Source organism: Nocardia vinacea, assembly GCF_035920345.1.
Taxonomy (GTDB): Bacteria; Actinomycetota; Actinomycetes; order Mycobacteriales; family Mycobacteriaceae; genus Nocardia; species Nocardia vinacea_A.
Map to the genome: position 1 here is coordinate 9,238,755 of NZ_CP109149.1, position 56,057 is coordinate 9,294,811.

54 protein-coding genes and 1 pseudogene (1 of these 55 only partly in view) are annotated in these 56,057 nt (G+C 65.1%); 27 read left to right on the forward strand and 28 right to left on the reverse strand.

From position 1 onward, the window contains the following. Nucleotides 1–804 precede the first annotated feature (804 nt). Nucleotides 805–1,476: a TetR/AcrR family transcriptional regulator gene (locus OIE68_RS41825; RefSeq protein ID WP_327096397.1), complete on the reverse strand. Its 672-nt coding sequence runs from the start codon at nucleotides 1,474–1,476 to the stop codon at nucleotides 805–807. A 58-nt stretch (nucleotides 1,477–1,534) separates the two neighbouring features. On the opposite strand from OIE68_RS41825, the gene OIE68_RS41830 reads away from it, so the two are divergent. After that, on the forward strand, nucleotides 1,535–2,338 hold the full coding sequence (locus tag OIE68_RS41830) for an SDR family oxidoreductase (protein ID WP_327096398.1): 804 nt from the start codon (nucleotides 1,535–1,537) through the stop codon (nucleotides 2,336–2,338). 19 nt (nucleotides 2,339–2,357) lie between these two features. Further along, complete coding sequence (locus OIE68_RS41835; protein ID WP_327096399.1) at nucleotides 2,358–2,777, forward strand: ester cyclase; 420 nt, start codon at nucleotides 2,358–2,360, stop codon at nucleotides 2,775–2,777. A 1,324-nt stretch (nucleotides 2,778–4,101) separates the two neighbouring features. On the opposite strand, the gene OIE68_RS41840 is transcribed toward OIE68_RS41835, so the two are convergent. Beyond that, nucleotides 4,102–4,416 (reverse strand): hypothetical protein, encoded by a 315-nt coding sequence (locus tag OIE68_RS41840; protein ID WP_327096400.1) that lies wholly within the window; start codon nucleotides 4,414–4,416, stop codon nucleotides 4,102–4,104. Nucleotides 4,417–4,638: 222 nt separating this feature from the next. Here OIE68_RS41840 and OIE68_RS41845 point away from each other — a divergent pair, with 222 nt between their 5' ends. Genes OIE68_RS41845 through OIE68_RS41855 form a run of 3 tightly spaced genes read left to right on the forward strand, consistent with a single transcriptional unit; the run spans nucleotide 4,639 to nucleotide 5,698 of the window. Then, nucleotides 4,639–4,968, forward strand: coding sequence for a type VII secretion target (locus OIE68_RS41845; RefSeq protein WP_327096401.1), 330 nt, complete (start codon nucleotides 4,639–4,641; stop codon nucleotides 4,966–4,968). Further along, the gene (locus OIE68_RS41850; protein WP_327096402.1) at nucleotides 4,968–5,126 is read left to right on the forward strand and encodes a hypothetical protein; all 159 of its coding nucleotides are present in this window, start codon (nucleotides 4,968–4,970) and stop codon (nucleotides 5,124–5,126) included. The genes OIE68_RS41845 and OIE68_RS41850 overlap by 1 nt, the downstream gene beginning before the upstream one ends. After that, nucleotides 5,114–5,698 (forward strand): hypothetical protein, encoded by a 585-nt coding sequence (locus OIE68_RS41855; protein ID WP_327096403.1) that lies wholly within the window; start codon nucleotides 5,114–5,116, stop codon nucleotides 5,696–5,698. Before OIE68_RS41850 ends, OIE68_RS41855 begins: the two co-directional genes overlap by 13 nt. A 428-nt stretch (nucleotides 5,699–6,126) precedes the next feature. On the opposite strand, the gene OIE68_RS41860 is transcribed toward OIE68_RS41855, so the two are convergent. Further along, nucleotides 6,127–6,756, reverse strand: a complete 630-nt coding sequence (locus OIE68_RS41860; protein ID WP_327096404.1) for a helix-turn-helix domain-containing protein — start codon at nucleotides 6,754–6,756, stop codon at nucleotides 6,127–6,129. A gap of 104 nt (nucleotides 6,757–6,860) precedes the next feature. On the opposite strand from OIE68_RS41860, the gene OIE68_RS41865 reads away from it, so the two are divergent. The 3 genes from OIE68_RS41865 (at nucleotide 6,861) to OIE68_RS41875 (ending at nucleotide 9,544) form a co-directional block, all read left to right on the forward strand. After that, complete coding sequence (locus tag OIE68_RS41865; RefSeq protein ID WP_327096405.1) at nucleotides 6,861–7,052, forward strand: ferredoxin; 192 nt, start codon at nucleotides 6,861–6,863, stop codon at nucleotides 7,050–7,052. 171 nt (nucleotides 7,053–7,223) lie between these two features. Continuing rightward, complete coding sequence (locus OIE68_RS41870; protein WP_327096406.1) at nucleotides 7,224–8,420, forward strand: cytochrome P450; 1,197 nt, start codon at nucleotides 7,224–7,226, stop codon at nucleotides 8,418–8,420. Between the two features lie 281 nt (nucleotides 8,421–8,701). Beyond that, nucleotides 8,702–9,544, forward strand: coding sequence for an amidohydrolase family protein (locus OIE68_RS41875; protein ID WP_327096407.1), 843 nt, complete (start codon nucleotides 8,702–8,704; stop codon nucleotides 9,542–9,544). Here the strand turns inward: OIE68_RS41875 and OIE68_RS41880 are convergent. From OIE68_RS41880 to OIE68_RS41900, 5 genes are all read right to left on the reverse strand, one after another. After that, complete coding sequence (locus OIE68_RS41880; RefSeq protein ID WP_327096408.1) at nucleotides 9,447–10,010, reverse strand: response regulator transcription factor; 564 nt, start codon at nucleotides 10,008–10,010, stop codon at nucleotides 9,447–9,449. The two genes, OIE68_RS41875 and OIE68_RS41880, sit on opposite strands and share 98 nt — an antisense overlap. Next, on the reverse strand, nucleotides 9,953–10,450 hold the full coding sequence (locus OIE68_RS41885; protein ID WP_327096409.1) for a nitroreductase family deazaflavin-dependent oxidoreductase: 498 nt from the start codon (nucleotides 10,448–10,450) through the stop codon (nucleotides 9,953–9,955). Before OIE68_RS41885 ends, OIE68_RS41880 begins: the two co-directional genes overlap by 58 nt. A 105-nt stretch (nucleotides 10,451–10,555) precedes the next feature. Further along, on the reverse strand, nucleotides 10,556–10,885 hold the full coding sequence (locus tag OIE68_RS41890) for a hypothetical protein (protein WP_327096410.1): 330 nt from the start codon (nucleotides 10,883–10,885) through the stop codon (nucleotides 10,556–10,558). Continuing rightward, on the reverse strand, nucleotides 10,858–11,154 hold the full coding sequence (locus OIE68_RS41895; RefSeq protein WP_327096411.1) for a hypothetical protein: 297 nt from the start codon (nucleotides 11,152–11,154) through the stop codon (nucleotides 10,858–10,860). The genes OIE68_RS41890 and OIE68_RS41895 overlap by 28 nt, the downstream gene beginning before the upstream one ends. Before the next feature lie 20 nt (nucleotides 11,155–11,174). Continuing rightward, nucleotides 11,175–12,347 carry an aromatic ring-hydroxylating dioxygenase subunit alpha gene (locus tag OIE68_RS41900; protein WP_327096412.1) on the reverse strand — a complete coding sequence of 391 codons (1,173 nt, stop codon included), beginning with the start codon at nucleotides 12,345–12,347 and terminating at the stop codon, nucleotides 11,175–11,177. A gap of 120 nt (nucleotides 12,348–12,467) precedes the next feature. Between OIE68_RS41900 and OIE68_RS41905 the strand changes: the two genes are divergently transcribed. From OIE68_RS41905 to OIE68_RS41930, 6 genes are all read left to right on the forward strand, one after another. Next, nucleotides 12,468–13,091 (forward strand): TetR/AcrR family transcriptional regulator, encoded by a 624-nt coding sequence (locus OIE68_RS41905; RefSeq protein WP_327096413.1) that lies wholly within the window; start codon nucleotides 12,468–12,470, stop codon nucleotides 13,089–13,091. Nucleotides 13,092–13,354: 263 nt separating this feature from the next. Continuing rightward, entirely contained in the window at nucleotides 13,355–13,945 is a 591-nt protein-coding gene (locus tag OIE68_RS41910) for a nuclear transport factor 2 family protein (protein ID WP_327096414.1), read from the forward strand. Beyond that, nucleotides 13,942–14,553, forward strand: coding sequence for a nuclear transport factor 2 family protein (locus tag OIE68_RS41915; RefSeq protein ID WP_327096415.1), 612 nt, complete (start codon nucleotides 13,942–13,944; stop codon nucleotides 14,551–14,553). Before OIE68_RS41910 ends, OIE68_RS41915 begins: the two co-directional genes overlap by 4 nt. 217 nt (nucleotides 14,554–14,770) lie before the next feature. Then, the gene (locus OIE68_RS41920) at nucleotides 14,771–15,787 is read left to right on the forward strand and encodes a dihydrodipicolinate reductase (RefSeq protein WP_327096416.1); all 1,017 of its coding nucleotides are present in this window, start codon (nucleotides 14,771–14,773) and stop codon (nucleotides 15,785–15,787) included. Nucleotides 15,788–15,919: 132 nt separating this feature from the next. Further along, a complete protein-coding gene (locus OIE68_RS41925; protein WP_327096417.1) occupies nucleotides 15,920–19,228 on the forward strand; it encodes a protein kinase domain-containing protein in 3,309 nt (1,102 codons plus the stop codon). Between the two features lie 677 nt (nucleotides 19,229–19,905). Further along, nucleotides 19,906–20,475, forward strand: a complete 570-nt coding sequence (locus OIE68_RS41930) for a nuclear transport factor 2 family protein (RefSeq protein ID WP_327096418.1) — start codon at nucleotides 19,906–19,908, stop codon at nucleotides 20,473–20,475. Nucleotides 20,476–20,736: 261 nt separating this feature from the next. Here OIE68_RS41930 and OIE68_RS41935 read toward each other — a convergent pair whose 3' ends face one another. Beyond that, complete coding sequence (locus OIE68_RS41935) at nucleotides 20,737–23,346, reverse strand: discoidin domain-containing protein (protein ID WP_327096419.1); 2,610 nt, start codon at nucleotides 23,344–23,346, stop codon at nucleotides 20,737–20,739. Between the two features lie 330 nt (nucleotides 23,347–23,676). On the opposite strand from OIE68_RS41935, the gene OIE68_RS41940 reads away from it, so the two are divergent. Beyond that, a complete protein-coding gene (locus tag OIE68_RS41940; RefSeq protein ID WP_327096420.1) occupies nucleotides 23,677–23,847 on the forward strand; it encodes a hypothetical protein in 171 nt (56 codons plus the stop codon). A gap of 42 nt (nucleotides 23,848–23,889) precedes the next feature. On the opposite strand, the gene OIE68_RS41945 is transcribed toward OIE68_RS41940, so the two are convergent. Further along, complete coding sequence (locus OIE68_RS41945) at nucleotides 23,890–24,867, reverse strand: DMT family transporter (RefSeq protein WP_327096421.1); 978 nt, start codon at nucleotides 24,865–24,867, stop codon at nucleotides 23,890–23,892. A gap of 208 nt (nucleotides 24,868–25,075) precedes the next feature. Here OIE68_RS41945 and OIE68_RS41950 point away from each other — a divergent pair. Then, nucleotides 25,076–25,150, forward strand: a pseudogene (locus OIE68_RS41950) (winged helix-turn-helix transcriptional regulator); the annotation flags it as partial. A gap of 33 nt (nucleotides 25,151–25,183) precedes the next feature. Continuing rightward, on the forward strand, nucleotides 25,184–25,477 hold the full coding sequence (locus OIE68_RS41955) for an Lrp/AsnC family transcriptional regulator (RefSeq protein ID WP_419150848.1): 294 nt from the start codon (nucleotides 25,184–25,186) through the stop codon (nucleotides 25,475–25,477). 954 nt (nucleotides 25,478–26,431) lie between these two features. On the opposite strand, the gene OIE68_RS41960 is transcribed toward OIE68_RS41955, so the two are convergent. Next, nucleotides 26,432–26,719: a putative quinol monooxygenase gene (locus OIE68_RS41960; protein ID WP_327096422.1), complete on the reverse strand. Its 288-nt coding sequence runs from the start codon at nucleotides 26,717–26,719 to the stop codon at nucleotides 26,432–26,434. Between the two features lie 13 nt (nucleotides 26,720–26,732). On the opposite strand from OIE68_RS41960, the gene OIE68_RS41965 reads away from it, so the two are divergent. The 3 genes from OIE68_RS41965 to OIE68_RS41975 all read left to right on the forward strand — a co-directional run bounded on the left by OIE68_RS41965 (nucleotide 26,733) and on the right by OIE68_RS41975 (nucleotide 27,678). Then, nucleotides 26,733–26,930, forward strand: coding sequence for a helix-turn-helix transcriptional regulator (locus OIE68_RS41965; protein ID WP_327096423.1), 198 nt, complete (start codon nucleotides 26,733–26,735; stop codon nucleotides 26,928–26,930). Between the two features lie 146 nt (nucleotides 26,931–27,076). After that, entirely contained in the window at nucleotides 27,077–27,481 is a 405-nt protein-coding gene (locus tag OIE68_RS41970; RefSeq protein WP_327096424.1) for a hypothetical protein, read from the forward strand. Beyond that, nucleotides 27,478–27,678, forward strand: coding sequence for a DUF6186 family protein (locus OIE68_RS41975; protein ID WP_327096425.1), 201 nt, complete (start codon nucleotides 27,478–27,480; stop codon nucleotides 27,676–27,678). The genes OIE68_RS41970 and OIE68_RS41975 overlap by 4 nt, the downstream gene beginning before the upstream one ends. A gap of 99 nt (nucleotides 27,679–27,777) precedes the next feature. Here OIE68_RS41975 and OIE68_RS41980 read toward each other — a convergent pair whose 3' ends face one another. The 4 genes from OIE68_RS41980 to OIE68_RS41995 all read right to left on the reverse strand — a co-directional run bounded on the left by OIE68_RS41980 (nucleotide 27,778) and on the right by OIE68_RS41995 (nucleotide 31,976). Further along, a complete protein-coding gene (locus tag OIE68_RS41980) occupies nucleotides 27,778–29,235 on the reverse strand; it encodes a short-chain fatty acid transporter (protein WP_327096426.1) in 1,458 nt (485 codons plus the stop codon). Between the two features lie 187 nt (nucleotides 29,236–29,422). Continuing rightward, complete coding sequence (locus tag OIE68_RS41985) at nucleotides 29,423–30,700, reverse strand: RNA polymerase sigma factor (protein WP_327096427.1); 1,278 nt, start codon at nucleotides 30,698–30,700, stop codon at nucleotides 29,423–29,425. A gap of 9 nt (nucleotides 30,701–30,709) precedes the next feature. After that, nucleotides 30,710–31,129 (reverse strand): YciI family protein, encoded by a 420-nt coding sequence (locus OIE68_RS41990; RefSeq protein WP_327096428.1) that lies wholly within the window; start codon nucleotides 31,127–31,129, stop codon nucleotides 30,710–30,712. Between the two features lie 610 nt (nucleotides 31,130–31,739). Beyond that, nucleotides 31,740–31,976 carry a hypothetical protein gene (locus OIE68_RS41995; RefSeq protein ID WP_327096429.1) on the reverse strand — a complete coding sequence of 79 codons (237 nt, stop codon included), beginning with the start codon at nucleotides 31,974–31,976 and terminating at the stop codon, nucleotides 31,740–31,742. An 18-nt stretch (nucleotides 31,977–31,994) separates the two neighbouring features. Between OIE68_RS41995 and OIE68_RS42000 the strand changes: the two genes are divergently transcribed. Continuing rightward, nucleotides 31,995–32,645: a hypothetical protein gene (locus tag OIE68_RS42000; protein ID WP_327096430.1), complete on the forward strand. Its 651-nt coding sequence runs from the start codon at nucleotides 31,995–31,997 to the stop codon at nucleotides 32,643–32,645. Between the two features lie 24 nt (nucleotides 32,646–32,669). On the opposite strand, the gene OIE68_RS42005 is transcribed toward OIE68_RS42000, so the two are convergent. After that, nucleotides 32,670–33,230: a helix-turn-helix domain-containing protein gene (locus OIE68_RS42005; RefSeq protein ID WP_327096431.1), complete on the reverse strand. Its 561-nt coding sequence runs from the start codon at nucleotides 33,228–33,230 to the stop codon at nucleotides 32,670–32,672. 78 nt (nucleotides 33,231–33,308) lie between these two features. Between OIE68_RS42005 and OIE68_RS42010 the strand changes: the two genes are divergently transcribed. Then, the gene (locus OIE68_RS42010; protein WP_327096432.1) at nucleotides 33,309–34,028 is read left to right on the forward strand and encodes an SDR family NAD(P)-dependent oxidoreductase; all 720 of its coding nucleotides are present in this window, start codon (nucleotides 33,309–33,311) and stop codon (nucleotides 34,026–34,028) included. 187 nt (nucleotides 34,029–34,215) lie between these two features. Here the strand turns inward: OIE68_RS42010 and OIE68_RS42015 are convergent, their stop codons facing one another. Both OIE68_RS42015 and OIE68_RS42020 read right to left on the reverse strand, forming a co-directional pair. Then, the gene (locus OIE68_RS42015; protein WP_327096433.1) at nucleotides 34,216–35,559 is read right to left on the reverse strand and encodes a glycoside hydrolase family 1 protein; all 1,344 of its coding nucleotides are present in this window, start codon (nucleotides 35,557–35,559) and stop codon (nucleotides 34,216–34,218) included. A 211-nt stretch (nucleotides 35,560–35,770) separates the two neighbouring features. Further along, complete coding sequence (locus tag OIE68_RS42020; protein ID WP_327096434.1) at nucleotides 35,771–36,154, reverse strand: VOC family protein; 384 nt, start codon at nucleotides 36,152–36,154, stop codon at nucleotides 35,771–35,773. A 470-nt stretch (nucleotides 36,155–36,624) separates the two neighbouring features. Between OIE68_RS42020 and OIE68_RS42025 the strand changes: the two genes are divergently transcribed. Both OIE68_RS42025 and OIE68_RS42030 read left to right on the forward strand, forming a co-directional pair. Beyond that, entirely contained in the window at nucleotides 36,625–37,092 is a 468-nt protein-coding gene (locus tag OIE68_RS42025) for a hypothetical protein (protein WP_327096435.1), read from the forward strand. Nucleotides 37,093–37,192: 100 nt separating this feature from the next. Then, nucleotides 37,193–37,825, forward strand: coding sequence for a glyoxalase (locus tag OIE68_RS42030; RefSeq protein WP_327096436.1), 633 nt, complete (start codon nucleotides 37,193–37,195; stop codon nucleotides 37,823–37,825). A 25-nt stretch (nucleotides 37,826–37,850) separates the two neighbouring features. Here the strand turns inward: OIE68_RS42030 and OIE68_RS42035 are convergent, their stop codons facing one another. The 4 genes from OIE68_RS42035 to OIE68_RS42050 all read right to left on the reverse strand — a co-directional run bounded on the left by OIE68_RS42035 (nucleotide 37,851) and on the right by OIE68_RS42050 (nucleotide 42,796). Next, nucleotides 37,851–39,503, reverse strand: a complete 1,653-nt coding sequence (locus OIE68_RS42035) for a bifunctional 3'-5' exonuclease/DNA polymerase (RefSeq protein ID WP_327096437.1) — start codon at nucleotides 39,501–39,503, stop codon at nucleotides 37,851–37,853. Between the two features lie 63 nt (nucleotides 39,504–39,566). Next, nucleotides 39,567–40,433, reverse strand: coding sequence for a class II glutamine amidotransferase (locus OIE68_RS42040; protein WP_327096438.1), 867 nt, complete (start codon nucleotides 40,431–40,433; stop codon nucleotides 39,567–39,569). Nucleotides 40,434–41,007: 574 nt separating this feature from the next. After that, nucleotides 41,008–41,703 carry an NAD(P)-dependent oxidoreductase gene (locus OIE68_RS42045; protein ID WP_327096439.1) on the reverse strand — a complete coding sequence of 232 codons (696 nt, stop codon included), beginning with the start codon at nucleotides 41,701–41,703 and terminating at the stop codon, nucleotides 41,008–41,010. Nucleotides 41,704–41,725: 22 nt separating this feature from the next. After that, nucleotides 41,726–42,796 carry an NAD(P)/FAD-dependent oxidoreductase gene (locus OIE68_RS42050; RefSeq protein ID WP_327096440.1) on the reverse strand — a complete coding sequence of 357 codons (1,071 nt, stop codon included), beginning with the start codon at nucleotides 42,794–42,796 and terminating at the stop codon, nucleotides 41,726–41,728. Between the two features lie 150 nt (nucleotides 42,797–42,946). On the opposite strand from OIE68_RS42050, the gene OIE68_RS42055 reads away from it, so the two are divergent. Next, a complete protein-coding gene (locus tag OIE68_RS42055; RefSeq protein WP_327096441.1) occupies nucleotides 42,947–43,852 on the forward strand; it encodes an RNA polymerase sigma-70 factor in 906 nt (301 codons plus the stop codon). Nucleotides 43,853–44,041: 189 nt separating this feature from the next. Here the strand turns inward: OIE68_RS42055 and OIE68_RS42060 are convergent, their stop codons facing one another. After that, nucleotides 44,042–44,467, reverse strand: coding sequence for an SRPBCC family protein (locus tag OIE68_RS42060; RefSeq protein WP_327096442.1), 426 nt, complete (start codon nucleotides 44,465–44,467; stop codon nucleotides 44,042–44,044). Between the two features lie 534 nt (nucleotides 44,468–45,001). Between OIE68_RS42060 and OIE68_RS42065 the strand changes: the two genes are divergently transcribed. Both OIE68_RS42065 and OIE68_RS42070 read left to right on the forward strand, forming a co-directional pair. Beyond that, a complete protein-coding gene (locus OIE68_RS42065; protein ID WP_327096443.1) occupies nucleotides 45,002–48,028 on the forward strand; it encodes an alpha-mannosidase in 3,027 nt (1,008 codons plus the stop codon). Nucleotides 48,029–48,224: 196 nt separating this feature from the next. After that, nucleotides 48,225–51,083: a BTAD domain-containing putative transcriptional regulator gene (locus OIE68_RS42070; RefSeq protein WP_327096444.1), complete on the forward strand. Its 2,859-nt coding sequence runs from the start codon at nucleotides 48,225–48,227 to the stop codon at nucleotides 51,081–51,083. Here OIE68_RS42070 and OIE68_RS42075 read toward each other — a convergent pair. The 5 genes in view from OIE68_RS42075 to OIE68_RS42095 are tightly spaced (at most 19 nt apart) and all read right to left on the reverse strand, a layout consistent with a single transcriptional unit that may run on beyond the window. After that, nucleotides 51,001–51,540, reverse strand: coding sequence for a phage tail protein I (locus OIE68_RS42075; protein WP_327096445.1), 540 nt, complete (start codon nucleotides 51,538–51,540; stop codon nucleotides 51,001–51,003). The genes OIE68_RS42070 and OIE68_RS42075 overlap by 83 nt on opposite strands. After that, a complete protein-coding gene (locus OIE68_RS42080) occupies nucleotides 51,537–53,513 on the reverse strand; it encodes a putative baseplate assembly protein (RefSeq protein ID WP_327096446.1) in 1,977 nt (658 codons plus the stop codon). The genes OIE68_RS42075 and OIE68_RS42080 overlap by 4 nt, the downstream gene beginning before the upstream one ends. Further along, nucleotides 53,510–53,932, reverse strand: coding sequence for a GPW/gp25 family protein (locus tag OIE68_RS42085; RefSeq protein WP_327096447.1), 423 nt, complete (start codon nucleotides 53,930–53,932; stop codon nucleotides 53,510–53,512). Before OIE68_RS42085 ends, OIE68_RS42080 begins: the two co-directional genes overlap by 4 nt. A gap of 2 nt (nucleotides 53,933–53,934) precedes the next feature. Further along, nucleotides 53,935–54,216 (reverse strand): PAAR domain-containing protein, encoded by a 282-nt coding sequence (locus OIE68_RS42090; protein WP_063041004.1) that lies wholly within the window; start codon nucleotides 54,214–54,216, stop codon nucleotides 53,935–53,937. Nucleotides 54,217–54,235: 19 nt separating this feature from the next. Next, on the reverse strand, nucleotides 54,236–56,057 hold the 3' portion of the coding sequence (locus OIE68_RS42095; RefSeq protein ID WP_327096448.1) for a VgrG-related protein. It continues 11 nt past the right edge of the window; the window shows 1,822 of its 1,833 coding nt (coding positions 12–1,833); its start codon lies off the right edge, out of view; it ends in the stop codon at nucleotides 54,236–54,238.

Here is a 56,057-nt window from a genome sequence, read left to right on the forward strand (position 1 = left end):
GCCTGCATTGTGATCCCGCGCCCCTCACACCTCGAGGGCGCATTCGCGTCAGCTCCGCTGATGGCATTCGCCACCCTTGACCTGTGAGCCTCTGCGCGTGAAAGGCAGGCCATATCGGGCAGGCGGTGAGCCAGCCCCTTTGATGCGCAACCCAACCCAGAACAGGGCCAAGGGAAACGACTCACCTACTACTTTCCGACTACAAACGCCCGACGATTGGGGCGTATGACGGCATACGGCGGGGAATGATCCACCGCGAAACACACTGGTACCGGCGGGTTTACGGAGACATCAGCGGACAGTTATGGACCGCCGAGAGAACCGGCAGGTTTCTGGTTCGAGTCCAGATGGGGGAGTATAACTACCAGGTCAGGCACGGTCACCGTGCCTGACCTGTTTAGTCTGCGGGCTGCGACCAAAAATACGCCAAGAATTCCGGTCCAAACTCCTGGCGCGGGACCCTAGCAGGGCTTTTCGCTGATTTCGCCCACAAGATTCACTCTCCGTGCACGGCCTATCTCAGGCGGTTGACAACCTCCGTGCTGTGTTGGAACCGCCAGATTGTTGACAGCCCTCAGCCGGTTGAGCGCGCCCGCATATAGCGGCACATTACCTGCCACAGCCGCCCATGTGAGCTGGGCAGATGCGACCGCCGAAGTGGCTGGACTCCGCGAATTATCTGCGGTAGTCGGGCAACCGGTTGCATCGGATGAAGGAATCTTGCATCCGATGCGAGCTTCTCGAGTCGAGCACGCTCGCGAACGGGGCTTACCGCGACTCTCCGGCCCACTGGACCTCACGAGCCTAACTGTGGTCGGCGGGCAGTAGGACGGATCGCATCATCGTCAGCAGGAGGGTGCCGCCGGCCGCGAGTCGGGTGTCGGCGGTGTCGGGATCCTCGCTGATCGTCTCGATGGTGGTCTTCAGGCCGTCGAAGGCGCCGACCAGGACGGTGGCCAGCAGTTCCGGGTCGATTCCGCCGGCGACGCCGCCGAGGTTCTGGCCGTCCCGGATGAGGCCGGCGACGGTGTCGATCCAACGGCGGGTCAGTTCCGCGGCGAGGGCGCAGGTCGCGGGCACCTCGGCGAGGTTCTGGGTGAGGCGCGAGATGACCCAGGCGTCCGGGTCGTCGCGGTGTAGTTCCAGCATGGCGGGCAGCAGGGCCTCCAGGCGCCCGCTGCCGGGGGTGGCGGCCGCGAGGCGGGCTTGTACGCGGGCGAGCCATTCCGCGTGCTTCTCGGTGAGGACGGCGACGGCGAGGGCTTCCTTGTTCTCGAAGTGAAAGTAGACCGAGCCCTTGGTCATTCCGCTGGTCTCGACGACGTCGGCCATGCGGGCGCGGTCGTATCCGAGTTGCGCGAAGACGGTGGCGGCCGCATCGAGGATCCGCTCTCGGGACGCGGCGCCGTGCTCTGTCGGGCCTGACGGGCGTCCGACGCGTCGCCGGGCCGGCGTGCTGCGGTGGGGGCTTGCCATGGGCTCAGCATAGCGGTATTAATTAGACCGGCATGCAGGTTTAAATAAGGAGAGGGTGATGGCCGAATATTTCGAGCGACAGACAGTGCTGGTGACCGGGGCGTCGTCGGGGATCGGGCGGGCGTTCGCCGCCCGGATCGCCGCGGAGGGTGGTGACCTGATCCTGGTCGCGCGTCGGGAGGCGGTCCTCCGCGCGCAGGCCGCCGAGCTGCACGCGCAGTTCGGTACGAGCGTGGAGGTGGTGGCGGCGGACCTGAGTGTCCCCGGCGCCGCGCTGGGGGTGACCGATGTGCTCGCCGGGCGCGGGATTGTCGTCGACGCGCTCGTCAACAACGCCGGGCTCGGCATCCACGGTGATCTCGCCGGTGCCGAGCCGGCCGCCGTGTCGAGCCAGATCGCGGTGAACATCACCGCCTTGACCGAGCTGACCGCGATCCTGTTGCCCGGCATGATCGCTCGCGGTCATGGCACGGTCGTCAACGTGGCCAGCACGGCCGCGTTCCAGCCGGTGCCGCACATGGCGGTGTACGCGGCGACCAAGGCGTACGTCCTGTCGTTCAGTCGCGCGCTGTGGTCCGAGACCCGGGGTACGGGGGTCCGGGTCCTGGCCGTGAGCCCGGGTGCGACCGATACCGCGTTTTTCGACGTCGCCGGCGAGGCCGCTTCGGTCGGCAACCGGCGCTCGCCCGAACAGGTCGTCGCGGCCACCGTGCGCGCACTCCGGTCCGATCGGCCCGACATCGTCGACGGTGCGGCGAACGCCCTCTTGGCGCGCATCGCCGGCCGGATCCCCGCCAAGGTCGCCATCGGTCTCGCCGAGCGGTCCGTCCGGCCGGAACCCGCTGTAGCCCAGAAGAATTGATCTACCCGAAGGATTCGACATGTTCATTCAGCAGTTCGCCGCCGCGGCCGCGGCCGCAGTCGGCAAGCACAGCGTCGAGGACGTCGTGGCCCTGTGGCGTGAACCCGCCGCCTACGACTCACCCCTGACCGGTCCACAGCAGGGACTCGCGGCGCTGGCCGCCCGGGAGTCCGCGCTGTTCGCCGGGTTCAGCGACCTCACAGCCACCATCACGCCTCTGGGGCAGCTGGGTTCCGTCGGTGCCGCGTTCGTCCGCTTCGACGGCACCCACGACGGGCACTACGCGGGCCTGGCGCCGACCGGCAACACCATCGCGCTCGAGATGATTGCCGTCGTGACCTTCGACGACGACGGCTACGTGATCGGCGAGCGGGTCTTCCTGGACACCGCCACCGTCTCGGCGCAACTGACCGAAAGGGGCAGTGTCGCAACCGAATGACGTGCGGGTGCGGCGGAGCCGGGGTGGTACCCGATTCCCTGGCGGCCGCCTCCGTCGGATATCCGATGGCGATCGGGCGCGCGGGGTTCTACCGTCGTCGGCGTGCTCGATCGCGCTGCGGTATCGCCACCGACCATTGGACCGCAGCAGTGTCGCCCGCCACGCGGCGGATCCACACAAGCGAATGAATCAAATCACACGCTAGCTAACTGTCAGCAAACTCCACCATCTCCCAAAAGTCGGAGCCAGTCCTTCCCCGTCCTGATCTTGTTCGCTGTGACCCAGGCCGCTCATCGCGCGGCATTATGGATGACCGCGACAACCCCAAGGACACCTAGCAGCCAACCGGCGCGCCGGACATTGCAGCTGCAACTGTCCTTGAGAAGACAGCCGCCGATCGAATTCCTGTCGAATCTCAGGCGGCTTGGCTCGGCACACCCACCGGTGATCTTGTCAAGACTGTTCACCAGCGATACCTCGACCCAAACGGTCGAGTTTGATGCGGACATTCCTATCCCTGAGACCGATACGACGCATTCGTCTTCCAGATGACGCTTACTGAACGCTTGAAGCAGTCACCCAGTGAATAGATAAACCTGCCCCTGATCGGATATGACTGCCGACCAGGCAATCAGCGACGAACCCAGCCCTGTGCAACGTCTGCAAGGTTCCATCACGAAACATATTCTGTGTCTTGGGATTCCAGCTGCCAACCGGCCGAAAGTGCGTCGAAGAATGCATCATCGCCGGTCTTCCCGCCCTTCGGTTTCCCGATAAAGACCAATCGCTGACCGCCAGTTCGTTCGAACTCCGCCAACGCTTCCGACGCCATCGCGTTGCCCCATCCTGGCGGGCAACACAAGAACAGAACATGGTCCGATCGATCGCGAACATGGGCGGTGAACTCGCTCAGACCGCCGACTGCGTCTGTGTTCGAGCATCAAGGACGGCGCGTAGTGAACGGCGGCCGTGACCGAGGTAGCGCGCGGCTCGGCTACGCGCAGACAATCTTGCAGGCCGTATACGCCTACGCCGTCCCTTCCCCTGAGACCATCGGATGGGTAGCAAATTTCTGCCAGGACAGTCCGATAGTCGAACTCGGCGCGGGGCGTGGGTACTGGGCGGCCCAGCTGGCCCACGGTGGGTTGATTGTGGATGCATACGACTCGGATCCGCCGGACCAGGCAGAGAATGTCTCATTTCCCGGGGCATCGGGTCAGAAGGACATATGGCAACGAACGACTACCCGAACACCACGAAGCCCTCGTGATCTGGTCGATGATCATCCTGATGTCGCGGCGCCTGGCCCGCACCCGGCAATGAATCACCCACCGCACCAGCAATATTCGGCGATCGTGAACACCCAAGAAGGCTCCTGATCCAGCCAGCCACGCGCCACCAGGCGTTTCAGCTTCCCGCGCAACAACTCGACCTTCGACCGATCGACCCGATCGATACCCAGCTCGGCGGCGACCTGCCCGGCCCGCAACCCGCCACCGGACTCGGCGAGCACCGCCAGGATCTCGCCGCAATCCTCCGGCAGCGCCGACGCGTTCATCCCCGCTGCCCGCTGCGGCACCAGCACCAACCCGATCGGCGATCCGTCCGGAATCGGCTGCGGACGATAAACTCCTGGCAACCACCACAACAGTGGCCCAAGCGTTTTCGCAGGTCAGCCGACCCCGGTCGCTAAACGATCAGTTTGGCTCACAGGCACCAAGACGCGCACAGGGGGTGCCGCAGATCGCCCGCAGTCGGGACGGTTGCCACGCGCCGCTGCCCGAGATATCGGCGAAGTTGCGCTGAGCAGGCATTTTGTGTGAATGTGCTTCGGTGTAGAGCGGCCGGGAGGGGAGATCTGATGTCGGAGACTTTCAAAGTCGATCCCGCCGCAGTGGACACGTTCGCCGCGGCTTTGAAGACGCTGGCCGAGGCCAATGCGAATGTCGCGACCTATCTGGACAAGTGGCTGGTCTTGGACAACACCGTGTGGGGCGACGGCGGGCTCATCCGTATCGGGCTGAGCGCCGTTGCCGAGGCGCACAACAAGCTGAAGCCCAATTACGCCACCCTCGGCACCCTCTCCGAGGCTGCGGCGACCGAATTGACCAAGGTCGCGCAGGTTTACCGGACTACCGACCACGCGCGCGCCGACGAGTTGGACCGCACGTACCCCACAGGCAGCAACTGATGACCAAGACGCCGTCCGAGCACCTGGCGGAACCTTCGCTCGAGGACCCGCTCAACGACAGTTTCGAGTTCCTCATCACCTCGAACGCCATTTCGCCGATGACTGATGAGGACGACGAATACTTCCGGGACCGCCAGCAGCGCGGATGGCTGCAGTGACCCGGGCACAGGTGGTCTTCGACATTGAGATCAACCCGGATTGGACGCCGACTCTCGCGACGGCACCGACGGAGCTCGTTCTCACCGAGCCGATGCCGGGGTTGTGCAGCGAGCACGGTATCACCGCTAGTGAGACCCGTTCCTTCGCAGTCAATTCCAGTGGCCCACTATCGGAGCTGCCGACACCGCGAGCCATGTTGCGCTCCATGAAACCCGGGCGGCGGGACCCCGTCCTGGCGCGCGTCCGCTTCGACTGCCCGGCCTGCGAGTTCTGTCTCCACGAGGTCCGGCGCTTCCGTCGAATCGCGCTGCTGGCACTGCTGGCGATACCACTGACAATCGCGGTCGTCCTCATCGCACGGGCGCTCGAACTCGAACCGCTCTATCTACCTTTGGCTTTCGTGATCGTGCCCGGGTGCATGCCGATCGCGTTGCTGGTGGTGATGCTGTCCTGGAGTCGCTCCCGCTATTTCGCCGATGTCTGGATGAACGAAACAGCCGACCAGCTGATCGTTTCCGCGCACCCGGATTTCGTGGCCGCGGTCGAGCAAAATCGGGCCGGGAATCGCTGAACGCCCCACCGGAGCCCACCACAACAGGGGCCCAAGCCTTTTCGCAGCTCCGCCCACCGGACGATCAGTTTGTTCACAGGCACTCAGGTACCGGTCCGTGCGGATGCGGTCCAAGCTCACGGGTAGGTCACCGGCGCGGCGCTGAGGCGAGGTCTGGGTAACTGGGCACTGTCAGCGCGGTGAACTGAGTTGTGTTGATCCGGTTGTAAGGGTCGCTTCGTGCTGCTGCGCCAGTACCAACATGATGTGAGGCGGGAGTTGAGCCGAGGCGCATCTACCGAAGAACAGGCCGGCTCTGCACTCGTTCTTCGCCGAATGGCGAATACGAACGCTGCTGCTGCCGAGTGAGCAAGGTGCTCGACACGGTTTTCGAAGTTGGCGGGGCAGTGGCCTTCCAGCATCCGCGACGCCTCGGCGCCGCTTCGGAATCAGCCCGACCAGTTGGCGGCGCGGGCTCCCGTGCGAAGGGGTGCCGGTGGAGGCAGGGGGTTCGCGGTGGTGAGTGCCAGGCCTTCGAACAGGAGCGTGAGGTAACGCCGCCAGCCATCGGTGCCGGGGTCCATTGTCCATAGCGTGTTGGTCAGCATGGCCATGATCCTGGGGAGGTCGTCGGGCACGAGGTCGGCGCGGAGCGTGCCTTCGTCCTGGGCGCGCCGGGTGAGCAGGGCCAGCGAATCGAGGAACGGGGTGTAGGCCGCCGCATCCAGGATGCCGGCGTTGCGCGCGGCAGTCACGGTGTTGAACTCGCGTGCAACCAGGCTCATCGCGGCTTCCATCACGTTGCGGAGGCCGGCCAGCGGATCGTCTTCGGCGAGTGCACGTTCGGTGGCGGGAGCGAGTTCTTCGGTGATGCTCTGGTCGATGGCTGCCCGTACCAGGTCCGACTTGCTGGGGAAATGGTTGTAGAGCGTCCGGATCCGCACGTCGGCGCGGCGGGCGATCTCCTCGAGCGGCGCATCCGGGCCGAGCTCGGCGAAGACCGCGCGCGCCATCCGCACGATGCGCTCGGCGTTGCGTGCCGCGTCGGCGCGTACTCGGGGCGCGGTGTCGTTGTCCATCGCGCCATCGTAGCAACATGCAGTCAGATGTAAGTTGTGTTACCTTTTTGGCGACCGGGAGAATTTGCATTCGACTGTAAAATATTGTGAGAGGCGGAGATTCGATGAAGGTGAGCGTCGAGGCCGACAAGTGCGTCGCGGCTGGTCAGTGCGTGTTGCCGGCGCCGGAAGTTTTCGACCAGCGCGAGGAGGATGGCGTGGTCATCCTGCTGGACGAGACGCCCGCGGCGGAGCGGCACGACACTGTCCCGCGAAGCGGCCATGCTGTGTCCGGCCGCGGTCATCCATCTGTCTGAGTTATGAACCGGGTCATGCCGCCATCTCCTTGCAGATCGCAGCGGCGACCGGTTGACCGGCGTCTCGGCGTCGACCAGTCCCGAAGATCTTGCGCGCCAGGCGCGCTCATCTGCATCGGTGCCGTGTGGGGTGCCGCGCGCACCGCCGCTCAACACTCCAAAAGGATTTTTATGACCAGCCCTGAACTCCCGGTCTTCCCTGCCGACCGGGACGCCCGCTGCCCGTTCGATCCCGCTCCCGAGTACCAGGAATGGCGCGAGGGGAGCGGTCTGCGCAAAGTGAACTGGCAAGGCCGGGTGATGTGGGCGGTGAGCCGCCACGAGGATGTCAGGGTCGTGACGACCGACCCGCGGATCAGTGCGCGAGTCGCACCGCAGCCCGGCATTGCGGAACTCAACGGCGGCAAACTGCCCAAGATTTTTCCTCGGATGGATGACCCGGAGCATGCCGTGCTGCGGCGGATGCTGACCAAGGACTTCACCGTCAAGCGGGTCAACGCGCTGCGCCCGGAGATCGAGAAGATGGCCAACGAGTTCATCGACACGATGGTCGCGGGTGGCGGCCCGGCCGATCTGGTCCCCGCCTACGCGCTGCCCATCCCGTCCTTGGTGATCTGCCTACTGCTCGGCGTGCCCTACGCCGACCGCGAGTTCTTCCAAGGAACCACCGCCGTGACGATGCGCCGTAATGCCACCGTCGAAGAGAAGCAGGAGTCGCTCGGGAAAATCCTCGGCTACCTGTCCGAACTCGTGGCGCGCAAGGAAACCGAGCCGGATGACGCCTTGATCGGCCGACTGGTTCGGGAGTACCTCCCGACGGGGGAACTCGCCCGCGAGACCATCGCGATGAACAGCATGATCCTGCTCAGCGCCGGCCACGAGACGACCTCCAACATGATCGCTCTCGGCACCCTCGCGCTGCTGCAGAACCCGGATACCTTGGCTCGGGTCCGTGACACCGACGATCCCAAGGTGGTCTCGGGCGCGGTCGAGGAACTGTTGCGGTATCTCACGATCGCGCACAGCCTCGTAGTGCGGGTGGCCAAGGAGGACATCGAGATCGGCGGCACTCTGGTCCACGCCGGCGAAGGGCTGATCCTCAACTTGCCCGCCGCCAACCGCGACCCGGCCTTCCTCGAGGACGCCGACACCCTCGACATCGATCGCAGCACCCGCGGGCATATGGCCTTCGGTTACGGCGTCCACCAATGCCTCGGCCAGACCCTCGCCCGCGCCGAACTGGAGATCGCACTGCCCACCCTGCTGCGCCGCTTGCCGAACCTGCGCCTCGCCGTGCCCCTGGAGGAAATCCGGTTCAAGGGCGATATGAACGTCTACGGCGTCCATGAGCTCCCGGTCGAGTGGTGACGGAAAAGCCATGACGACGCTGGGATTCGACGGCTGCTGTGCCTGCTGGTCGCGATCGCGGCGATCCTCGGCAATATCTGCGGTTACTGGGTCGGCGCGAAATTGGGTCCGGACCGCGGAAGCGATGGCCTGAAACCTCACAGCAAATCTCCACCGACTAACTTGCAGTCAACTGCATTTTAGCTAGGCTGAAGGAGTCGTCATCGATTACCGGCGCCAGTCGCGCGCAGATACGAGTGAGGCACCGGTCTCGCAACGCACACTTCAACCAAGGAGAGCCCATGATCGTCGTTGATGCCCAGGTCCATCCGTTCGCGGCCAACACACCCGAGCGGCCATGGGCGCGCGAAATGCCGGAGGCGGTGCACCTGCCCGAGGTCACCGGCGATCAGATGGTCGCGGCGATGAAAGAAGTCGGCGTCGACCGCGCGATTGCCGTCTCGCCGGTGCGTGTCTACGACTTCGACGCCGGCTACGCCGAAGAGGTCTACCGCGACCACCCGGACCGATTCCGGCTGGTCACCCCGGTCCACGCGCTGGCTCCGAACGCCGTGTCGCGCATCGAGCAGTGGGCGGAAACCCCTGGCGCCGTTGGCATCCGACTGCTGTTCGAGTTGATGCAGATGTCGCCTGACGACCCTGCCGTCGCCGCCGCCGTCCACGCGGCGATCGATGCCGATCTCACCATCAACATCTCGTGCTGGGGCCGGCTCGGGATCATGGACGCGATGGCGAAGAAGTTCCCCGAGGCCCGTTTCGCCCTCGACCACCTCGGCATGGCCCAGAGCGTCGAGCCGCCCGCGCCCAAGGATCCGTTCGCCGAAATCGAGACGGTCCTCGCCTTGGCGGAGTACCCCAACGTCAATATCAAGGTGACCGGCGTATGCACCGTGTCGCATGAGCCGTACCCCTACAAGGACCTTTGGGAGCCCGTCGGCCGGGTGATCAGCGCCTTCGGCGTCGACCGGTGTATGTGGGGCACCGACTGGACCCGCGCCACCATGTTCCTCACCTACGAGCACGGCCTCAGCGCGTTCCGCGACCAGTGGCCCATGTCCGAGGCCGACAAGGAGAAGTTCCTCGGTGGCACCGCGCTGCGGGTCTACAACTGGGACCGGTACTGATCTCGGCGTAGCGCGCCGCCGGTGGGTCTGCGCGACAAGCCATGACCGTCTCGATGCTGCGGCACCGAGGCGGGCATGCGATGTTCGCGTCGCGCGCCACCAGAGCGGCTTGGACGCGGTTGGTGACTTCCAATACCGTCAGGATGCGGCTGATGTGGGCCTTGACAGTGCTCTCCCGCATGCTGAGGTGGGTGGCGATATCGGCGTTGGTCTCGCCTTCTGCGAGTAGCTTCAGTACATCCCGTTCACGAGGTGTGAGCCGTTCGAATCGAGCTTGTGCCGCAAGGGTTTTGCCCTGGTCGCTCGCGTGGTAGCGATCGATGAGACGGCGCCCGGCGGCGGGGCGGAGCATGGCAGAGCCCGCGGCCGGTTTGGCTTGCGTGTTTCGCTCGCTGTCGTGCCGGACGATCAGTCGCCGGTGGTGCTGGGCCGCAGGATGACGACCGGAATTTCGCGTTCGGTCCATGCTTGGTAGGTGTCGAAGTCGGCGTAAGCGTCGACCAGCAGTGGCCAGAGGCGCGCGCGTTGGTGTGAGTCTGCCGTGCTGGCGTGCACCGCGTACCGGTTGCGGCCGATCTGGATGTGGGCGTCGGGGTCGGCGCGCAGATTCTGGTACCACTGCGGATGTTTGGGCAGCCCGCCCTGCGATGCGACGATGACCGTATCGTCGCCATCGGTGATATAGAGCAGGGGCGTGGTGTAGATGGTCCCGGTTTTGCGCCCACGATGTTCGAGCAGCAGCGTCGGCACGGGTTTGCGGAACCCGGCACCGACCCGCCACTTTCCGCCGATGCGTCCGCCGGTGTGTTTGTAGACCCAAACTTGGGTTTTGCCAAGGTATTTGAAGATCTTGGGCAGCACGGGCGAGTCGAGTTGTTTCGGGCGTGGTGGCGGTGTGGCTGTCATCGTGCTCAGTCCCTTCTGGTGTACTACATCGCTGACAGTTGACCATACATTTTCATTTGCGTGTATGGTCAACCGCTGGGCGCCGGGAGGGAATTGCCTGACTGGTCACTGTGACGGGCGGGCGTCGACTGGTACGGGTGCTGGTCCCGGCAGCGGCGGCAGCTCTTGCGCTGCTTTTGCGGTCTCCGCTCCATGTCGGTAGGGAACGATCAGAGCGGCGACGATGGCGAGGACGCAGATGCCGCCGGAGACGGCGAATGATGTGGTGTAGCCACCCATGGTCGGCAGTGGAGTACCGGTCATCGTGTTGGCCGCGAGGACCGCGGTGGCGACGGCTGTGCCGATCGACCCGCCGACCGAACGAAGCGTCTGGTTGACACTGTTGGCCGCGCTGGTCTGCTCCGGCGTTACCCCGCTGTTGAGCAACGTCGGCATCGCCCCCATGGCCAGGCCGAGGCCGAGTCCGAGCAGGCCGGTGGCGACGTAGAAGTGCCAGTGCTGGGTGTGCAGAACAGCAGGAAGACGAACGTGGCGGTGGCCACGACGGTGCCGAGCACCATGGGCGACTTGGGGCCCATGCGCCGGATCATCAGCGAAACCGCGACAGCCGCGATCAGCGTGCCCGCGGTCAGCGGGAGCAGGGTCAATCCGGCACCGAATGCGTCGGAATCGAAGCCGTAGCCGAACCGGCTCGGCGTCTGCACGAACTGGATGAACCGGCCGTTCAGTCCAGGGCGACGCCCAGTTCGGCGGCGAAGGTCTTGATCATGTGCTGGACGCCGATCTCGTTGCGGCCGATGAGCATGTGGTCGTGTTGGCCGTGGCGTACGCCTTCACCGCACTGGGGCAGCATGGCGAAATCCTCGTCGCGTACCGCGGCGTGGACCTGGGAGTAGATCTCGTCGTAGACCGTGCGTTGCTCGTCGCTGGTGGCAGGGATCTTGGCCATCCAACTGTGGCGCACGGCGCATCGGGTCGGAGCACCGGCGGGCAGCATGTCGAGGATCTCGACACCGACCGGGCTGTTGGCCAGGATCAGGTTGGGATAGATCCAGTAGATGACGCCCATGTTCATCAGAGGATCCCAGGTGCCACCCGGGTCGGTGTCGAGGTTGCTGATCCAGTTGAACGGAAAGCCCATGCGATGGTGGCGGCCGAAGGTGTCGTGCGTGGAGGTGTTGGCCACGGTGTTCTGTCCGATCACGCTCTCGCCGTGGACGAACGGGAAGTGGTAGCTCTCGGCGAACGCCTCTAGCGCTCCCTTCCAGCTGACCTCGGACACGAATTCTCGGTCGTCGTGGTAGCCGTAGGTCGCGTAATCCAGTTGCGCCAGTTCAGGTCCCATCGCGCCGAGGTGGGCGTCGATATCGATCGAGCCTTCCGCTGAGAGGACTGCCCACACGAAACCGTGACGTTCTTGACTGGGCAACTCCACCAGCCCATAGCCGCCGCGGTCCATTCCCGTGAACCCCTCCTTACCCGGCACTCCGGCCAGTTCCCCGGTGTTCTTGTAAGTCCACGCGTGATAGGGGCAGGTGAAGCGGGTGGCGTTACCCGACCCGCACGCCGGTTGCGCACCACGGTGGCGGCAGTAGTTCAACAACACATGCGCTGTGCCCGCGCGGTCGCGGGTAACCAGCAACGAATCGCCCAGCACAGTGCGCACCACATAGTCGTTCGGCTGCGGAATCTGTGCTGTCGGCACGATCGCCAGCGGCGTGCGGCGCAAGATCTGGGTCTCTTCTACCTCGGTGATCTTCGGATCGCGGTAGTAGTGCAGCGGCACACGCAGCGTGGATTCGGCCATGTCGGTGGTCCGGTCGAGGACCAGGCGCAGTGCACGTCGTGTCAGATCCTCGGTCAGGCCGGCGGATTCGGAAGCAGTAGGGCTCGTCATTATCAAGACCATACACATCATCCAATATGTATGGTCAAGGTTCGATGAAGTCGCTCCACCACGACCACCCAGCGCTCGATAACGTTGCCGAGGACAACCGTCCGCTCAAAAGGAGAGTCGATGCGCACACACGGATGGTCGGGGACCGCCCCGGCCGATGACACCGAGGCCATCGAGCGCATCCTTACTGCCGCCCGCACTGCCATACAACGCTCCGGCGGGGAGTTCACCATGGCCGAGATCGCTCGCGACCTCGGCGTCACCCGCCAGACTGTCTACCGGTACTTCGCCAATGCCGAAACCCTTCTCGCCGCCACCGCCCTGGCCGAGTCGGGACGGTTCCTCGACATTCTCGCCGCCCACCTCGACCAGATCCCCGATCCGGCCGACGCCGTGGTCGAAGGCATCGCCTACACCCTCGAATGCCTCCCCGACGACCGCTACCTCGGCCTGTTGCTCACCCCTGCCCGCTCCGGCACCTTCTCCGCAGGCGTCACCTCCGACACCGCGCTCGCCTTCGGTCGTTCCATCCTCGAACGCTTTGCTGTCGACTGGGACCAGGCGGGCATCGACAGCGTCCGTCTCGATGAGCTCGTCGAACACATGCTTCGCATCGTCCAGTCCTTCGTCCTCGACCCCGGACGACCTCCCCGCCGCGGTGCCGAACTCCGCGCGTACCTGACCACTTGGGTCGCGCCTGCAGTGCGCAACCTCCAACCGGAGCGTCAACAAGAACGGCCGTGACCAAGACTCCTACCGTCTCGACCTGACCATCAGAATTTCGCCAGAGCCCTCGGGGTCGAATCCTCCGACGTGACCGTGGGCCGATGCTATCGGCCGCGCACTGTCCTGCTGTCAATTCCATCCCGCACGTGTGTCGTGCACCGTCTTTCTCCAGTCGCACCAGCGGATTCGAGAAGCACTGCACACAGCCGAATTCGCTCACCGACGGTAGGCGCCTGCGGTCTTCCGCAGCGGAACCGATGGCGGCGGCGTGGAGTCCCAGGTTGTTCGGCCGCAGTCAGCTTGACGCCTTTTCGCCGCCAGCACTAAGATTCTATCAACTATTAGATAACTACTATCGAATAGTCGATAGATCTGCTGGCCTGGCGGCCGGGATTCATGCTGGTGCCGCAGGACGCGATAGCCCGACGATCAATTCAGGAAGGCGAGTGGGAACAGCGGTGGATCCGCAAACATTGCAGGCGATCAATGCGATCGAGTCACTCAAGGCGCGCTATTACCGCAGTCTCGATACCAAGGACTGGTCCACATTCGGCTCCGTCCTCGCCGGGGACATCGACGTGGATACGACGGCGGTAGGTGGTGACCGTGTCCGGGGAGCGTCGAACCACGTGGCCGCGCTGCAAACCGATTACGGCAACACGGTGACGGTCCATCACGGACATATGCCCGAAATCGAGATCACCGCTGCGGACACGGCGACCGGAACGTGGGCAGTGCAGGTGCAGCTGGTCAGGCCGGACGGCAGGCGCTTGCTGTCGTCCGGACACGATCACGACAGCTACGCCATTCGCGATGGCCGGTGGGTGATCACGGGCATGAAATCGACTCGCCTGCAGGCGGACCGGCCATGACCTATACGCAACGAACCTTCATGGTCGGGTCCGGCGCGACAACCTTCGGTCCGGCTCACGTGGAGCTGGGACGTGGATTCGCGGATCCCGGTGACGCGTCGGCGAAAGCTCGCGTGGAACCCGCCTCCGCAGTCGCCGCGGTCCACGCGATCAAACAGCTCAAGGCGCGCTATTTCCGGGCGATAGATGCCAAAGACTGGGATCTGCTCAAACAGCAGGTAACGGCCGACGTCGTAATCGATACGACAGCCTCCGCCGGAATCCGGACGACAGGTGCGGACGCCTTCATCGCTTATCTCCAGGCCACCATCGGTCCCGCCCAGACCGTCCATCAGGGGCACATGCCCGAAATCGAGGTGCGGACACCGACCACCGCGACCGGTGTGTGGGCGATGGAGGATCTGCTGATCTGGCCCGACAATATCCGAGGCAGTGGATCGGGACACTGCCACGAAACCTACTTACTCGCCGGTGATCGCTGGCTTATCAGCAGCTCCACACTCACTCGGCTCTGGCTCGACCCCGCCGCGGCGCAGAGACTGTTTCAGAACCGGCCACGTCGGTCGTGGATCGGCCGGTGGCCGGCACTCTTGCGCCGGCGTCGATGACTCAGCGCAAATACCTGCCGCATCGGCAGGAGACGCTGGTAGACGATGGCCACGAAATCGACTCGCCTGCAACTGGATCAGTCTTGACGGTGCCGGATCAGGTATGTGAAGGCCGGGCCGATCGGAACGTCGGCCGCACGCCCCCTTGTCCAGCCACGGAGACGGGACGAATCCCTTGCCGCACACCACAATCGAGCGAACCGCGCGACGATACCGGGTGGTCCAGTGGGCCACCGGGAATGTCGGCCGACCCGCTCTGCGCGCCCTCATCGAACACCCGACCCTCACACTTGTCGGGGTCCATACCCACACCCAGGACAAGGTCGGCACCGATGCGGGCCGGCTCTGCCAACTGCCGACAGACACCGGGATCACCGCCACCGGCGATATCGCCGAAATCATCGAGTTGGGTGCCGATTGCGTGGTCTACACACCGCGCGTCTTCGACATCGACACCGTCTGCCGACTACTGGCCACCGGCACGAATATCGTGACCACCCACGGCATGTTCCATCATCCGGCCAGCATGGATGAAGCCCTGTACGCACGCGTGGAGGCGGCATGCTGGTCCGGCGGAGCCTCGATCCACAGCACCGGCCACAGTCCCGGCTTCATCACCGAAACCATGCCCATCGCACTCGGCTCGATCCAACGACGTCTGGACCGCATGACGATCGACGAATACACCGACCTCACCCACTCCGAAACCCCATGGACCCTGCTCGGTATGGGCTTCGGCATAAGCCAAGCGGCCTTCGAGCCGCACCGGCTGATCCAGGCGCGCCGAGCAATCGGCCCGTCCCTGCGCCTGGCCGCCGACGCTTTCGGTCCGCCACTCGACGCGATCGACGTCCGCGGCGAACTCGCCACCGCGAACCGAGACGTTCAGGTCGGCGCCGCCGTATTCCGTAAGGGAACCGTTGTCGCACAACGGATCACCGTCTCCGGCACACGCCGCGGCCAACCGCTGCTGCAGTTCCGCTCGACCCGCTACTGCAGCACCGACACCGACTCCGACTGGTCACTACGCCCGACCGGATGGCATATCTCGGTCGAGGGCGACACACCCCTCGAGCTCGACCTGCGGCCCGGGGACGCGTCGATCCAGGCGCATGCGGCATCACCGACCTACGCGGCCAACCGCGCCGTCAACACCATCCCCTACCTATGTGCCGCACCACCGGGCATCCGCACCGCCATAGATCTGCCACCCATTGCCGCGGCACTGTGGTGAGCGCGCCCCGAGGAACGTAATCCGTGCGGACGTGCGGACCATTCACCTTTGCTGGCGATACGCTGGGTATGTCGAAAGGGAGCGCATGGCGCCGGGTGTTCGCGTACCTGCCGAGTGGATTACACACCGCTGATGACAGCCGATGATCCACTTCGGACCCGCCGCGACGCGGTCACATCCGTCGCGGATGATTTGAGCGCGTCCGGATTCGAGGACGCCGAAGAGGTCGGGCGTGGCGGTTTCGGTGAGGTCTATCGCTGCAGGCAGGTGGCGCTGGACCGCACAGTGGCGGTGAAGGTGCTGACCGCCGAGCTCGACGAGGACAACCAGGAGCGGTTCTTTCGCGAGCAGCGGGCGATGGGGCGGCTGACCGGACATCCGAATATCGTCACCGTGCTCCAAGTGGGTGTCACCAAAGGCGGGCGTCCCTATCTGGTGATGCCGTATCACCCTTTGGATTCGCTGGATGCGTGGATCCGTCGGCAGGGACCGTTGCCGGTGCAGACGGTGTTGTGGATCGGGGTGAAGGTCGCGGGTGCGCTCGAGAGCGCGCATCGGCTCGGCATCGTGCATCGCGACGTGAAGCCGGGCAATATTCTGCTCACCGATTACGGCGAGCCGGCGTTGACCGATTTCGGTATTGCCCGCATTGCCGACGGATTCCGAACGGCCACGGGCGTCGTGACCGCGTCCCCGGCATTCACCGCGCCCGAGGTTCTCGGTGGCGACGCCCCGACGTCGGCTGCGGATATCTACGGGCTCGGTTCGACCCTGTTTTGCGCGCTCACCGGGCATGCCGCCTTCGAACGCCGCAGCGGTGAACAAGTAGTTGCCCAGTTCCTGCGGATCACCAGCCAGCCGGTGCCGGACCTGCGCGAGAGCGGCATACCCGACGACTTGTCGGCAGTGGTGGAATCGGCGATGCAACGGGATCCGCAGCAGCGGCCGTCGGCGACTGGAATAGGTGAGGCCCTCCGGCAGGTACAGCTGCGCCACAGATACCCGGTCGGCGAGATGGCGCTGCATGTGAAACCAGCCCCAGAGCCGCTGGACTACACCTCGGCGATGCGGGAATGGGGTCCGCCGCCGACGGCTGGAGAACGCGGCAGCGTCGGCGAGCTGCCGCTGGAACTCACCAGTTTCGTCGACCGCCGCACCGAGACGGCCGAGGTGAAGAATCTGCTGTCCACCTGCCGACTCGTGACGCTGGCCGGGATCGGTGGCGTCGGCAAAACCCGGCTGGCGCTGCGAGCGGCGACGAGCGTTCGACGCGATTTCGCCGATGGGGTCCGGGTTGTCGAACTGGCTGACGTGCGCGACCCGTCGATGCTGATCGACGTCGTGGCGGCCGCCTTGGGCCTGCGGGACGATTCGGCCCGGTCGACGCATGACGTGCTGGTCCAGTTCCTGCAATCCCGGGAAACGCTGCTCGTTCTGGACAACTGCGAGCAGGCATTGGCGGCTTCCGCGGAGCTGGTCGAGACGTTGCTGATGGCTTGTCCGGGTCTGCGGATTCTCGTCACCAGCCGCGAACCGCTCGACATCGCCGGGGAAGCGGTACTGCGGGTGTTGCCGCTGACCGTGCCGGACCCCGACGGTGAACCGTCGCTGCGCGGACTGCCCAAATACGATGCCATGACATTGTTCGCCGACCGCGCCGCCGCAGTGGTGCCGGGCTTCGAACTCACCGAGGACAACAAGGCCGCCGTGGCCGGTATCTGTTCGCGGCTGGACGGATTGCCGCTGGCGGTCGAACTCGCGGCGGCACGGATGCGCGCGATGTCGCCGCACCAGATCCTGCAGCGGCTCATTGATCGGTACGCGCTGCTCACCCGCGGTAGTCGCACCGCACCAACCCGGCAACAGACGCTACGAGAGTGCATCGACTGGAGCTACCAGCTGTGCACACCGGTCGAGCAGCGGGTGTGGGCTCGGCTGACGGTATTCGCCGGTGGCTTCGAGCTCGACGCCGCCGAATGCGTGTGTGGTGCCGAGTTGGCGCCGGAGAGTCTGCTGGACGCACTGTCCTCCCTGGTGGACAAGTCGATCGTGATCCGGGAGGAACCCGAAGGCGTCGTGCGCTTCCGAATGCTCGAGACGATGCGCGACTACGGTCGGGAGAAGTTGCAGGAGATCGACGAACACGAGGATCTGCGTCGACGACACCGTGATTGGTATCAGCGGTTGGCGCTGGATGCCGAGGCGGGGTGGATCAGCGACCGGCAGCTGAGCTGGCTCGCTCGCCTGGACCGCGAACAACCGAATATGCGAGAAGCGCTCGAATTCTGTGTGTCCGACGCTACCCCGGAGTCGGCGCATGCCGGGTTGCGTATCGCCGCAGCGTTATTCGTCTTCTGGAGCTTCCGAGGACGGTTCGGTGAAGGCCGACGCTGGCTCGACCGCCTCCTGGCCCACCCGGCCGCGCACTCGATACCGGATCGCGTCAAAGCACTGCATACGAGCACGTACATGGCTGCGGTACAGGGAAACCTGCAATACGCGGCCACCCTCGTCGAGCAGGCGCGCACCCTCGCCGAACAGGACCCCGCACCCACCACCAAAGCGCTGGCCACGGCCGCCGAGGGAACGCTGGCACTGTTTCGAGGTGAACTCGGTCAGGCGATATCCGTACTCGAACCCACCCTCGCGGTATTCGAAGCCAACGCGCGAGGACCTGTATATATCTCCACGTTGACCAACCTCGGATGGGCACACGCACTCCAGGGAGACACCGGACGGGCGATCCGGTATCACGAGCAGGTACTTGCCATCACCCAAGCGTGCGGCGAATCGCTGTTTCGATCGACCACACTGTGGGGCATCGCCATCATCGTATGGCAGCAGAGCGAAAAGTCCCGCGCACAAGAGTTACTACTGGAATCACTACGAGCCAACCGGCGCGTCCGCAGCCCTGTCATCGCGGCAATGGCCATCGAGGGACTGGCCTGGACCGGTGCCGATGACAATGGTGAACGTGCGGCCATCCTGATGGGCGCCGCCGAACACCTGCTGCGCTCCGCCTCGGGTGTCACAACTTTTTTCACGGAGCTCTCCCACTATCACGACGAATGCGAGCGCCTCGTGCGTCGCGCACTCGGCGACCGAGGATTCGAGGCCGCCTTCCAGCGCGGACAAGCCATGGGGATGAACGCCGCAGTGGCCTACGCCCTGGGGGAACCGCCGGGTACCACCCCACGCGATTCCGGCACGTCATTGACCAAGCGCGAACTGGAGGTCGCGCACCTCGTCGCGCAAGGACTCACCAACAAACAGATCGCCGCGAAACTCGTGCTCTCCCAACGCACCGCACAGCACCATGTCGAACACATCCTGAGCAAACTCGGCTTTACCTCCCGCACTCAGATCGCCGCCTGGGTCATCGACGAGTCCCGGCAAGAGGGGGACCGGGGATCCAACGGTGGTTTCGACCCGATGCGCTGAACGAGGTTCGAAAGTTCCGATACGTCATATCTCGGTAAACGGAAATTTCCGGTGACCGAAGTGCTTAAACCGGAGTTGCATGCTATATATTCAGTAACCGGCGCATTGATAGCCTCTGCATTTGCCCGATCGACATAGAGGCAATCGACAGCATGCGGTACTGGTGCTGGTTTACCGCCGCGTCGGTTGCGATCCCGTGGCCCGCTCTGTCAAATCCGCCTCCCGGTGAGCGGGATGAAAGCGCGCCGACCCGCTCTCGCGGTTCAGCTGGAGAATTCCCTGTTCCGTACAAGTTCTATTTCTTCAACCTTTTCTTTCTCGGTGCTAAAAATGTACCCAACGTGCGGCATCAGTTATATATACCTCCTATTACTCGAGGTGAATCTCCTCGAGCTTCTTCGGTTCAGAAATGCAGCAATGCACGAAATGAACCACGGGTGCCGCACGCCGAGTGGAGGAAATGCTTCCGGATTCATAAAGACATCACCGATCGGGTTCCGCACGGACCAAAGCGCCTGAGTTGCTCGGTCCTGCCGATCATCCGCAACTGACCAAATTATCGAGACATCCACTCAAAGAAGAGAAGAGATATGTCTGTAGAAATCCATCGTCGGTTCCCTCCCGGACCGAGCGGGCGGAGTGTACTGCGCACCGCTGTCGCGTTGAGCACGGCAACAATGCTCGGCGCCGTCGGCATCTCGGTCGCCAACGCCGAGCCGTCGCCGCCGGCCGCTTTCCCGGGCGTCTTCTCGACGACCGACGCGACCGCAGATATCGAAGCGATCAAGCAGCTCAAGACCAGCTACTTCGCAAATATTGATGCGAAAAACTGGACCGCGCTGCGCGAACTCCTCGCTCCGGACGTCGTGGTGGACACCACGGGCAGCGGTGGCCCCATCCTTGTCGGTAGGGACCCGTTCATCGCCTTCCTGAAGCTCACAATCGGTGGCGCCAATACGCACCATCAGGGCTTCGACCCGGCGATCCAGCTGACGTCCGCGACGTCTGCCGAGGCCGACTGGAGGATGGAGGATGTGCTTATTTTCGGCGGGACTCTCGGGGTCCACGGCTATGGCAATTACCACGATCGCTATGTAAAGGTCAACGGTAAGTGGGTGGTCAAGTATTCCAAGCTCACCCGCACCCGCCTGGATCTGATCGACCCTGACGACGGCACGGTAATCCAGGTAAACGTTCCGCTCGCGGAGATCGTCCAGAAAGTCACGGATATCATCGGCCCCTGGTAATCACGGCAAAGGCGGGAGACCACGCACATGGTCTCCCGCCTTTCTGTTCGAGGCGAACCGATGACAGGATCGGACTTCACGCCGCGTTCTCGATGTCTTTACCGAAAAGATCAATTGAATTCCTGGTCGAACCTTTACAGTAATTCGAAGGCGTATTAACTACCGGCTGCCTTGAATTCGGTATAGCAAACCACTGATGTGAATCCACGCAATGCGGGACAAGGGCGGAACACGCCCGAAAAACCTTAGCGATAGTCCATGTCAGTGTGGTGTGCCGGATATTTCCAGTTCTTGGACAGTGGGATGGGTTGTGGGGTTGGGGCTGGTGACCTGGAGGCGTACGTAGCGGGCGGTAAGTGAGTTTTGTACTGTGCCGGTTGCGCGGTCGGTGGTGACTGGTGTCCAGGTGTGGTTATCGGTGGATGCTGTGATTGTGTACGTCGGTGCGTGCTCGGCCCAGCGCGGGAGGATTCTGCTGATGGGATGATCGGTGCCCAGATCGACCGTGAGGTTTGCTCGGGTGCCCTCGGGCGCCCAACCGGTGGCCAGACTGCCATCGACTGCCGCAGCGGCGTATCGGCCCGGTTCCTCGGAAGATGCGGTAACAGATGTACATCGGGCGAGGTTTTCGCTGTGGTCCAGATCCGGTCGCCGAGTCGTGACGGTCAATGGCTGGTCGGCACTGACGAGGTCGACGCCGGTCGAGGTTTCGACCTGCATCGGCGCACCGTCGGTGAGGGTGATGGTTGTGCGGTCGGGTCCGAGTTCGGCGTCGAAAGTTCTCCCCTGCCAGTGCATTCCGTGGATGGACACTCCGGATTTCAGTTCCGGCGATAGCAAGGGGTCGATACGGATCCTGTCCTCGCGCAGGCGCAGCCCCAGCAGTCCGTTGGTGAAAGACTGCAGGAATCCCCCAGCCGCGGTAACGAACGTGAACGCTGGTGCGCTCAGGATTTCCGCGAGGCCCCCGACACCCCGCGACTCCGAGAATTGCCCGAACGGTGCGCGCATGAATGAGCGCACCGCACGTTCGACATAGGTTTTGGTCGCGCAGCCGGGGCGCCCGACCGCCGCGGCGGCGATGGCGTGTATCGAGTCGGTCATGGCTGGGCCGCCGGGATCGGTGCGTTCGGCGTAGAAGTCGAGCGTATGCTCGGAAACCTCTTGGGACATGGGCCATTCCAGGGGATAGATCAGAAGCGCGGCGTCGGCTTGTTTGATCGGTGTGCCCGGATAGCCGTCGTACTGCAGGAAGGTCTGCCGTGCGGGGTCGAACGGTATGCGCAGCCGGTCGGCGATGGTGGTCCATTCCGGTGGGCTGGGTTCGCGCAGGAGATCGGCGGCGTGTGCGGCATTGCGCAGGGCAAGCGCGGCCACAGCATTGGTGTAAACCCCGTCTCGTACGCCGTTGCTGTATTCGTCGGGGCCTGCGACATCGTTGATGGAGTAGCTGCCGTCCGGATTCGGCGTGACACGCGAGGCCCAGAATTCGGCCACATTGCGCATGACCGGCCAGATGCGGGTGCGTAGATAATCATCGTCGCCGGTGGCGAGATAGTACTGCCAGGCCGCCAGGGAGATATCACCCTGCAGATGAACCTGGTTCAGGCAGTGCGGCGGCAGCCAGCTGAGACATTCGGCCAGATCGCCGCGGCTGGCGCTGGTCCATGGATAGAACGCGCCACGGAAACCGAGCAGCCGCGCATTGGCCTGCGCTGCCGGCAGCGTCTTGTACCGGTACTCCACAACCGATTTCGCCAGCTCGGGCGCGAACTGCAACAGCGTCGGAAACATCCAGGTATCGGCATCCCAGAACACCGCGCCCGCATAGTTGTCGCTACTGAGCCCAACCGGTGAAATGCTGTTGTCCTGCCCGGAATTCGTGCTCGAATACAGCGAATACAGCGCGCCACGCACCCAAGCCTGGATTTCGGGAGCATCCGGTATGACAACCTCGCCCCGCCATAGCTCCCGCCACGCCGCCGCTGTGTCGGCGAGCAGCCGCGACCAGCCCTTGTCCGCGGCTCGACGCGCGGCGTCGAACGCCGCAGTCGCAGAATCCGGGGCGGTGAGCGTTGTGTCGACACCGACGAACTTCGTCACCTCGTAGGTCTCGTCCGCCCGCGCCTCCCACCGCGCCTCCCGGCCGATACTCAATCCGAGTGCTGGCGAAACCTGCTGTGCTGTCGATGCTGTCGTGCGTAACACCGAAGCGACCGCACCGGTGACTGCGTTGCCATCGGTTCGGAAGCCGACACCGATACCGTCCTCGCCGCGCGCACCACCGTCGATCTGCGTCATTCGCCGTGCACCGGCACCGTCGAGCACATCGCTGACGGTGACTTGACCGGACCAGTGCGGCACCATCGTCAGCCGCACCGCCCCGACATGCTGATCGACGCGATCGGTTAGCACCTCGTACACCAGATCGGTGGTCTTGCCGTCCCGTGTGGTCCAGGTGAGGGAGGTGCGTACCAGCCCGCACCGCTGGTGCACCGTCTGCGCGAGATTCGTGATCTGCGCCGCCGGTGTTGCGCCGGAGTACTTCTCGTCGCCGACACCGACGGTGAGGCCCGACCAGTTCGGAATGGCCGCCGCCACCTCTCGGTCCGCGGCGACGGTCGGTGTGTGACCGTACAGTCCGGCAACGAACGCGCCGTCATAGCGTGGCGTGTACAGCGGCCAACCACTCAATTGGTCCGTCCCCGCGTAGCCCATACCACGCGGGGGCACCCGCAACCCGAGATAGCCGTTGCCCACGAAGGGATGCCGATCGTAGGCGGCATCGACCGCGCCGCTCGACGGTGCCCACTCCGGCGCAGCGGCGAGCTCGTCATCCGGGCAAATAGTCCCCGCCGTCACCTCGGACATGTGGCGTACCGCCACCGCAGGAACCTGAACCACCAGCGCGAGGACCATAAGCATCGCGACAGCGATCCAAGCCCTTGCCCACACGCCGATGCGCCCGAAGCACCTGCCTATCAAGGACAACGACGTACCTCTCCGTGTGGCGTACGCCGCGTGTACGCCAGCGCCACCGAAAGCGGGATCTGGAATTTATCGATTATTCGATATAAATTGACGAATAATTGAGAGAACCCTAATGGCGTGTCGGTCGAGGGTCAAGACCGTATTCCTGCTGCGACCGAGCAGATTTCGTGCTTTTTGATGGGGCGGCACCCGAGCGGGTGAGCCCGAGAGGTGGACCGCTACGTGGTCGCTGGGGCCCGCAAGAGCCACGGGCCGCTGAAGCGGATCGCGAAGGATTTCGAGATCTCCGAAGACTGCTTGCGCATGACCTCGGCGCTGGCGGACTCGGCATCGCGTGACGCGATTGCGTTGCAGTCACCGAAAGGCGCCTTCGTGCATTGAGTTTCGCGCCATAACGTTTGTATCCGTTTGGCGCGCAATGGACTACGTCGATCCATGAGCAGCCTCGGCGCATGTGTGGCCGTAGGCGCACTCGCCGACTGGGATCGGCTCGGAAACCGCGGCTTTCTCGACCGCCGTTCGGCGCTCGATCAACCCGACTGTCACACCGGCGACGATGATCACGCCGCCGAAGACCTGCCCGAGCCGGACCGTCTCGCCGTTGATCGTCACGGCACCGAGCACACCGAATACCGGTACCAGGTTGAGGATGTTGACCGCGACGCTGGAGGTCATCCGGCGCAGACCGTAGTTGTAGAGAAGAAAGCCGCCGACGGAACATGCCACGGCGAGATAGGCGAGCAGCGCCGATGCCGTAGCGTCCGGTACCCGCCAGTCCCCGATCTCGAGGAGCGAGGCGAGTAGAAAGCCGGCGGCACCCGCCATGGTCTGGTAGTAGGTGAGATTCACCGCGTCCTGCCCGCGCCCCGCGTACTTGCCCAGCACGTTGTACCCGGCCCACACCAGCCCGCCGAGCAGCAGCAGGACATCGCCGAACCAGCGCCCGCTGCCTCCGACTTCCGCCCCGTTGCGCACGACCAGGAAGGCTCCCGCCGTGGCGAGCAGCACGCCGCCGACCCGCAGTAGCGGCATGCCGGCCCGGAAGACCACCAGCTCCACGAGCATGGTCATCAGCGGGTAGGTGGCCACGATCAAAGAGGCGTCGGAGGCGGTCGACAGTTCGACGCCGATGTTCTCCAGCACGAAGTAGACCGTGATGCCGAGCACGCCGCTCAGGTAGATCATCCGCCGCTGCCGGGCATCCGGTCGCGCGACCGGGTTGCGGCGCATGCGCACCATGATCCCGAGCAGCACGGCGGCGAGCGTGAAGCGGATGGCCCCGATGGTCAACGGCCCGACGTCCGCCAGCACCTGCTTGGTCACCGCGTACGAACTGCTCCAGAACAGTGCGGCCGTCACGATGGAACAGATCGCCAAGATCCTGGTCCTCCGCTCGTCCACCCCTGATTCCCCTTCCCATCCGAACTTCTGATCCCCGCCCGACCGCATCGTGGAGAAGCGCATCATGAACGGAACTACCGGGAGCAAGCTAGCAATTAGTCCGGGAGCATGGCACGCTTGCCGAACGAAATTCGGCCCTTTATGAGTGAGACGGAACATGGACGAACTAGATTCGGCGTTGCTGCGGCTTCTGTAGCAAGACGGTCGGCGCACCAATCGGGATCTGGCACAGGAGTTGGGCATTGCGCCCTCCACGTGCCTGGAGCGGGTGCGCTCCCTCCGTGAACGCGGTGTGCTGCTCGGATTTCACGCCGAGGTGGACCTCCCCTCGATCGGCCGGGGGCTACAGGCGATCATCGCGGTGCGGGTACGGCCGCCGACGCGTGCGATCATCGAGCAGTTCCAGGCCTTCGTGGCGCGGATGCCCGAGGTGATCGGAGTCTTCGTGCTCACGGGCACCGAGGACTTCCTGCTCCATGTGGCGGTTCGCGACACCGACCATCTGCACGCGGTGGTCCTGGACAAGCTGACCGTGCGGCAGGAACTCGCGGACGTACGCACCTCGGTGGTCTACGGGCACCTGCGGAAGAGCGTCATCGAGCCGATTTGAGGCTCTCCCGATCGGTCCCTTGCTTTCCGCGACGGTCAGCCCGGTGACGAACCGAAAAATAAGTCCGAACAATTAGCAGGCAAACCGATACGAATCGAAATTTCGGATGTCGGATCAGCGATGCGGTAGACCGAAAAGTCAAGTCCCGGCGGCCGGGTGGGATCTGGTTCTCGTGACAGGTGTGCCACCGTTGACCTGCGTGAACGGCGCAACGTCGCCGCTCACCTGATCGCGAGTCCGAGATGTGTGCATCTGCAGCCACCGTAATCGCCCGTCTTATTCAGCGTCGCAGGTTATCTAATTCATCGACGATAATATTCATACGTATCGAACAGGTGCCATAGACATGCGGCAAACTGTCACCTATGCTCAGAGATAGTCCGAAGTTTCGGATATGGCTGTCGGATGGAAATATTTGAGTTCAAAATCTCTTTTCGTATGAAAAGGATATGTCTATGGGCACAAGCAAACAAAGGACTCCCGACCCGCGTCGACAGAAGATGATCTCGATTGTCGTGGCGGGAGTGGTTCCACTGGCGCTCGTGCTCGGGGGAACTGCGATCGCGAACGTCGGCGCTACGTCGGCGACGGTGACCCGGTCCGACTACTCACTGCCCGCGCCGCCTCCGCCGCACGTGCCTTCGCCCGATGAGCCTCTGCTCGAGCAGCCTCATCCACAGCGGCCCAGCCCAGAGCAGACGCAGCCCGAGCAGCCGCCCCACCAGAACGTGCCCGACCAGCCGGCTGGGTGATTCGGTGCCGTCGTAATCGTGGATCAGCGGAATTACGACTGCTGCCGGCCTCCTCGTGAGAACTGATTCGGACATACAGCGGGTATCAGCTCCCGCTGAGACACTGCGTCCATCCCGGCCGCCGAAGCATTCATTCGGCGGATGTACGTGCGGCGAGCTGGATGACCCTCTGCGGACGCTTTGGGTCCGCAGAGGGTGGGGTTCAGAGCGTGTCGAAGAACTCGAGCTTCGGGGGTGCGGCCAAAAGTGGCGCCATGAGTTTGCCGGCGGCGCGGAAGTGGTCGGAGCGGCTGTGGGCGTCCAAAGCTTCCTTATCGGAATAGATTTCGAAGAAACGGTAACTGTTGGGATCGGCCTGGGAGCGAACCAGTTGGTAGGCGTGATTGCCGGGTTCGTTGGCCCGGACCTGGGTGACCAGGTCGGCGACGACGGATTCGAACTCGGGGCCGGACCCATCCTTGACGGTCACATCGGCGGTTACTGCGAGCATGGTTCTCCTTAGGGTGAGTGAACTGCGAACTGAATGGTTTCATCGATGCTCAATCGGCGGGCTGGTTGATGGCGCCCTGGATCAGAGCGGTCGTGAGTCCGAGATTCTCGCGCTGATCGGCGCCGGTCGGACCAACATCGAGATAGCCGAGAAACTGTTCATCAGCATGGCGACCGTGAAGACCCCGCTTCGCCGAACTGCAATTGCGTGATCGAGCACAGGCCGTGTTGGCGGCACGCGACGCGGGACTCGAACCGTGCCGTCGTATGTGAGATCGGCGTGCGTGGCCAGCGATACGGCCGCGGTGTCCGCTACTGAATATGCCCGAATTCGGTGCTCAGAGCTTATTCTGCCCAGGTGACAGGGGAACTGGCACGACCATTCCGGCGGCGAATGCTGCTGCTGGTCGTCGGTGTTGTGCTGGCGGCGGGTGGGGCCGTGACGCGGCCGTTCAGTTGGCCGGCAACCGTGCTGGTGGTGGTGCCGGTGGTCGTGGTATCTGTGCTGGCGTTCCGCACCAGACTCGAGCAGATTCCACGCACCGCCCGGCTGCGGCGCGGGGTGGTCGTTTGGTCGACGCTGCTGGTCGTCGCGTCGGTGTGGGAAGTGTATGCCTTTGTGCGGCAACCGGATTGGACGCGGCCCAACGATCTACACCCGACTTTGTCGACGCTGCTGGATCCGGCACTCGAGCAGTTGCCGCTGCGGTTCGCCGGATGGCTGGTATGGCTGGGTGCGGGCTGGTGGCTGGTTTCGAGATGAGCGATCGGGTGATCGTCATCATCGGGTTCGTAGTGGTACTGGTGGTCGCGCTCGGCGTGGTCGTGGTTACGCATGTGCGCCGGGATTTGGTCGCGCCCGTGGGGGAAACGATTGCGTACCTCACGCGCAATCGGTTGGTGAGGATTGTCGCTGTGCTCGCGTGGGCGTGGGTCGGCTGGCACTTTCTCGCCCGGTAGCGGGAGGTGCTCGTCGAGGTCCATGGTCGTGAGATCGCCGAAGAGGCAATCGAATACGCCGATGTGCGGGAAAGGTGCGCACGTCCGCTGGACCAGAGGTCACGGGGTGGCGGGCAGGATCGGTGGCACGTATTCGAATGTCATTCCGAGCAGCCATACGAGAAGCAGCACCACCGGCAGGTGGAACAGGAACTGCAGGAACGTGAATCCGACGAGGTCGCGCGCCCGCAGTTTGAGGACTGCCAGCAGCGGCAGCATGAAGAACGGGTTGACGAGGTTCGGCAGTGCCTCGGCCACGTTGTAGATCTGTACCGTCCAGCCGAGGTTCATGTGCACATCGGTCGATGCCTGCATGACATAGGGTGCTTCGACCAGCCATTTTCCACCGCCGGACGGGACGAAGACGCCGAGTACCACGGTGTAGAGGGCGATGACGATGGCAAAGCTTCCACCGCCGCCGATACTCGTGAAGAAGTGGGCGAGGTGTTCGGAGATGGTGAGGCCGCCGCTGCCCTTGGCTTTGGTGAGGATCGCGGCCATGGCGGCGTACAGCGGGAACTGGACGAGAATTCCGGCCGTGGCGGGTACGGCGAGGGAGATGGCCTGCAAGAACTTGCGCGGGGTCCCGTGGAGCACCAAGCCCAGCATGAGGAAGACGAGCAGGTAACCATTCAGGCTGCTGACCACGGTAAGCACCGGTTTGCTGGTGAGCTGGGAGATCAACCAGCCCACCGTCAACACCGCGGCCAGGATCGGCAGGATACGGCTGTACTCGAGCCATTCCCCGGGGCGGGAGCGTGGAGCCACTTCCGCGGGATGGTCATCCAGATCGACGTCCAGTTCCTGCGCGGTCTTGATCGCTGCGTCCTTCGGCGCGGAGAAGTGCGCGATCAGCACAGTGAGCGCCATGATGATGGCGCACATGAGCAGGGACTGCCACGTGAAGATCGTGTGCCCGAAGTCGAGGACGCCGGTGACCTTCAACAGGGCCGGAGGCAAAGAGGTGGCGGTGGCCTGCAGCTGCGCGGCCGAGGAGGATATTCCCAGCGCCCACACCGCGCCCAACCCCATGAACGCCGCGGCGCCCAGCGCGCGATAGTCCACGCGTAGATCGGCCCGACGGGCGATCGCGCGGGCCAGCAGACCGCCGAAAACCAGGCTGAGTCCCCAGTTCAGAAACGATATCGACATCGAGAGGAACGCAACGAAACTTACTGCGCTGCTGGCGGTTTGCGGCAAGGTGGCCAGCCGGTCGATGAGCCGGGCGACGGGTGGGGAGGTGGCGATGACGTATCCGGTGAGCACCACCATCGCCATCTGCAGGGTGAATGCGGTCAGATCCCAAAAGCCGTCGCCGAACGCGTTCGCGATTGTTCGCGGTGACGAGCCGTTGGCCAGTGCGGCGACGGCCACGATGAATACGCCCGCCAGCGCGACGACGTAGGCGTCCGGGAACCACTTCTCCGTCCACCTGGCGAGCGACTGCGCAACTCGCGCAAGACCCTTCTCACGGCTGGTTTCTTCAACCTCGGGGCTGGTTTCTGTACCGGACGTCATCCCGTCGTTCCTCATCTTTCGCTCCGCACGAGGCTGCCCGGGTGCATGTGACGCACCGCACAAGACTCGTTTGGCGAGTATTGATGTCCCACTGGTGTCCAGACAAGAGGGAAAGTTGCAGGTACGGTCTGCAAAAATGCAGAAACACCGGGTGGAGTGGCACTCCAGGTGTCGCCTGAGCGCACCGTCAGCCGAGCTCAGCGAGCTTGCGCCGCAGCACCGTTCGCTCGCGTTCGTTGCCGCACAGCTTTGCCGCGCGCTCCAGTTCGGTCCGCGCCTCATCGTTGCGTCCCAGGCGGGTGAGCAGCTCACCGCGAACGCTCGACAGCAGATGTGAATTCGACAGCGCCCCAGCCGCCGCCAACCTGTCCACGATCGGCAGCGCCGCGGCCGGCCCCTGGGCCATGGAGACTGCCACCGCCCGGTTGAGATCGACCACCGGCGACGGGGCAAGTCTGCCGAGCGCCTCGTAAATGAGCACGATGCGCTCCCAGTTCGTCGTCTCGACCGAGGCTGCGACGGCATGACATTCGGCGATCGCCGCTTGCAAGCCGTAGGCCCCGAGGCCAGGGCCGACCTGCTCCGCGCGGGCCAGGGCGGCCCGTCCCCGGCGGATCGCGGCACGGTCCCAGCGGCGACGGTCTTGGTGCTCCAATAAGACCGGCTCGCCGTCCGGTCCGGTACGGGCCGGGAAGCGCGCCGCGCTCAGTTCGAGCAGTGCGAGCACGCCGTAGACCTCGGGCTCGTTCGGCACCAACCGGGCAAGCACCCGCGCGAGACGCTGTGCTTCGCCCGCCAGCTCGGATCGGATCAGCTCGTCACCAGAGCTGGCCGTGGAGCCTTCGGTGAAGATCAGATAGATCACGCTGAGCACCGAGCCGAGGCGCTCGGCCCGCTCTTGGGCCGACGGCACGTCGAACGGCACCCGCGCCGCCGCCAAGGTCTTTTTCGCGCGGGTGATCCTGGCCTGCACGGTGGCGGTCGGCACGAGGCATGCCTTGGCGATCTCATCGCTGGTCAGACCGCCGACCACCCGTAGGGTGAGTGCCAGCCTCGCTTCCCGCGACAGCACGGGGTGGCAGGAGATGAACATCAATGCGAGCACGTCGTCATCGATCCGATCCGGATCCCAGAGCATGTCCTCGGCATCGCGAGTGGGTTCGCGCCCGGAGACCACCCCGCCCTCGCCCAGATCACGGGCGAGGGCGGCATATCTCTCGTCGAGGGCGGAGCGCCGACGGAACGCGTCGATCGCGCGACGTCGACCCACGGTGAGCAACCACCCCGCGGGATTGCGGGGCGCGCCGTCACGTGGCCACGTCACCAGGGCCTCGGCCAGCGCCTCCTGGGCGAGGTCCTCGGCCAGCGCGAAATCGCCGGTGTACCGCGCGAGTGCACCGACGATCCGTGCCGACTCGATGCGCCAGATGGCGGCGACGGCCGCGCGGCCGGTGTGCTCAGCCATTCGATCCGCTCAGAGCTGACCGGTCGCTTCCCGCCATTTGCGCTCCTTCTGGATCCACTCGTTGTCCTGCGGGAACTCATCGATCGTGGTGACCCGGCGGATCTCGGTCTTGAAGCCGGGACCGGTGATCGGCGACCGTTTGGCCCACTCCACGGCTTCCTCCTTCGATGCCACGTTGAGAATGTAGAACCCGCCGAACAGCTCCTTGGTCTCGCCGTACGGTCCGTCGGTGACCACGGGCGTCTCGGAGGAATAGTCGACGACCACGCCATCGGCGGCGTCGTCGAGACCCTCCGCGGCGACCAGCACGCCCGCCCGGATCATCTCCTCGTTGTACCGACCGACGGTCTCGATCATCTTGTCGAAGTCGAAATTCTCCATCCCCGAGTAGGCCTCGTCGGTGGCGCGCCAGATCAGCATGTACTTCATGGTTCTTTTCTCCTCGAGTATCCGGGTCCCTCTCGGACCCTCTCACCCTCGAGTCGAACGGGGAACGGGGAAAATCGACGTGCCGCCGAAAAAATCTTTCCCAGGGCCGAATTCACCGGTAGGTCCGTCCGCGGACAACAGCGCCAACCGGATGGCGGCCGCCACTGGATCCGCGCCCATCCGCCGAGGCATACCCGGGCACCGGCGTTGACGCACGCGAGTACCGCCGAGGTCAGAGCCGTCGCCGCTTGCTGGGACCAGAGCATGACGGCTGCGGGGACGGCAATTCTGGTGAGCGTGTCGTGCAGCGCGGCGGTGGGAACGTCCGGGCCGAGCAGCTGCGCACTCGTGCCACGCTCTGCCAGCGCCGCGCGCGCCACCTCCAGTGGCAGGGAATGGGACTCGCCGCTGGTGCAGGCGAGGATCGTCGGCACCGGATCATGGGTGCGGGTCGGCGGTAGGGTCCTGGTCCCGAGCGGGCATCGAACGGTGCGGCATGACCTGATTCTGCATGGTCGCCGCAAATGGTCCGCATGACTTCACGAGTACGGCTCTGCGACAGCGGGTCTATCCATTTCGGGGGTTGAACGACACGCTTTCGATCCGCGAGTCAGCGGTGAAACAGATGTCGGATGCGGCTGCGGATGCCGGGAGTGTGCCGCGGTAGGGGAGTGGCGGGTTCGGTGGCCGCCTCGGTCGAGGTTGCCTGAGCGAATCGCACGTGCAACTGTTCGCGGACCTGGTCCGGAGTGTAGGCGCGGCGGCGGCGCTCAGCGCGCACGACCACCACGCCGGTTGCGACGACACCAGCGGCACCTGCCAATCCCACTGCCTTCCACCACCTCATACCGCATAGGCTACTTCCATGACGGGGACGAGCATCAGTCTCGATCGGGCGCTCGAGCTCACCAGAACTGGCGACATCTGGTTGTTCCGTGGGCATTCGGCGGCCGATCGTGCGATTCGGATGACGACGAACAGTCCGGTGAACCATGTGGGAATGTCGGTCGTGCTCGATGATCTGCCCGCATTGATCTGGCATGCGGAACTGGGCCGATCACTGCCCGATATGTGGTCGGGTGTCGCGCGCCGCGGCGTCCAGTTACACAATCTGCGTGACGCCGTATCGGTGTGGACACACCGCTACGGTCAGCAGGCCTGGTTGCGTCAATTGAACCGTCCGGCAACCAAGGAGATGGAAGACAGCTTGCTGCGCACCATCGCCCGATTCGATGGAACCCCCTTTCCTTCCACTGCCGGTCTCGCCGGACGCTGGCTGCGCGGCCGAGCACGCCTCCCGCGACGCCGGTCGCGCCGAACGGTCGTCCAGGAGTTGGAGAGCGCGTATTGCGCGGAGATCGTGGCCGCGACCTATCAGTCGATGGGGCTGTTGTCGCAGGACCGAAGCCCGAATTGGTATGACCCCGGGCGGTTTTGGAGCGGCGACAGGCTGCAGTTGAGTGGCGGCTATGAACTGGGTGGCGAAATCGCGGTGCAAACACCCGCCGACTCCTGACCGCGGCCGATGGAGTGATGTAGTTCAGGAAGCGCGGAGACCGTCGAGCACGAACCGCAGGGATCGCTGCGATGCCGATTCGCCGGCGTTGTCGCCGAGCAGCGACAGCGCCCAGACAAGCTTCACCACGTCGTCGTCGGTGGCGTCGGCCCGCAGCGTCCCGTCGCGGCGAGCGCGGTCGAGCACCGTCGACAGATGTGTCATTCCCCGCGCGCATGCCTGGGCGAGTTGTGCGGCGGCGGGGTGATCGCCGGTGAATGCTTCGAGCAGTCCGCGGTCGGCGGCGAGTCGAGTCAGCAGGTTTTCGACGAAACCGGTGAGTGCGGCCCAGGAATCCTGTTCAGCCGCAGCCTGTTCGGCGAGTTCGTCCACGGCGGCAAGGCGGGGTGGTAGCAGTGCGCCGATGAGGGCGTCGCGGGTCGGGAAGTGGTTGTAGAGCGTGCCGATGCTGACTCCGGCGCGCCGTGCGATCTCCTCCAGCGACCCGGACAGTCCTTGTTCGGTGAACACGCCGGCGGCTTCCTGCAGCAACCGGTCGCGGTTGCGGGCCGCGTCGCGGCGCATCGGTCGAGTCACGACGACCATCATACAAACTTGAGGACCCCCTCACTCTAGTGTTAACCTCTTTGAAAATGAGGCACCCCTCAATATTTGGAGGTAGAGATGACGAACAGCGCACGCACAGCCGTGATCGTCGGTGTCGGGCCGGGATTGGGCATGTCGATGGCCAGTCGGTGGGGTCGGGAAGGATTCCGGGTCGCGCTGGTCTCTCGCAGCGACGCCCGGCATGGTGCGTATCTGGCTGATCTCGCCGCACAGGGCATCGACGCCACCGCTCACACAGCCGATGTCACCGATCCGGATCGACTGACCGAGGTCCTGGATGCGATCAGCACCAGCGGAAATGTCGAGTTCGTGTATTACGGTCCCGGCCCGACGCAGCTGCCGGTTCCGATCGCGGAGATCGACGTCGCGATCGCGCGATCGGCATTCGACTGGGTATGGCCCGCGGTGCACGTCGTCGGCGCCGTGCTGCCCGGCATGCTCGAACGCGGTACCGGCGGGCTGGTTTTCGCGGGCGGGTTGTCCAGTGTGCGTCCCATGCCGATGCTGGGCCAACTGGCTTTGGCTGCCGCGGCGCTGCGCAACTACGCGCTCACCCTCAACGCCGCGCTGGCCGACCGCAATATTTACGCTGGAACGCTCACCATCGGCGGCTTGGTCGAACGCGGCGACATCCATGCCATGGTCACCGCTGATCCGGTGAAATATGGTGCTGCAGAAGGACATACGCTCGATCCGGACCGAATCGCCGAGACTGGCTGGCGTATGTACGAGACACGGGAGCGCGCCGAGGCAGTCTTCGACGCCCTCGGCCGGTAACTCGCCCCAAGCCGAAGTCCGATGCGGTCGCTACCACGCGGCACCGGCCGCATTCTGGTCCGGGCTGCTCACCGCAACAGGAAATATGTTGTCATTGGACACGCGTGGCGATGCCTGGATAGTCGAGGATCAGCCCGGATTGGTCGTAGGTCAGGCTGCAGGCGAAGGACGCTGTCGGCAGCGCACGCTACGGGTTTGCGACCGGGCTCAGGCAGCTGGCCGGTGGGTCGACGAGCACGCAGATCGACGGGCCGCGGGTGGGGCGGTAGTCGGCGGGGAGACCGCCCGCGGCGACTATCTGGGTGTAGGTGCCGACACCATCGGTGGGACGGCGGGTGAGGGTCGGATCGGTGCGCACGTCGACGGTGTAGAGGCCGAATCGTGGTGTGTAGCTGCCCCATTCGTAGTTATCGGTGAGGCTCCAGTAGTTGTAGCCGATGACGTTCATGCCGTCGGCCTTGGCGCGCTGGATCCAGTAGACGGTGTCGCGCAGGTGATCGCTGCGGGTGTAGCCGTCGCCGCGGGGAATGCCGTTCTCGGTAGGCATCCCGTTCTCGACGATGTAGAGCGGTTTGCCCGGAAAGCGGCGCGAATAGTATTGCAGCGCATAGTAGATGCCTTCGGTGCGCACCGGCAGCTCCCAAATGCGTTGTCCGGGCAGCTGCGGCATTGCCGACCCGATGGCCCTGGTGATGGAACTCAGCAGCGACTGCACCGGATCGTATGCGAAGTAGTAATCGACGCCCACGTAGTCGAGCCGGTTGGCGATGCGATCGACGAACTCGCCGTTGACCTGCGCCTCCGAGCCGGCCACATAGCCGACATTGCTGGTCACCTGGGCGCCGGGCTGGATCTGGTGGATGTAGTCGTAGATGACGTTGTGGGCCTGTGCGAGGCGGTCGAGCATCTCGGGTGCGCTCGCCGCGCCCCGGCCGGTCTCGTGCACGATGTAGGCGACCGGCTCGTTCACGGTGACCCACAATGGATTTCGGGATGCGTAGCGGTCGACGACCGTGCGCATATTGGCCAGCCAATCCTCGACCATGCCCGGATTGCGCCAGCCGCCGCGGTCGGCGGCCCAGCCGGGATAGACCCAGTGGTCCAGGGTGATCATCGGTCGCATCCCGGCAGCCACGATCTTCGCGATCACCGCGTCGTAGAAACCGAACGCGGCGGCATCCCAGGTGCCCGGCGTGGGCTGTACGCGAGCCCATTCGATCCCGATCCGGAACACCTTCACACCCAGCTCGGCCGCCAGGTCGATGTCGGAGGCGTACCGGTCGTAGAAGTCGACCGAATCGCGCAGTTCGTCGGCACCGGAGTTCGCGATGTAACGCGTCCAATTGCTATCGGGCGCATGGCCTTCGGACTGGAACCCGGATGACGCGACACCCCAGAGGAAATCCGAGTCCAGTACCGGTAGCGCGTTCGACCGGATCGGCGGGACGGCCGAGGAGTTCGTGCACAGCAGCAATGTCGACGCGGCGGCGGCGAGCGCGGCCAAGACGTACCGACGGAACCGGGATCGCATCGATTCAGGGTAACTCGATCTCCGCCGGCGATGGACGAATCAAGAATGCCGGCCAGATTCGGCGGTGCCTCGGCGATCTCATATACGTATCAGCGTTTGTCCCGATTCAGCTCGATCGTCAGTCCCAGGGCGAAACGGCCGATCGGCTTCGCGCTTGATGTCGGCGACAGTCGAAGTGCTTCGCGCGCAGGTTATTTCATCTCGGGTTGACCTACAGCTCCGGCAACCGTTGACGCAGCAGGCAGAACTCGTTGCCCTCCGGATCCTGCAGCACGTGCCAGGACTCTGCACCGGTCTGATCGACGTCGGCCGGCCGCGCACCGAGCGACAGGAGCCGCTCCAGTTCGGCGTCCTGGTCGCGGTCGACCGGGTTCACGTCGATGTGCAGCCGGAGCTTCGCGGTCTTCGGCTCGTCGACCCGGCTGAACACCAGCGTCGGAGCGGCCCCGCCGAATCCGGACGGCGGCCCGATCTCGATGCCGTCCTCCGGTTCCTCCCTGCCCAGCTCGACGTAGTCCAGCACGGCGCACCAGAAACGGGACAGGGCAACGGGGTCGGTGCATTGGACGACCAGTTCAGACAGGCGGCAACTCATACGCTCAGACCCTAGACAGCAGCCGGTCGGCGGTCTCCGGGTGGTGCGTCAGGGCGTCGAATGGTTCGCGCCGGAAGGGTGTTCGGCAGCGACATCAGCGATTCGCTCGGCGTCTCGAGCCGCGATCTCATCGGTGAATCCGAGGCGCCACCAATCAGATCCGGCGGGGCGACTGACTTTTTCACCGGTCACGCAGCGTCGACAGCGGCAGCGCGCCGATTCCGGGGGGAAGTTCGAGGAAGCAATTCCGCGTAGAGTTCGGTCGAGGGCATCGCCGAGCGCGGATCAGGCGTTGGGTCAGCAGTCGAGACGGGGAGGCTCCGATCGAAACATCGCGCGCTCGTGACGGGCAGGCCGAGGGCGGACTGAACACCGCCACAGCGCCGAGTTTCATGGTCCTGACGGGGACAGTCGTTGGTGTTGTGTTGTTCTTGTGCGTCCACCTCGACCGGGCTCCGTTCGTTGGGAACATGACCGGTCCCGATCGGCTTGTCGTCCTGGTGACAGGCGGGATTCTGCTGGGGGTTTCCCTGCTGGGGTGGGCGATCAAGACGCTGTATCTGCTCGGTCGAGAGCGCCGGTGGTCCTGGAAAGTCGCCGCGGTTCCGGTGGTTGTGGTCGCGGGGTTGGTGGCCGGGTTGATCTTTCGGTCCGCGAGCTTCGGTGCCGCACGTCCGGAAATGGAGGAAGTCGCGGTCGGGATGCTGCGCGAGGATGGGCCGAATACCCGTGAAGGTCTGAGCCTCGGTGGGCTCGATATCAGTTCGGTTCATCGCGAGTCCGATGGGCGCGTCTACTTCTATGACGCCGACGGCTTCGTGGGTTCCACGGTCAGTGGCTGGGTCTACTCGCCCGGCACCGAGCCGGTGGGGAGTGGCGCGCGCCGGTTCGAAAGGCTGTCCGGAGATTGGTATTCGTTCGTCTTCGATATCGACTGAGGCCGCGGGTGGCTCGACTCGACGGGCTGATTTCAACCGCGGCCGAAGCGATCAGGAATCGAGAAGCGCTGGTCGCCGGTTAGAAAATAACGTTAGTGCCATGAACATCACCATTAACCAAGCCGCTATCGAATCCGTCATCCTCGAGGTGCCCGACGCTGCGGCCGCGGAGGCCTTCTACACCGCCGCGTTCGGTCTCGGCGACAAAGTGCGCGTCCGCACTTCGGATGCGCCGACGTCCGGCTTCCGTGGCTTCATCCTGTCGCTCGTGGTGTCGCAGCCGAGTACCGTCGACAGCCTCATCGGCACCGCTGTCGCCGCAGGCGCGACGACACTGAAGCCCGCCAAGAAGAGCTTCTGGGGCTACGGCGGCGTCGTCCAGGCGCCGGACGGGGCGATCTGGAAGATCGCGACGTCGTCGAAGAAGGACACCGGTCCGGCCACCCGCGAGATCGACGATTTCGTGGTCCTGCTCGGGGTCGACGACGTCAAGGCGACCAAGCAGTTCTACGTCGATCACGGCCTGGCCGTTGCGAAGAGCTTCGGTAGCAAGTACGTCGAGTTCGAAACCCCGGCGTCCTCGATCAAGCTGGCACTCTACGGGCGCCGTGCCGCCGCCAAGGATGCTGGTGTGCCGCAGGAGGGAACCGGGGCGCATCGGATCCTCATCGGGGGTAGTGCTGGAGCCTTCACCGATCCGGACGGGTTCGCGTGGGAGGTTGTCCAGGCCTGAGCCGGTCGGAGTCGCCCGCGCATCCTCACTTGGCGTCCCAGTAGCACTCGACCACTGCTGTCGTGAACGGGAACCGGACCGGTGTCGGCCCGAAGACGATCCGGCCTGCGGTCTCTGCCGCAGTCGCGATCATGTCGGCGACCGCCGTGGCTTCCTCGGCTGGGCAGTGCACGATTACCTCGTCGTGCTGGAAGAAGACCAGTTCGGCGCGGAGTCCGGCGCTTGCCATCGCATGACGCACACCCGCCAATAGCAGCAAGGCCCAGTCGGCGGCGCTGCCCTGCACCACGAAGTTCCGCGTGAAGCGGCCGCGAGCACGCGTCGCAGGGGTGCTGGCATACCCGTCCACCTGGTCGGGCGATGCGATGGAGGCCGGGGGACAGGTGCGCCCGAGCCAAGTGCGCACCAAGCGGCCCTCTTCACCGGCGCGAGCCGCGTCGTCGACATACGCCACCGCGGCCGGATAACGTCGGCGCAGTTCGGCCATGTGAGTGAGGGCATCGCCGGAGGTCTGGCCGTAGATGGCGCCCAGTAGGGCGATTTTGGCCTGGGCGCGGTCGCCGCCGAAGATACGGTCCGCCAGATCGGCGTACAGGTCTTCGCCGCGACCGGCCACCTCCATCAATCCCGTGTCGCGGGAGATTGCGGCAAGGACTCGCGGCTCCATTTGGTCGGCGTCGGCGACCACCAGACGCCATCCGGGGTCCGCGCGTATCGCTTGACGGATCACCTTGGGGATCTGCAGAGCGCCGCCGCCGTTGGTGGTCCAGCGGCCGGAAACCGTGCCACCGGGCAGGTATTCGGGACGAAAGCGGCCGCCGTGCACCCACTGCTCGAGCCAGGACCAGCCGTGGGCGGTGTACAAGCGGTACAGCGATTTGTAGGCCAGCAGTGGCGCTACGGCAGGGTGATCGATCTGCTGTAGTTCCCACTTTCGAGTGGAGGACAACAAGATCCCGATGCGGCCGAAGGCTCTGATGATGTCGTTGGGCAGGTCTGGCCGGACCCGCACACCTTCCCCGAAGGCCCGCGACACTTCGTCGGCCAACTCCGCCATCCGGCGCGGTTCCAGCCCGCCGGGAAAGCGCTCACCCAGCAGCTTGTCCAGCAGCTCGCGGTGGACGTCGGCGCGCCAGGGGATCCCGGATCGGGACATCTCCGTGGCAACCAGCATGCCCGCCGATTCGGCAGCAAGAAGCAGCCGCATACGTTCTGGATGTTCGGTCTTCGCCGTACGAGCCAGCTGACCCGCGTAGACCTCCAATAGGGCCTCGAACTCATCCGTGCCGAGTGGCAGAGGTACCGGGCCGGATTCGAACAGCGATGGCTGGGTCTCGGCGGCACGCGCGGGCGCGTCCGATGGGACGGGCAGGTTGTGTAGTCGCGCCCAGGCCGCCGCCAGCGAGCGGGGCTGCCCCGACTGACCCTCCTCATGGCCGATGAGCAGCGCCTCCGCGGCCTGCACGTCGTAGCACCGCTCGACCCGCACGCCCGCCGCCAGCAGCGGTCGGTAGATCTCGGCCGTGGATCGCCAAACCCACCGTTCGACCTCGGGCCGTGCGCGCACCGCCTCGGCGAGCGAGGGCTCACGCATCACTGGTCCGGCGGGCCGACCATCCTGATCGAGCGGACACAGAGTTGCACCTCCGTCGCCCGTTTCCGCCACCGCCCATCTCACTTCCCGAGTCTTGCATCGGGGTCGGACATCTACTGCGGTCGCGGGCTCGGATCGGCAGGTCGGTCACCGACCCGACTGTGCTGCCGCCGCACGACTATCGAGTTGTGCCAGCGAGAGTGGGTGGCGCGGTGCGGAATCCAGGACGGTGGTCGATCGGACCCGCAGATGGTCGTCGACGTGGAGTAGTTCGCCGGGTGCGAGTGCTCGCCAGCACGGGTCCTCGTCGGTGCGTTCGCTGGCAACCACGACCGCAGGGAATTCGCGCAGGTGGCCGCTGCGGGTTCGGATTCCGGCTCGTCCGGCTTGGTCCAGGTGCCGGTCGCCCTGTGGGCCGCCTGGTTCGCGTTCGAGGACGAAGAGGCTGTGTGTGTCGGGGTATCGGAGTGCCCACAGGTTTGTGGCCGTGGTGAGTACCAGGTTGAGGGCGTAGACGGGGAGTCGGTCCGCGATCCACCTGACCGCGTCGGTGATACCGGCGGTGATGTCGCCGCCGTGCTGATCGGTGCGCTTGGTGACCAGGGCGAAGAATCGTTCGGAATCGGTGTCGCCGTGTACCAGGTCGAGGTAGTCGCCGAGTTCGGAGTCCAGTTCGTCGAGACCGTGCAGCACACCGTTGTGGGCGAACAGACGGCCACGTTGTTCGAACGGGTGGGTGTTGATGGGTTGCAAGCCGCCTGTGGTGGCGTAGCGGATATGCGCGACGAACGTCATCGATTCTCGTTCGCGCGCCTCCCGAGCGAATTGGACGTCCTGGTATGCGGCGATCGGTTGTTTCTCCACCAGCGGGGCCTCGTCGGCGGTGAAGGTGCCGAGGCCGACGCCGTCGGGTTCACGTCTGCTCTGTATCGACAGGCTGTCCGGCGCATCCAGTAACCAGAACGTGGCCCGCACGCGCCGCGGTGCGGCCGACAAACCGAACAAGCGACACATGGGACTCCTGCCTGGGCGTTGTCCGCGTGTGATGACTGTCCTGCGATCGTAGTCCCTGGTCAGCCGATGTTTGCGTGCCGGTCCGGAATCCCTTGGTCCGGTCCGGAATTCCTGTCCGGCCAATGGACCAGGGAGTTCAGGGTGCGGGCCGGTGCGGCTTCTCGATCGAGAAGGAGCGCGCTCATATCGTGATCACGACGCATCAGCGGGGGCGGGATGTCTGTAAACCCCGTGTGCGCAAGTGATTTCGATTCTGAGGGGGACTTGGCTATGTGGGAGTGGAGCAAACATGTAGCGGAGCACGCCGCCGCTGCGGCGTGGACCCGTCGACAAGAGGAGTACCGACCGACGATTTGCGACCCGGAACCGGTAGCTGCACCAGGCAGCACATGTGCCGCGAACGACGGTTGCGCCGCAGCTGAGGGCAAGGGCGGGGAAGATTCGACACACGGCGATGACAGCGCCGAGTAGGCGTCAAGGTTCGACCGGAACCACCGTGGCGGCGATGCGGGTTGCGACTTCACGTGGTTGCAGCCCGGTGGTGTCGATGACGTGGGCTTCCTGGCTGGTCGGTTCAGGTCTTGGCGAGTGCTTCGTGACGAATCCACTCGAGCAAGGCGGGGTTGTCGGCCGTGGTGATGACGCCGATTGTGGTGCGGACGTAGCGGTCGTTGTCCAGCAGGGCGAGCATGCTCGCGGCCAGGTCCGCGCGGGCGGTGAACCTGCCGTCGGCGTGGCCCTCGACGACGGTGTAGTCGGTGACCGACGGCAGGTGGTAGAGCCCGCTCGGGCGCACGATCGTCCAGTCCAGATCGGTGGCGCGGATCAGTGTTTCCATTCGCCGCATGTCGTCGTACAGAGTCTTACCCGCCACCCGCGTCACATATGGCAGTAGTACGCGGTTGAACAGGAACCCGCCGTCGGAGTACGGATGCGGGTCGACTCCGCTCGAGCTGACGACGGCGAGCCGACGCACCCGATGCCGTTCCATCGCGGCGACAATATTGGCCACACCGCGCGAATAGGTGCTGATCGGATCCTTACCGGCGGGCACCCCCAGCGTCGACAGCACCGCATTTCGCCCCGCCACGACGGCGTCGACGGCACCCGGATCGAGCACATCTGCACCAACTATCTCGAGCCGATCATGGTGCAGCGGAAACGAATCCGGCTGCCGGGTGACCGCGGCGACCTCATGTCCGGCGGCGAGTGCCTGGCCGGTGAGCAGCCGGCCGGTGGGACCGTTTGCTCCGAAGACTGTGATACGCATGAAGATTCGATTCTCCTGTTGATCAGAAACTGGAAACGCCTGCGCGGGCGGATGAGAACGCGCTGTGGGTGGCCATTTCCTTGAGTGCGACCGCGGTACGTCCGGCGAAGTAGGCGCGCCGGACCGTGTCGTCGGTGTGGGTGAACTGGGCTACCGCGTCCTTCCTGCCCAGCGAGAGGCCGCGGCTGAAGTACGGGAAGGAATGCGGTTTGGGCTTGCGGCCCGCGAGTAGGCGAGCGAAGTTGTCGGCCGCGTGAATGGCCTGCGGTAAGGCGGTGTAGCAGGCGAAACGTGCTCCGGGCACGGCAGCGCAGTCGCCGACGGCGAAGATCCGCTGGTCGCTGACGCTGCGCAGGAACTCGTCGACGACCGCACGTCCGCGCGCGTCGACCTCGAGACCGCTGCGCGCCGCGAGGTCGGGAACGTCCGACACGATCGCCCACAGGGTCAGGTCCGAAACCATATCCCAACCCGACCGCAGCCGCACGACATCCTCTGCGCCCGAACCGACTTCGGCCACCTCATCATCGATGATCTCGACGGTCAGTCGCTCCAGCCCGGCGCGTACCCGCCGATATGCCCCGCCCGAAAGGCCGCCGCCCACCGAGGAACCGATCAGCCGCACTCGCAGATCCGGTCTGGCCTCGGCGATTTCGGCCGCGGTCTCGATGCCGGTCGGACCACCCCCGATGACGGTGACATGGTCACCCGAGGTGAGCGCCGCCAGCGCCGCGCGAGCCTGCTGCGCACCTTCCCACGTTCCCACCGGAACGGTTCCGGGTATGGGCGAAACCGTGCTGCCGACGGCCAAGAAGGCGTAATCGAAGTCGATCCGCTCGCCGTCGGCGAGGGCGACGGTGCCGTCACCGATCTTGTCGACGGTGCCTACCCGTGCCGTGATCCCTTCCCGCAGTACCTCTGCGAGAGGTGTTGCTGCCGAGTATGTTCCCGCGATCTGCTGGTGCAGCCGGACCCGCTGCACGAAGTCCGGGCGCGGGTTGATCACCGTGACCTCGGCATCCTTGACCTTCCTGGCTACTCGGTTCGCCACGAGCGTGCCCGAATAGCCGCTGCCCACTACGACGACCTGCATGTCAGCCTCCTGTCTTGGTAACCGGACGAACACCAGACGCTCGTGACCGCGGTCCTGTGACGCCCGCGCCTACATGACGTGCGTCACTGAGGGTGGGTGTCACAAAGTGGGCAGGACCGGCGTCTCGTGTGTATGGCACAGTCGAGAGCAATGAGTGACGCGGGCGAAGTCGACCGCCTGGACCCTGCCACCGAAGCGTTCCTCGCCCACCGCAGGCTGCTGTTCACCGTCGCCTACGAAATGCTCGGCTCGGCCGCCGACGCCGAAGACGTCCTGCAGGAAACCTGGCTGCGGTGGGCCGATGTCGACCTGACCACGGTGCAGGACCAGCGCGCCTACCTGGTCCGGATCACCACCCGCAAGGCACTCGACCGGCTGCGCACACTCGACCGGCGCAAGGAGTCCTACGTCGGTCCCTGGCTGCCCGAGCCGTTGCTCACCGCCCCCGACGTGGCCGACGATGTCGAACTGGCCGACAGCGTCTCGATGGCGATGCTGCTCGTGCTCGAGACGCTCACCCCGACCGAGCGCGCGGTGTTCGTACTGCGCGAGGTATTCGACCTGGCCTACGACGAAATCGCTGAAGCGGTCGACAAAACCCCCGCCGCGGTCCGCCAGATCGCCCACCGTGCACGAGCACACGTCGCCGCGCGCCGCCCCCGTGGAGTCATCTCCTCGGCCCAGACCCGCGACGCACTCGCCGCCTTTCAACGCGCGGTCGAAACCGGCGATCTACAGAGCCTGCTCGAAATCCTCGCGCCGGACGTCGTCGCCCTCAACGACGGCGGCGGAATCAGACAGGCCCTCCCGCGCCCCATCATCGGGGCCGAGCGAGTGGCTCGGCTGTTCGCCGCCTACTGGAACACGATCGGCGCCGCGGCGACACTGCAACCGACACAGGTCAATGGCTACCCTGCGTTGATCATCCGGCTCAACGGCGAACTCGACACCGTCACGGCGGTGCGCATCGACGACGGCCTCATCAGCGGCATCTACTCCGTGCGCAATCCGCAGAAGCTGTCGCATATGCAGCGCGAAACCTTTCTGCATCGTTGATGCCCGGGTGCCGACGCAATACGCAGCGTCACTCGATGTCCGTACCTGCCGAGCCCTGGTCGGCTTTGCGCCGACGTGATTGCCGGATCGACGAAGAGGGGTCGCGGGCGGTGAATCGTGACTCGTTCGCATGAAGCTGTCCCACAACGGGCTCCTCGTCGACACGACATCTGGCGTTGCGCTACAAGATCACGATCGAGCGATGCAGTCCAGTGCTGATGCTTCGATTGCCTGTTTCATTTCCTTGATGCCGTATTCGGTGCGGATTCGAATTTCGGGGGCGACGGTGTCGGGGAGGACATCGGTTATCCAGATCAGGCGGCCGCGCTCACCCTCGCTTCGGACCTCGAAGGATGCGTGGTGGTAGTCCAGGGATGGTCTGGCGCCTTCCGTGACGGAGTAGGCCAGGCGGCGGGTTCGGTCGTCGATGGAGACGATCAGTTCCCGGATTACGTGGCCGTCCGGAAATGTGAGGAAGCGTTCGACGCCCTGGATGCGGGTGTCGGCGACTCGGCCGGGGAGCAGGCGTGTGTGCACGGCGCCGACATCACGTACGACATCCCAAATGTGTTGTGGGGAAGTATCGATGACGATTTCGGTGCGGATGGTGGCCATGGGGTCGAGTCTTCCCCATCTCGGGGCGTGATCGTCACGCAGTGCTACGAGTCACGGTCGATCATCGACCCCTGTGCTAGCGGGATCACCCGAAATCACGCGCAAGTACGGCCCGGGCGCGGGCGTCGGCCAAGAGCAGACCCGCTTCTCGGCGCAGTCTGCCGAGTTCGCGACATCGCTGGACAGAATCGGCCGTGCTCTCGAGTTCCTGGTCCAACGAGCCGAGGGTGGATTGCAAGTCACCTACCGTCTCAACAGTCGTCCCGGTGCCCAGGTTTCTTGCTTCCTTTATGAGCTGGGCCAGTCGACCTTCCAGACTGAGCATTTCGCCTCCCGAGCGCGCACAGCTGCGTGTCCGTCGGCGTCACCGAAGCCCGGTTCGCCGATCAAATAAGCCGCATTCATTGAGCCGTTAAGTAACGGTACATCAATTGGTGGAATGATGAAAGGGGCTGGTATCACCCGGAATTCACTGTGCTGTCGGACAATGGGGCGGTTGGTGATCACTCCTCCGGTCCGATGGGAGCCAGCGCTGTGCACGATGATCGTCGGTTGATCGAGAACCGCCTCGGGCGGGTCCTCGCAGAGCGGATCGTTCCAGCGATCTATCCGGAGTCGGTGCCGCTGCGGGCATCGATCTGGGTTGCGCCGGATGAGCCGGTGCCGGTTGCCGAGGGATTGGCCGCGCCCCGGACGCCCATCGAATCCGGTGCCAGATGGGGTGCGCCATGGGGGACCAGCTGGTTCACGGTCGAGGGCACGGTGCCTGCCGAGTGGGCGGGCAAAACCGTCGAGGGGATCATCGATCTCGGTTTCGACCGGAATATGACGGGCTTCCAGTGCGAGGGTCTGGTCTATCGGTCGGACGGATCGCCGGTGAAGGGGCTGCACCCGCGTAACCAGTGGGTGCGGGTGGCGTCCCCGGCGGTCGGTGGCGAGCATGTGCTGTTGCACGTCGAGGCGGCTTCGAACCCGATCATCCCCTTTTTCTCGCCGAACGCTCTCGGTGACAAGCTCACTGCTGGTAACGAGCCGCAATACCGGCTGGGCCGAATGGATCTCGCGGTTTTCGACGACGAGGTCTGGCAGCTGGTGCAGGATCTGGAGGTTCTCGGCGAGCTGATGCATGAGATGCCCGAGGAACCTGCCCGCCGCTACGACATCGTGCGTGCGATCGAGCGCGCACTCGACGCCGTCGATCTACAGGATGTGAACGCCACCGCTACGGCGGCGCGCGAATGCCTGGTCGATGTGCTGGCCAAGCCCGCGGTACCGTCCGCGCACACGATTTGCGCGGTGGGGCACGCGCATATCGATACGGCGTGGCTGTGGCCGCTGCGCGAGACGGTGCGCAAGGTCGCTCGTACGACCGCGAATATGGCCGCGTTGTTGGCCGACGAGCCCGAGTTCATCTATGCGATGTCGCAAGCCGCGCAGTTCGACTTCATCAAGCAGCACCGTCCCGAGGTCTACGAGCGGGTCAAGCAGGCGGTATCGGAGGGACGGTTCGTGCCGACCGGCGGTATGTGGGTCGAGGCGGATACGAATATGCCGGGTTCGGAAGCGATGGCGCGGCAGTTCGTACACGGTAAGCGGTTCTTTCTGGCGGAATTCGGTGTCGAGAACGAAGAGGCGTGGCTGCCCGACACCTTCGGGTTCGCCGCCGGACTGCCGCAGATCGTCAAGGCGGCCGGATCGAAATGGTTACTGACACAAAAGATTTCGTGGAGTCAGATCAACCAGTTTCCGCACCATACCTTCTTGTGGGAGGGGATCGACGGAACCCGGATCTTCACTCATTTTCCGCCGGTAGATACCTACAACTGTTCGATGCACGGTCGTGAGATCGCCCATGCCGCACGGAATTTCAAGGAAAAGGGCCGTGCGTCGATATCGCTCGCGCCGACCGGCTGGGGTGACGGTGGTGGCGGCACGACGCGGGAGATGATCGCGAAGGCCGCCAGGATGGCCGATCTCGAGGGTTCGCCCAAAGTGGTGTGGGACTCCCCATCCGGCTTCTTCGCCAGGGCCGAGGCCGAGTACGAGAACCCGCCGGTGTGGGTGGGGGAGCTGTATCTGGAGTTGCACCGTGGCACGTTGACCAGTCAGGCGAAGACCAAGCAGGGCAACCGGCGCAGCGAGCACCTGCTGCGAGAGGTCGAGCTGTGGGCCGCCACCGCGGCGGTGCGGAAGAACTTCGAATATCCGTACGCGGCGTTGGACCGAATCTGGAAGACGGTGCTGCTGAACCAGTTTCACGACATTCTGCCCGGCTCGTCGATCGCATGGGTGCACCGTGAGGCGGAGCAGACGTATGCGGCGGTGGCCGAGGAGCTGACGGCGATTATCGAGCGGGCGCAATGGGTGCTCGGTGGTGAGCGGGTGGGACCGAATATGTTCAACCCGACGCCGCATACCTGGCGAACGGTTCCGGCCGGTGCGGCGGCTCCGGTGGATTCGAGTGACTCATGCTCAGTGGTCGAGCGTGCAGGTGGCGGGTTCGTCCTCGACAACGGCCTGGCGCGAGTCGAAGTGGACGCGCGCGGTCTCGTCGTATCGATGTTCGACCTCGAGCATCAGCGCGAGACGCTGCCACCGGGTTCGGCCGCGAATCTCCTACAGCTGCACCCGGATTTCCCGAATTCTTGGGACGCTTGGGATGTCGATCTCTTCTATCGAAACCGGGTCATCGACCTGACCGAAGCGGAATTCGTCGCGGCAGATCCGGATTCGCATGGCGCAGCCGTGGTGCGGGTCGGCCGCTCATTCGGGTCTTCCGAAGTCGAGCAGACCCTGACACTGCGGACGGGCGCGCGCGGTCTGGATATCGACACCACCGTCGACTGGTACGAGACCGAGAAATTCCTCAAACTTGCCTTCCCCCTGGACATCCACGCCGACCGCTATGCGTCCGAAACCCAATTCGGGCACCTCTTCCGGCCCACCCACACCAACACCAGCTGGGAGTACGCGAAGTTCGAAGCCTGCAGTCACCGCTTCGTCCACTTCGCCGAGCCCGGCTGGGGTGTGGCGCTCGTCAACGACTCGACCTACGGCCACGACGTCACCCGTACTGTTCGAGCCGATGGCGGGACAACGACAACACTGCGGTTTTCACTATTGCGGGCACCCCGGTTCCCGGATCCGGAGACAGACCACGGTACGCACCACTTCCGGCACGCCCTGATTCCCAGCGCTTCGATCGGAGATGCCGTGCGCGCGGGCTACCGCATCAACCTCGACACCGCGCGCCCCGGTGTCGCCGAACCCGTTGCGCCACTGTTCATTATCGACAACGACGCCGTTGTGACCAGCGCCGTCAAACTTGCGGACGACGGCAGCGGCGACGTCGTGCTCCGCGTCTACGAGGCCCACGGCGGCCGAGCCTCGGCGCTGGTAACCACAGGCTTCGATATCGCCGGATTTCAGACCTGCGATCTACTGGAACGCCCACTGCCAGGAGAGACCTCCGCGGCCGCGGAGGCCGCAGGAGTCCGCCTGCAGCTGCGACCTTTCCAACTCGTCACCCTCCGGTTCGCCCTCCCACAACTGGACCGCTGACCATCATGTGCTGCTGTTGGTGGTCGCTCGGGGCCGACGCCGCCACCAACGCATGGTGATCGTTTGACCAGCATGGAGTAGGTATTCCACTACGCGACTCACCTGGGAAATTCGCGTAGTCGGATACCCGTGTCCGGGTGCTCGACTCGGCGCAAACTCAGGGGTGAGGTTGGGGATGGCCGGGAGGAGGTGTTGCGTGGTCGATTCAGGCGCCACGGCACCGTCTGGGGGCCGGCGGCTGGGATTGCAGCGGCCCAGGTTGCTGCGCCGGATGGCGGATGCCGATGTCACGGTTGTCATCGCGGCCGCGGGTTCGGGGAAGACGCACCTGCTGCAGCAGTATGCCGCGGCCAGCGGCGATGGCGTGGCCTGGTACCGGGCCGATCCGGACGATATCGATGCCGAGTGTTTCGTGCGGCGGCTGCGGGCGGTGTCGGAGCACGGTCCGCGAACCCTGATCGTGGATGATTTCCACTTCGTCGTCGGCGGGCCCGCCGAGTCGGCCTTCGAACGGTTCGCATTGTCGGATCCGGTGACCGGTGCGCGTGTCGTACTCGGTTCCCGGGTGCGTCCCACCGTCAATCTGATGCGCGCGGAAATCGGTCGGGTGACCGTGCTGTCCGGTGACGATCTGCGCTTCCGCTGTTGGGAGGTCGAGGAGCTGTTCTCGAGCGTCTACGGCCATCGCCTGCCGCCGGACGAGGCGGCGGCGCTGTCCCGGTTCACCGATGGCTGGGCGGCGGGTCTGCACCTTTTCCACCTCGGCACCCAGACCCTCGGCGCTGGTGCGCGGCGAGCGGCGATCCGCGCGCTCAGTGGCAGGGCGCGCTATCTGCAGGGCTATCTTGCGCACACCGTGCTCGGTGAGCTGCCCGCCGAATTATGTGAATTCCTGCGCCGCACACACGTTTTCGAGACGGTCAGCGCCGAGCGCTGCGACCGGCTGCTCGATCGCACCGATTCGGCGGCGCTGCTGGCCGAGTTGGAGCGGCGCCAGGCACTGACCAGTTCGGACGACGACGGCCACAGTTTCCGCTACCACGAGGTGCTGCGCCAGCATCTGGCCTCGGCGCTGCGCGAAGAACTCGGCGCGGCGGAGGCGGCCCGGTGGTGCCGCAAGGCCGCGATCCAACTCGAGGACGAGCAGGCCTATCCGGAGGCGGCACGGTTGTTCGCGCGTGCGGAACACTGGACCGAGGTGGCCAGGCTGCTGAATACGCACGGGGCGCGGGTGGTCGGTGATCCGCAGAGTCCGGTGTGGTGCGCGGGCCTGCCCGCATCGGTGGTCGAGCAGGATCCCTGGCTGTCGTTGGCGACGGCTCGTCGTGAGGTGGCGGCCGGAAATCTGCGGCGGGGGTCGCAGCGGTATCGGCATGCCGAGCGGCTGTTCTCCGAGCCCGATCTGCGCGCTGCGGCCGCGCGGGAACGGCGTCTGGTCGATATCTGGCTCGATGCCGCGCCGCAGGTCGAACTGCATTGGCTCGATCGGATCCGCGCCGCAACGACACGTCGTCCGTTGGACTATGTCGACGATGACAACGGTTGTGCTGGAATGGCTTTCGCACACACCTGTGCCTTGCTGCTGGCCGGTCACGTGCGTCGAGCCGGTCAGCAAGCCCAGCTGTCGGTCTATGATGCGGCGGTTCCGATGCTCGAGCTGTGGACACAGTTCGTCGGCACCATCGCGGCGATGGTCTGTGGTGAGCACGTGGGGATGCGAATCGAGTTGCTCGCGGGTGAGGCCGAACGCGCGGGTGCGACGGCGTTGCTGCGGCAGTGCCGCGCGCTATCGCAGCTCGGCGGCTCCGAGGTCGCCGCGGAATGCGATGCGGCAGGTGATCATTGGGGAGCCGCGCTGGCGGCGGCGATCGCGGCGTATCGGGCACTGCTGGCGGGCGAGCCGTCGATGTCGTTGTGGCGGGTGGTCAGCGAACGGTGCGTGCGGTTGCGCGCGGATACACCGAAGGCGTGGGCCTTGGCGTTCGAAGCCTTGGCGGCCGCGGCCGAAAGTGCGGGGGATGCCGAAACCAAGGCGACGCGCGCCGAGGCGTTCGCTCGTACGACCGGCGTACCCGGTGCCCGCGCGATCGCCCTACTCGCCAACGCAATTCGAACCGACAATGTCGCCGCGGCACCGTTCGCTGCCGCGCGTGCACTCGCTGTGGAAATCGGTATGCCATTACCGACGGCACTCGTCGACCGTATTGTTGAGCCGAAATCCGTTGTTGCACTGCCGATTCCGAGTAACACAGACCTGCGGTTGCGCTGTCTCGGTGCTTTCGTAGTCGAGGTCGACGGCATCGAATTGGATCCGCGGGCCCTCCGGCCACGCGCCGCCGCGACCCTTCGCTACCTAGCGATGCGCACTGGGCGGTGGGTGCATCGTGACGACCTGGTCGCGGCGCTGTGGCCCGATCTGCCCGAAGCCCAGGCCCGGCAGAGTCTGCAGGTGAGCGTATCCGCGGTTCGGCGTTTCCTCGAACCCGATACCGGCCGCGGCAAGTCGACGCTGCTGATGCGCCGGGGCGAGACGTATTCCCTTGTCCTGAACGGCCGTAGCACCGCCGACGTTGTCACCTTCGAAACGGCGCTGGAGACGGGCCGGTCCGCGCTGCAGCTCGGTGACGAGGACCGTGCGCACAGTGCGTTCACGGCGGCATTGGTCGAATATCGAGGCGAACTACTGCCCTCGGATGGAGCCGTCGAATGGGTGGTTGCCGAACGCGATCGGCTCCGAACCCAAGCGTCGCTCGCCGGTGTCACCCTCGCCGAACTCGAGCTGTGCCGCGATCGTGCCGCCGCCGCAATCGACGCATTGCGGCGCAGCCTGGATATCGATCCGTACCTGGATCGCGCCTGGCGGCTGCTGATATCGGCCTACCAGCGCGCGGATGATCTGGCCGCCGCGGAGCGAGCCCGGCGCGACTACGCGAAAATGCTCGCCGAGCTGGGCGTTCAATCCGCGAATCCGGTCACCGTGCTTGTCGGGCCAGCTCGAACGGCACGTGCGCCGGGCACATCGCCTCGACCGCGCGTGCGATCCGCTGCCGGGTAGGCGCATCCCAGCGGTCGGCGGGTACCAGCACGACCAGGCGTGGCGCCGTATCGCCGGGTGCGACGGTGTCGGGTGTGCGGGACCACCGTGCGCCGCCGCTTTCCACCACCTCCACCTCGCAGCCGCCCACCCTGCGGATGTGCTCCTTCAATGCCGCGACACCGCCGCGCCGCGCGTGCACGCCGACTGCGGCCGCGACAACGGCACGCAGCCGATCCGTCGGCCACTGCTCGTCGGTGTCGGCATCGACCCAGCCCGCGAGCCAGGTCAGGAAGTCGGCGGGGGCGAGCGCGGGATCGACGTAGGTGTGCAGGGCGTCGAGGGTGAGGAAGACCGGGGCGAGGATCTCGTCCATCCCGTTCGTCCAGCGCTGGACGAACGGGTCGTCCAGGTAGATGCCCGGCAGGAACTCGCCGAGTGGATGCGCCGACGGCAGTCCCGCGACCGTGCCCCTCATGACGTCACCTTGATTTGATGCTCGAACGAATACGCCAAACCGTTGGGCGGCAAGGTGATTCGCTGGGCGGCTTCACCGCGCGTGCCATTGATCGGATCGGCGGGGTACAACCGCAGGTCGTCGATCTGCTCGACGCCGTCGACACCCTGCAGTACCGCATACAGTTCCCCTGCTTGCACCGACCTGCCGAGCGGCCAACCCTGACCGCTCGGACCATCGGTCACCGGGTGCAGATAGCTGTTGAGCGCTCGGATCGCACTGGCGCGGACCCGAGCCGGATCGCTGGTCGCGCGTGCGCGCACCGCGCCGACGACGGTCACCCCGCGATAGCGCGGTGGTTCGACGATCAGGCGGGCCCCGATCATCCGCCGTTCGTCCAAATACGCGACGACACGCTGCAGCAACTCGTCGGATGGCTGGAGCCGTTCGAACGGGACGGTCGCCGTCTCGTCGCTGTCGACCTCGGGAACGATCAGCACCCGGACCACCGCCGCGTCCTGGCCCGTGCCCGCAAGACAGTGGGCGCGGGCGACGCGCGGCGAGGAGGCCACCGCGAGCAACTCGTAATCCCTTGTGGTGACGGCACGTTCGCGAGTGCGCAGCATCATCGGCGCGCGCAGTTTCGCATTCTCGACCGTCTCGCCGTCCACACCGCCGGTACCGGGCCGCCGGTTCTCGATGCGCGAAACGTAGGGCAGCGAGCTGCGCAGCGAACGTACGGTGCCGCGTGCCACATTGCCGCGACGCCCGCCACCGGTTCGGTAGAGCGGTACCCGCATCGGCGCACCCTTCGGCGGCACCGCACCGTAGCGGGTGATCGAGCCGTCCGGCTGACGGACGGCTGGGCCGAAGACGATGACGCCCGCGGCGGCGTCGAGGGTGAAGTGCCGGTCGTCGGGTCGGCTGTCGCCGAAGTGCTCGACCCGCGTCCACTGCTGCCAGCCATCGCCCGCGGCGACCTCGACGACGATATCCTCGTCCGGCTCGGCGACGACGGGGCGCTGCTCGAGCGGAAACTCTTGTGCTGGAACACCTTCGGACATGCCGACGATCTCGTCGCGCACGATCTCGGCATAGCGGGCGTCGACAGTTCCGCCGATGGTGAAGGCTGATGCGGCGAACACCCGGGGAGCGCCGGTATACGGCGGTTGGCCGGGGCGCACGGGCACCACACGGCAGCGCAGCCAGCCCGCTGTGCGCCGTTGGATCGGCGACGCCCGGTGCGTGGGCGGCACGTGCAGCACGATATCGCCGGGACGGTTGAGGCCACCGGTGTCATCGCGTTCGAGTTCACAGCCGGCCCAGCGGCGTCCGTCCCATGCCTCCCACACGAGTGGCGGCTGGCGCGGATCGACGCCGACACCTTCGACGCGGCAGTCGAATCGCAGTACAACGGCGCACGAGGGCACCGGATTCGACAGCCCGACGTACATCGTGTCATCGGGTGCGGGTGTGGGGGAGAAGCAGGCGAATTGCGCTCCGGTGGTCAGCTCGTCGGTGCGGTCGAGCACGGGCCCGCCTGCGGCTCCGGTCGCGATCGCGGTCAATGTGCACGGCACGATCGGCAGGTCAGCGGTAGTAGCGAAGACGACGGGTTCGATTGTCTCGGTGCGCCATTGGTCGGGTCGGCTGATGTCCTCGCGATCAGTGGCCGTCTGTGTGCCGACGGGCACCAGCACGACCTCCTCGCGCGGAGCGGAGAGCCAGAAGGTGACCGGGACGGTTGCCGCAGCCGGTGGAAACAGTCGAATACCAAGGAGCTCGAGGAATTTCAGGTAGAGCCGGTCCGGCACCCGGTTGAGCCGATAGAGCAGTTGGTCGACCACCATGGCGTACGTCTCCAACAGGGTGACGCCGGGATCGGAGACGTTGTGATCGCTCCATTCCGGACAATGCTGCTGGACATAGCGTTTCGCGTCATCGACGAGGCGCTGGAAGCTGCGGTCGTCGAGGTTGGGTGCGGGCAGCGTCATGACACACCACCCGAATTTTCGGCGTGCTGCGGGATGACATAGAACGGGAACACCAGATTGCGCGGGTCGTTGCGGCCCCGAATGCTGTACCGGACATCGATATACAGCGTTCCGCTGTCCACATCATCGAAACGCACCTGCACGGTGTCGACGTCGATGCGCGGCTCCCACCGCTCCAGCGCGGCGCGCACCTCGTAGACGATCTGTCCGGCGGTCGCGGCATCCGCCGGTGCGAATGCGAATTCATGGATGGCACAACCGAATTCGGGCCGCATCGGACGTTCACCGGGTGCGGTGCCCAGGATCAGCCGGATGCTCTCCTTGATTTCCTGGTCCGCGCCCACCAGCGCGATGGCGCCGGTGTAGTCGGTTCGCATGGGAAAGAACGCCCAGCCCGCGCCGATGAACTGTTCGGCCATGGTCATCCTCCGATCAGGACGGTCGGGCAGCCCATGGCGATCGGTGCGCCACAGGCCGATAGATCGCCGACGCGAGCGGCGGGCATCCCGCCGATCAGCACCGTCGGACAGCCGGGACCTGCGATCGCCGACGGCGGATGGACGGCAGGCGGCGGAAATGAGCAGATATGCGGCGTGCCGACGGTGGCCGCGGGCATGCCGCCGATCAGCACCGTCGGCACGCCGGGGGGTCCGATCACGCCGGGGTGCGCGGTCGGATCCGCAACGCGAGCGGCGGGTGGCATATCGACCACTTCCTTTCCGTCAGTTGATCCGGACCATGGCCGCACGCACGGTCGCGGTCGCTCCGGCCGTCAATTCCGCACTGGTGCTGCCGTTTACGGAAACCGTTGTGCCTCGCACCTCGATACCCGCGGTGCTGGAGACCTGCACCGGTCCGGCGCCACCGTCGAGGGTGATCCCGGACTTCGCGCCGAGCGAGATGTCATTGCCGGTGAGCTTCAGGGGCCCGGTGCCCGCGTCGACCGTCACGCCATTGCGGGCCGAGATGGTGACCGTTCCGTCGCTGTGGACGGTGATCGTGGTCTGCTGCTGGTCCAGGTCGAGGGTGAGTTTCTGGTCGCCGGTCGCCACATGGACGCCCTGAGCGCCCGCCGCCTGTTCACGGAATTCGACGCGGTGGCCGGTGCGGGAGACGATCGAGCGCCGGTTCACCGCGCCGCTGGTGCGGTCCACGAGATCACCTGCACCGGTCGGGGGCATGTCGACGCCGTTGTACAGGCCGCCGATGACGTACGGCCGTCTGAAGTCGCCGTGTTCGAACGCGACGAGTACTTCGTCGCCGACCTCGGGCAGGAAAAGCGCGCCGCGTTCGTGGCCCGCTCCCTGCTGCACGGTCCGGGCCCATACGCTGACGAAGCCGTCGGCCAGCCACGGGAAAGTGATGCGGACTCTGGCCATATTCGCCGGATCGTTGTTATCGCTGACCTGTCCGATCACCACACCCGCAAAACCAGCGCGAGTCGAATGCGCTTGTGCCGCGCCACTGACCAGCCCCGCGAGCGTGCGATCACGCCGTCCGCTGACGATAACGCTGGTCGTATATCCGGTCTCCGGATCGAAGGTGTGTCGCGACGCCGTCACGGTGTACTTGCCCTCGAACGGTTTACCGGCATTGGCCAGTGCGACGGCCGTGCCCGCGCGCACCTTCGGGTTGCCCCGCAGCACCGCCTCCAATTCCGCGAATCCGCTCGCGACCTGTTCGGCCAGGGCCTTGCAGGCGACGTCAACCTCACCCTGGGTGCCGTACGGTGCTTGCGCGCCAACGAGTTTCGGTGCTTTGAACAGGCTCGCGAGGTCGTCCGGTCGCACGCCGTTCTCGGCCGTCACGGTCTTCGCGGGGGCATCGGCGACGACGGCCTTCTTGCGCATCACATCCCAGCCGCGGACCTGCACACCGGGTACCTGGTCGGCCGAGGTGACAATGGCGCGCAGCCGCAACACATTTCGCCCCAGCTCCAGGACGAACGGGTCCTCGGTCGCCTTGGCCTCGGTGCGCGGTGCGGTGCCCGCCGTGGTGGGTTTGCCGAAGTCGAGTTTGCCGTCGGTGACCGCCACCTCGACGCCGCTGTCGGCCGCGAGCTGGCGCAACAGCTCCCAGTCGCTGACATTGCCCTGCGAAATCTGTTCCAGCACAGGACCACCCGCGGCGACCTTGCCGATATCGACACCCGCGTCGCTCGCGATCCGGCGCGCGACATCCGCGGCCGACATGTGTTCGAAGCCGGTCACCCGCCGTCCGCGTTGCAACCGGTGCGATTTGTCGAGCCCGCGCACGGTGGTAAAGGTGCCGGTGCCGTCGAACTCCTTCTCGATCGCGGTGACCTCCGCCGACAGCAGCGGCACCGGCGTGTTCGCCTCATTGGACGCGACGCCGAGTTCGACCGGCGCGCCGATTTTGATATTCGCCTTGTCCAGGACAATGTTCTGGGGGTCGCGGAAGCGCAGTACGAAAAGGTCTGGCGCGCTACGGTTGTCGTCGACCATGCCGTGGGTGAGCAGCGCCGCGATATCGGCGGGCAGCGGTGTGCCCGCGATACGGACGAGCAGCTGATTGGTGAAGTCC

Bases quoted from the DNA above. Each gene is read 5' to 3' on its own strand.
- OIE68_RS41825 (WP_327096397.1), bottom strand. From the start codon at position 1,476: ATGGCAAGCCCCCACCGCAGCACGCCGGCCCGGCGACGCGTCGGACGC.
- OIE68_RS41830 (WP_327096398.1), top strand. From the start codon at position 1,535: ATGGCCGAATATTTCGAGCGACAGACAGTGCTGGTGACCGGGGCGTCG.
- OIE68_RS41835 (WP_327096399.1), top strand. From the start codon at position 2,358: ATGTTCATTCAGCAGTTCGCCGCCGCGGCCGCGGCCGCAGTCGGCAAG.
- OIE68_RS41845 (WP_327096401.1), top strand. From the start codon at position 4,639: ATGTCGGAGACTTTCAAAGTCGATCCCGCCGCAGTGGACACGTTCGCC.
- OIE68_RS41850 (WP_327096402.1), top strand. From the start codon at position 4,968: ATGACCAAGACGCCGTCCGAGCACCTGGCGGAACCTTCGCTCGAGGAC.
- OIE68_RS41855 (WP_327096403.1), top strand. From the start codon at position 5,114: ATGGCTGCAGTGACCCGGGCACAGGTGGTCTTCGACATTGAGATCAAC.
- OIE68_RS41860 (WP_327096404.1), bottom strand. From the start codon at position 6,756: ATGGACAACGACACCGCGCCCCGAGTACGCGCCGACGCGGCACGCAAC.
- OIE68_RS41865 (WP_327096405.1), top strand. From the start codon at position 6,861: ATGAAGGTGAGCGTCGAGGCCGACAAGTGCGTCGCGGCTGGTCAGTGC.
- OIE68_RS41870 (WP_327096406.1), top strand. From the start codon at position 7,224: ATGACCAGCCCTGAACTCCCGGTCTTCCCTGCCGACCGGGACGCCCGC.
- OIE68_RS41875 (WP_327096407.1), top strand. From the start codon at position 8,702: ATGATCGTCGTTGATGCCCAGGTCCATCCGTTCGCGGCCAACACACCC.
- OIE68_RS41880 (WP_327096408.1), bottom strand. From the start codon at position 10,010: ATGGACCGAACGCGAAATTCCGGTCGTCATCCTGCGGCCCAGCACCAC.
- OIE68_RS41885 (WP_327096409.1), bottom strand. From the start codon at position 10,450: ATGACAGCCACACCGCCACCACGCCCGAAACAACTCGACTCGCCCGTG.
- OIE68_RS41890 (WP_327096410.1), bottom strand. From the start codon at position 10,885: ATGCCGACGTTGCTCAACAGCGGGGTAACGCCGGAGCAGACCAGCGCG.
- OIE68_RS41900 (WP_327096412.1), bottom strand. From the start codon at position 12,347: ATGACGAGCCCTACTGCTTCCGAATCCGCCGGCCTGACCGAGGATCTG.
- OIE68_RS41905 (WP_327096413.1), top strand. From the start codon at position 12,468: ATGCGCACACACGGATGGTCGGGGACCGCCCCGGCCGATGACACCGAG.
- OIE68_RS41915 (WP_327096415.1), top strand. From the start codon at position 13,942: ATGACCTATACGCAACGAACCTTCATGGTCGGGTCCGGCGCGACAACC.
- OIE68_RS41925 (WP_327096417.1), top strand. From the start codon at position 15,920: ATGACAGCCGATGATCCACTTCGGACCCGCCGCGACGCGGTCACATCC.
- OIE68_RS41930 (WP_327096418.1), top strand. From the start codon at position 19,906: ATGCTCGGCGCCGTCGGCATCTCGGTCGCCAACGCCGAGCCGTCGCCG.
- OIE68_RS41935 (WP_327096419.1), bottom strand. From the start codon at position 23,346: ATGTCCGAGGTGACGGCGGGGACTATTTGCCCGGATGACGAGCTCGCC.
- OIE68_RS41960 (WP_327096422.1), bottom strand. From the start codon at position 26,719: ATGCTCGCAGTAACCGCCGATGTGACCGTCAAGGATGGGTCCGGCCCC.
- OIE68_RS41975 (WP_327096425.1), top strand. From the start codon at position 27,478: ATGAGCGATCGGGTGATCGTCATCATCGGGTTCGTAGTGGTACTGGTG.
- OIE68_RS41980 (WP_327096426.1), bottom strand. From the start codon at position 29,235: ATGACGTCCGGTACAGAAACCAGCCCCGAGGTTGAAGAAACCAGCCGT.
- OIE68_RS41985 (WP_327096427.1), bottom strand. From the start codon at position 30,700: ATGGCTGAGCACACCGGCCGCGCGGCCGTCGCCGCCATCTGGCGCATC.
- OIE68_RS41990 (WP_327096428.1), bottom strand. From the start codon at position 31,129: ATGAAGTACATGCTGATCTGGCGCGCCACCGACGAGGCCTACTCGGGG.
- OIE68_RS41995 (WP_327096429.1), bottom strand. From the start codon at position 31,976: ATGAGGTGGTGGAAGGCAGTGGGATTGGCAGGTGCCGCTGGTGTCGTC.
- OIE68_RS42000 (WP_327096430.1), top strand. From the start codon at position 31,995: ATGACGGGGACGAGCATCAGTCTCGATCGGGCGCTCGAGCTCACCAGA.
- OIE68_RS42005 (WP_327096431.1), bottom strand. From the start codon at position 33,230: ATGGTCGTCGTGACTCGACCGATGCGCCGCGACGCGGCCCGCAACCGC.
- OIE68_RS42010 (WP_327096432.1), top strand. From the start codon at position 33,309: ATGACGAACAGCGCACGCACAGCCGTGATCGTCGGTGTCGGGCCGGGA.
- OIE68_RS42015 (WP_327096433.1), bottom strand. From the start codon at position 35,559: ATGCGATCCCGGTTCCGTCGGTACGTCTTGGCCGCGCTCGCCGCCGCC.
- OIE68_RS42020 (WP_327096434.1), bottom strand. From the start codon at position 36,154: ATGAGTTGCCGCCTGTCTGAACTGGTCGTCCAATGCACCGACCCCGTT.
- OIE68_RS42025 (WP_327096435.1), top strand. From the start codon at position 36,625: ATGACCGGTCCCGATCGGCTTGTCGTCCTGGTGACAGGCGGGATTCTG.
- OIE68_RS42030 (WP_327096436.1), top strand. From the start codon at position 37,193: ATGAACATCACCATTAACCAAGCCGCTATCGAATCCGTCATCCTCGAG.
- OIE68_RS42040 (WP_327096438.1), bottom strand. From the start codon at position 40,433: ATGTGTCGCTTGTTCGGTTTGTCGGCCGCACCGCGGCGCGTGCGGGCC.
- OIE68_RS42045 (WP_327096439.1), bottom strand. From the start codon at position 41,703: ATGCGTATCACAGTCTTCGGAGCAAACGGTCCCACCGGCCGGCTGCTC.
- OIE68_RS42050 (WP_327096440.1), bottom strand. From the start codon at position 42,796: ATGCAGGTCGTCGTAGTGGGCAGCGGCTATTCGGGCACGCTCGTGGCG.
- OIE68_RS42055 (WP_327096441.1), top strand. From the start codon at position 42,947: ATGAGTGACGCGGGCGAAGTCGACCGCCTGGACCCTGCCACCGAAGCG.
- OIE68_RS42060 (WP_327096442.1), bottom strand. From the start codon at position 44,467: ATGGCCACCATCCGCACCGAAATCGTCATCGATACTTCCCCACAACAC.
- OIE68_RS42075 (WP_327096445.1), bottom strand. From the start codon at position 51,540: ATGAGGGGCACGGTCGCGGGACTGCCGTCGGCGCATCCACTCGGCGAG.
- OIE68_RS42080 (WP_327096446.1), bottom strand. From the start codon at position 53,513: ATGACGCTGCCCGCACCCAACCTCGACGACCGCAGCTTCCAGCGCCTC.
- OIE68_RS42085 (WP_327096447.1), bottom strand. From the start codon at position 53,932: ATGGCCGAACAGTTCATCGGCGCGGGCTGGGCGTTCTTTCCCATGCGA.
- OIE68_RS42090 (WP_063041004.1), bottom strand. From the start codon at position 54,216: ATGCCACCCGCCGCTCGCGTTGCGGATCCGACCGCGCACCCCGGCGTG.